The 57,671-nt window shown below is 64.8% G+C and carries 47 protein-coding genes and 1 riboswitch (1 of these 48 running past the window's edge); of the genes, 29 read left to right on the forward strand and 18 right to left on the reverse strand.

Annotated elements, in window-relative coordinates; genetic code table 11:
* The first annotated feature begins 108 nt into the window (after positions 1 to 108).
* From ylqF to HGR_RS02065, 3 genes are all read left to right on the forward strand, one after another.
* Positions 109 to 1,107, forward strand: a complete 999-nt coding sequence (gene ylqF / locus HGR_RS02055) for a ribosome biogenesis GTPase YlqF (RefSeq protein WP_050797362.1) — start codon at positions 109 to 111, stop codon at positions 1,105 to 1,107.
* Complete coding sequence (locus tag HGR_RS02060; RefSeq protein WP_006296402.1) at positions 1,101 to 2,015, forward strand: DHH family phosphoesterase; 915 nt, start codon at positions 1,101 to 1,103, stop codon at positions 2,013 to 2,015. Before ylqF ends, HGR_RS02060 begins: the two co-directional genes overlap by 7 nt.
* Before the next feature lie 69 nt (positions 2,016 to 2,084).
* The gene (locus tag HGR_RS02065) at positions 2,085 to 2,291 is read left to right on the forward strand and encodes a hypothetical protein (RefSeq protein ID WP_006296403.1); all 207 of its coding nucleotides are present in this window, start codon (positions 2,085 to 2,087) and stop codon (positions 2,289 to 2,291) included.
* Positions 2,292 to 2,389: 98 nt separating this feature from the next.
* Here the strand turns inward: HGR_RS02065 and HGR_RS02070 are convergent, their stop codons facing one another.
* Positions 2,390 to 2,698 carry a 2Fe-2S iron-sulfur cluster-binding protein gene (locus tag HGR_RS02070; RefSeq protein WP_006296404.1) on the reverse strand — a complete coding sequence of 103 codons (309 nt, stop codon included), beginning with the start codon at positions 2,696 to 2,698 and terminating at the stop codon, positions 2,390 to 2,392.
* A 172-nt stretch (positions 2,699 to 2,870) separates the two neighbouring features.
* Between HGR_RS02070 and HGR_RS02075 the strand changes: the two genes are divergently transcribed.
* Positions 2,871 to 3,773 carry a DUF3014 domain-containing protein gene (locus HGR_RS02075; RefSeq protein WP_006296405.1) on the forward strand — a complete coding sequence of 301 codons (903 nt, stop codon included), beginning with the start codon at positions 2,871 to 2,873 and terminating at the stop codon, positions 3,771 to 3,773.
* A gap of 3 nt (positions 3,774 to 3,776) precedes the next feature.
* On the opposite strand, the gene HGR_RS02080 is transcribed toward HGR_RS02075, so the two are convergent.
* From HGR_RS02080 to HGR_RS02110, 8 genes are all read right to left on the reverse strand, one after another.
* Positions 3,777 to 4,208 (reverse strand): DUF6691 family protein, encoded by a 432-nt coding sequence (locus HGR_RS02080; RefSeq protein ID WP_006296406.1) that lies wholly within the window; start codon positions 4,206 to 4,208, stop codon positions 3,777 to 3,779.
* A complete protein-coding gene (locus HGR_RS02085; protein ID WP_006296407.1) occupies positions 4,205 to 4,693 on the reverse strand; it encodes a YeeE/YedE family protein in 489 nt (162 codons plus the stop codon). The genes HGR_RS02080 and HGR_RS02085 overlap by 4 nt, the downstream gene beginning before the upstream one ends.
* Positions 4,694 to 4,750: 57 nt before the next feature.
* The gene (locus tag HGR_RS02090; protein ID WP_006296408.1) at positions 4,751 to 5,398 is read right to left on the reverse strand and encodes a DUF938 domain-containing protein; all 648 of its coding nucleotides are present in this window, start codon (positions 5,396 to 5,398) and stop codon (positions 4,751 to 4,753) included.
* Positions 5,399 to 5,408: 10 nt separating this feature from the next.
* Positions 5,409 to 5,948, reverse strand: coding sequence for a DUF924 family protein (locus HGR_RS02095; protein ID WP_006296409.1), 540 nt, complete (start codon positions 5,946 to 5,948; stop codon positions 5,409 to 5,411).
* 36 nt (positions 5,949 to 5,984) lie between these two features.
* Positions 5,985 to 6,311: a hypothetical protein gene (locus tag HGR_RS02100; RefSeq protein ID WP_006296410.1), complete on the reverse strand. Its 327-nt coding sequence runs from the start codon at positions 6,309 to 6,311 to the stop codon at positions 5,985 to 5,987.
* A 58-nt stretch (positions 6,312 to 6,369) separates the two neighbouring features.
* Positions 6,370 to 6,618: a hypothetical protein gene (locus HGR_RS02105; protein ID WP_006296411.1), complete on the reverse strand. Its 249-nt coding sequence runs from the start codon at positions 6,616 to 6,618 to the stop codon at positions 6,370 to 6,372.
* Positions 6,619 to 6,806: 188 nt separating this feature from the next.
* Entirely contained in the window at positions 6,807 to 8,099 is a 1,293-nt protein-coding gene (locus HGR_RS17180; RefSeq protein ID WP_169312664.1) for a c-type cytochrome, read from the reverse strand.
* A 62-nt stretch (positions 8,100 to 8,161) separates the two neighbouring features.
* The gene (locus HGR_RS02110; RefSeq protein ID WP_006296413.1) at positions 8,162 to 10,015 is read right to left on the reverse strand and encodes a glutamine--tRNA ligase/YqeY domain fusion protein; all 1,854 of its coding nucleotides are present in this window, start codon (positions 10,013 to 10,015) and stop codon (positions 8,162 to 8,164) included.
* Between the two features lie 305 nt (positions 10,016 to 10,320).
* Between HGR_RS02110 and HGR_RS02115 the strand changes: the two genes are divergently transcribed.
* Both HGR_RS02115 and HGR_RS02120 read left to right on the forward strand, forming a co-directional pair.
* Complete coding sequence (locus tag HGR_RS02115) at positions 10,321 to 11,181, forward strand: undecaprenyl-diphosphate phosphatase (protein ID WP_006296414.1); 861 nt, start codon at positions 10,321 to 10,323, stop codon at positions 11,179 to 11,181.
* Between the two features lie 157 nt (positions 11,182 to 11,338).
* Positions 11,339 to 11,824, forward strand: coding sequence for a glutathione peroxidase (locus HGR_RS02120; RefSeq protein ID WP_006296416.1), 486 nt, complete (start codon positions 11,339 to 11,341; stop codon positions 11,822 to 11,824).
* A 33-nt stretch (positions 11,825 to 11,857) separates the two neighbouring features.
* Here HGR_RS02120 and HGR_RS02125 read toward each other — a convergent pair whose 3' ends face one another.
* A complete protein-coding gene (locus HGR_RS02125) occupies positions 11,858 to 13,123 on the reverse strand; it encodes an HD-GYP domain-containing protein (protein WP_006296417.1) in 1,266 nt (421 codons plus the stop codon).
* Between the two features lie 161 nt (positions 13,124 to 13,284).
* Here HGR_RS02125 and HGR_RS02130 point away from each other — a divergent pair, with 161 nt between their 5' ends.
* Positions 13,285 to 15,120 (forward strand): ATP-binding response regulator, encoded by a 1,836-nt coding sequence (locus HGR_RS02130; RefSeq protein ID WP_006296418.1) that lies wholly within the window; start codon positions 13,285 to 13,287, stop codon positions 15,118 to 15,120.
* Positions 15,121 to 15,164: 44 nt separating this feature from the next.
* Here the strand turns inward: HGR_RS02130 and HGR_RS02135 are convergent, their stop codons facing one another.
* From HGR_RS02135 to mutS, 3 genes are read right to left on the reverse strand one after another with little or no spacing between them, the layout of a single operon-like run.
* Positions 15,165 to 15,830, reverse strand: a complete 666-nt coding sequence (locus HGR_RS02135; protein WP_006296419.1) for a response regulator — start codon at positions 15,828 to 15,830, stop codon at positions 15,165 to 15,167.
* Positions 15,831 to 15,833: 3 nt separating this feature from the next.
* Positions 15,834 to 16,685, reverse strand: a complete 852-nt coding sequence (locus HGR_RS02140; protein ID WP_006296420.1) for an alpha/beta fold hydrolase — start codon at positions 16,683 to 16,685, stop codon at positions 15,834 to 15,836.
* The gene (gene mutS, locus HGR_RS02145; protein WP_406564749.1) at positions 16,682 to 19,312 is read right to left on the reverse strand and encodes a DNA mismatch repair protein MutS; all 2,631 of its coding nucleotides are present in this window, start codon (positions 19,310 to 19,312) and stop codon (positions 16,682 to 16,684) included. The genes HGR_RS02140 and mutS overlap by 4 nt, the downstream gene beginning before the upstream one ends.
* Positions 19,313 to 19,477: 165 nt before the next feature.
* Here mutS and HGR_RS16685 point away from each other — a divergent pair, with 165 nt between their 5' ends.
* The 7 genes from HGR_RS16685 to HGR_RS17935 all read left to right on the forward strand — a co-directional run bounded on the left by HGR_RS16685 (position 19,478) and on the right by HGR_RS17935 (position 32,723).
* Positions 19,478 to 22,384: a sensor domain-containing protein gene (locus HGR_RS16685; protein WP_006296422.1), complete on the forward strand. Its 2,907-nt coding sequence runs from the start codon at positions 19,478 to 19,480 to the stop codon at positions 22,382 to 22,384.
* 129 nt (positions 22,385 to 22,513) lie between these two features.
* Positions 22,514 to 23,260 (forward strand): response regulator transcription factor, encoded by a 747-nt coding sequence (locus HGR_RS02155; protein WP_006296423.1) that lies wholly within the window; start codon positions 22,514 to 22,516, stop codon positions 23,258 to 23,260.
* A 115-nt stretch (positions 23,261 to 23,375) separates the two neighbouring features.
* Entirely contained in the window at positions 23,376 to 23,747 is a 372-nt protein-coding gene (locus HGR_RS02160) for a DNA-binding transcriptional response regulator (RefSeq protein WP_006296424.1), read from the forward strand.
* A gap of 182 nt (positions 23,748 to 23,929) precedes the next feature.
* Complete coding sequence (locus tag HGR_RS16690) at positions 23,930 to 26,521, forward strand: ATP-binding protein (RefSeq protein ID WP_006296425.1); 2,592 nt, start codon at positions 23,930 to 23,932, stop codon at positions 26,519 to 26,521.
* Between the two features lie 568 nt (positions 26,522 to 27,089).
* Complete coding sequence (locus HGR_RS02170) at positions 27,090 to 28,028, forward strand: LysR family transcriptional regulator (RefSeq protein ID WP_006296426.1); 939 nt, start codon at positions 27,090 to 27,092, stop codon at positions 28,026 to 28,028.
* Between the two features lie 196 nt (positions 28,029 to 28,224).
* On the forward strand, positions 28,225 to 30,948 hold the full coding sequence (locus HGR_RS16695) for a bifunctional diguanylate cyclase/phosphodiesterase (RefSeq protein WP_006296427.1): 2,724 nt from the start codon (positions 28,225 to 28,227) through the stop codon (positions 30,946 to 30,948).
* Positions 30,949 to 31,046: 98 nt separating this feature from the next.
* Complete coding sequence (locus tag HGR_RS17935) at positions 31,047 to 32,723, forward strand: methyl-accepting chemotaxis protein (RefSeq protein WP_006296428.1); 1,677 nt, start codon at positions 31,047 to 31,049, stop codon at positions 32,721 to 32,723.
* A gap of 77 nt (positions 32,724 to 32,800) precedes the next feature.
* Here the strand turns inward: HGR_RS17935 and HGR_RS02185 are convergent, their stop codons facing one another.
* Positions 32,801 to 33,676 (reverse strand): inositol monophosphatase family protein, encoded by an 876-nt coding sequence (locus HGR_RS02185; protein WP_006296429.1) that lies wholly within the window; start codon positions 33,674 to 33,676, stop codon positions 32,801 to 32,803.
* A 727-nt stretch (positions 33,677 to 34,403) separates the two neighbouring features.
* Here HGR_RS02185 and HGR_RS02190 point away from each other — a divergent pair.
* Both HGR_RS02190 and cysE read left to right on the forward strand, forming a co-directional pair.
* Positions 34,404 to 35,168, forward strand: coding sequence for an RNA methyltransferase (locus HGR_RS02190; protein ID WP_006296430.1), 765 nt, complete (start codon positions 34,404 to 34,406; stop codon positions 35,166 to 35,168).
* A gap of 33 nt (positions 35,169 to 35,201) precedes the next feature.
* Positions 35,202 to 35,975 carry a serine O-acetyltransferase gene (gene cysE, locus HGR_RS02195; RefSeq protein WP_006296431.1) on the forward strand — a complete coding sequence of 258 codons (774 nt, stop codon included), beginning with the start codon at positions 35,202 to 35,204 and terminating at the stop codon, positions 35,973 to 35,975.
* 387 nt (positions 35,976 to 36,362) lie between these two features.
* On the opposite strand, the gene HGR_RS02200 is transcribed toward cysE, so the two are convergent.
* Both HGR_RS02200 and HGR_RS02205 read right to left on the reverse strand, forming a co-directional pair.
* Positions 36,363 to 37,241, reverse strand: coding sequence for an EamA family transporter (locus HGR_RS02200; RefSeq protein WP_006296432.1), 879 nt, complete (start codon positions 37,239 to 37,241; stop codon positions 36,363 to 36,365).
* Between the two features lie 54 nt (positions 37,242 to 37,295).
* Positions 37,296 to 38,279: a sodium-dependent bicarbonate transport family permease gene (locus HGR_RS02205; RefSeq protein WP_006296433.1), complete on the reverse strand. Its 984-nt coding sequence runs from the start codon at positions 38,277 to 38,279 to the stop codon at positions 37,296 to 37,298.
* A gap of 86 nt (positions 38,280 to 38,365) precedes the next feature.
* Here HGR_RS02205 and HGR_RS02210 point away from each other — a divergent pair, with 86 nt between their 5' ends.
* The gene (locus HGR_RS02210) at positions 38,366 to 39,283 is read left to right on the forward strand and encodes a LysR family transcriptional regulator (protein WP_006296434.1); all 918 of its coding nucleotides are present in this window, start codon (positions 38,366 to 38,368) and stop codon (positions 39,281 to 39,283) included.
* Positions 39,284 to 39,321: 38 nt separating this feature from the next.
* On the opposite strand, the gene mog is transcribed toward HGR_RS02210, so the two are convergent.
* Positions 39,322 to 39,951, reverse strand: coding sequence for a molybdopterin adenylyltransferase (gene mog / locus HGR_RS02215; protein ID WP_006296435.1), 630 nt, complete (start codon positions 39,949 to 39,951; stop codon positions 39,322 to 39,324).
* Positions 39,944 to 40,606, reverse strand: coding sequence for a ribosome biogenesis factor YjgA (yjgA, locus tag HGR_RS02220; RefSeq protein WP_006296436.1), 663 nt, complete (start codon positions 40,604 to 40,606; stop codon positions 39,944 to 39,946). The genes mog and yjgA overlap by 8 nt, the downstream gene beginning before the upstream one ends.
* A 221-nt stretch (positions 40,607 to 40,827) precedes the next feature.
* On the opposite strand from yjgA, the gene HGR_RS02225 reads away from it, so the two are divergent.
* From HGR_RS02225 to uca, 12 genes are all read left to right on the forward strand, one after another.
* Entirely contained in the window at positions 40,828 to 41,253 is a 426-nt protein-coding gene (locus tag HGR_RS02225; protein WP_006296437.1) for an ArsR/SmtB family transcription factor, read from the forward strand.
* Positions 41,234 to 42,229 carry an SRPBCC family protein gene (locus HGR_RS02230; protein WP_006296438.1) on the forward strand — a complete coding sequence of 332 codons (996 nt, stop codon included), beginning with the start codon at positions 41,234 to 41,236 and terminating at the stop codon, positions 42,227 to 42,229. The genes HGR_RS02225 and HGR_RS02230 overlap by 20 nt, the downstream gene beginning before the upstream one ends.
* Positions 42,230 to 42,285: 56 nt before the next feature.
* Complete coding sequence (gene pmbA / locus HGR_RS02235; RefSeq protein WP_006296439.1) at positions 42,286 to 43,680, forward strand: metalloprotease PmbA; 1,395 nt, start codon at positions 42,286 to 42,288, stop codon at positions 43,678 to 43,680.
* 45 nt (positions 43,681 to 43,725) lie between these two features.
* A complete protein-coding gene (locus HGR_RS02240; protein ID WP_138922365.1) occupies positions 43,726 to 44,172 on the forward strand; it encodes a hypothetical protein in 447 nt (148 codons plus the stop codon).
* A gap of 318 nt (positions 44,173 to 44,490) precedes the next feature.
* Entirely contained in the window at positions 44,491 to 48,549 is a 4,059-nt protein-coding gene (locus HGR_RS02245; protein WP_081463416.1) for a response regulator, read from the forward strand.
* Complete coding sequence (locus tag HGR_RS02250) at positions 48,546 to 49,556, forward strand: response regulator (protein ID WP_006296442.1); 1,011 nt, start codon at positions 48,546 to 48,548, stop codon at positions 49,554 to 49,556. The genes HGR_RS02245 and HGR_RS02250 overlap by 4 nt, the downstream gene beginning before the upstream one ends.
* 133 nt (positions 49,557 to 49,689) lie before the next feature.
* Positions 49,690 to 49,797: riboswitch (guanidine-I (ykkC/yxkD leader) on the forward strand.
* A gap of 76 nt (positions 49,798 to 49,873) precedes the next feature.
* Positions 49,874 to 50,935 carry a putative urea ABC transporter substrate-binding protein gene (locus HGR_RS02255; protein WP_406564750.1) on the forward strand — a complete coding sequence of 354 codons (1,062 nt, stop codon included), beginning with the start codon at positions 49,874 to 49,876 and terminating at the stop codon, positions 50,933 to 50,935.
* Positions 50,936 to 51,027: 92 nt separating this feature from the next.
* A complete protein-coding gene (locus HGR_RS02260) occupies positions 51,028 to 51,843 on the forward strand; it encodes an ABC transporter permease (RefSeq protein WP_006296444.1) in 816 nt (271 codons plus the stop codon).
* On the forward strand, positions 51,840 to 52,637 hold the full coding sequence (locus HGR_RS02265) for an ABC transporter ATP-binding protein (protein ID WP_006296445.1): 798 nt from the start codon (positions 51,840 to 51,842) through the stop codon (positions 52,635 to 52,637). Before HGR_RS02260 ends, HGR_RS02265 begins: the two co-directional genes overlap by 4 nt.
* Positions 52,634 to 53,383, forward strand: coding sequence for an urea amidolyase associated protein UAAP1 (locus HGR_RS02270; protein ID WP_006296446.1), 750 nt, complete (start codon positions 52,634 to 52,636; stop codon positions 53,381 to 53,383). The genes HGR_RS02265 and HGR_RS02270 overlap by 4 nt, the downstream gene beginning before the upstream one ends.
* Positions 53,384 to 53,393: 10 nt before the next feature.
* Positions 53,394 to 54,029, forward strand: a complete 636-nt coding sequence (locus HGR_RS02275; protein WP_006296447.1) for an urea amidolyase associated protein UAAP2 — start codon at positions 53,394 to 53,396, stop codon at positions 54,027 to 54,029.
* Between the two features lie 118 nt (positions 54,030 to 54,147).
* Positions 54,148 to 57,671, forward strand: partial view of an urea carboxylase gene (gene uca, locus HGR_RS02280; protein WP_006296448.1) — the 5' portion only. The gene runs 130 nt beyond the window's last position; 3,524 of the gene's 3,654 nt are visible here — the first part of the coding sequence; the start codon lies at positions 54,148 to 54,150; its stop codon lies beyond the right edge, outside the window.

Consider the following 57,671-nt stretch of genomic DNA (forward strand, 5'->3'; position numbering starts at 1 on the left):
GCCTCAGACCGCCCTCTCGGATAACCTCCGACGAGGGCGTTTCTGTTTGCGGCGTCGAGTACCCTCGCGTCCTCCATAGTTTCATTTCAAGGCTTCGCACAACCGACCATGGCAGTTCAGTGGTTCCCAGGGCACATGCACCTGACCCGCCAAGCCATCGAAGACCGCATCAAGCAGGTGGATGTGGTCATCGAGATGGTTGATGCGCGCTTACCGGCTTCCAGTGCCAATCCTCTACTGGCTCAGTTGACGTCCAAACGTCCTCGACTGAAGGTGCTCAACAAACAGGATCTCGCCGATCCAGAGCGCACTGCGGCATGGCTGGCCCATTACAACGCGCATGAGAGTATGCGCGCCATTGCCCTGGATACGACCGACGGTCAAGCCGCCCGCCGCCTGATCGCGCCTTGCCAAGAATTGGCTCCGAGTCGCGGCAGTCTTTCCAAGCCCTTGCGCGTGCTGATTTGTGGCATCCCCAATGTCGGCAAATCCACGCTCATTAACCGGATGATAGGCAAGAGCGCCGCTAAGGCTGCCGATGAGGCTGGCGTGACGCGCAAGGAACAACGTTACGTTCTTGAAGATGGCTTTTATCTGTTCGATACGCCAGGCGTGCTCTGGCCCCGCATCATCGTTGCTCAGAGCGGTTATCGACTGGCCGCCAGTGGTGCTGTGGGCCGCAATGCGTTCGACGATGAAGAAGTTGCGCTGGAGCTCTTGGACTATTTGAAGCTTTCTTATCCTCAACTGTTGGCCTCTCGATATGGCTTGAAGGTTGGGTTGAACGATGAACAAGGGCGTGCTTTGGAAAGCGATGCCTTGCTAGAGGCCATCGGCCGCGCCCGTGGTGCACTGATGTCTGGCGGAAAAATCAACGTGCAGAAAGCCGCCGAACTGCTGCTGCATGATTTCCGCTCCGGCGCCCTCGGGCGCATCACACTTGAAACTCCGGCGGAATTCGCGCTTTGGTTGGCCGAGGGTAAGAAGCTCGACGCTGAGCGCCAGTTGCGCAAGGAGGCGCTGGCCGAGGAGGGGCATATCCGTGCACGCCCGCCCGTCAGAAAGACTCCATCCAAGAAACCTGTTCAGAAAAGATCCGCGTGGTGAAGCTGCTCCTGCCCCAACAACTCCAGATTGCGCCTGACCGGCAAGACCCGCAGCCGCTGGTTATCTACCACGCGCGTTGCCCGGATGGTTTTTGCGCCGCGCTTGCGGCTTGGCTGTTTTACGAGGGTCGTGCTGAGTTCCGCGCCTGCGACCACGGCGACGTTCGCACCGTGGAGGATTTGCCCGCGCTTGATGGCCGCGCGGTCTACATTCTCGACTTCTCTTTTGCCGCTGATCTGCTGAGCGAGATCGAGCGGCGTGCCGCCAAGCTGGTGCTCCTGGACCATCACAAAAGCGCCGCTGAAAAGTTGACGGGCTTCGCCTGCAGGTGCGGCGCCGTGCATTTCGACATGCAGCGCTCGGGTGCGCGCTTGGCCTGGGACTACTTCCAGTCAGACCGCCCTGCGCCCGCACTGGTTCGCTACATCGAAGACCGGGATCTCTGGAACTGGGCTTATCCTGAAAGCGCGGCCTTCCTGGCCGCCTTGGACATGGAGCCCATGGACTTCGAGCGTTGGGCTGAGATCGCCAATTACGACGAGGTGCAACTCGCGGATTTCATGTCCCGTGGTCAGGCCATGGACGAGAAATTTCGTAAGTTGGCGCAGGACATGGCCGTGAACGCCGAGCCTATTGTGTTCAACGGTCACGCCGGCCTCATGCTCAACGCCCCTGGCGCTTTTCACAGTTTGCTGGGTGACATCCTTTCCCGCCAAAGCGGCAGCTACGCCTTGTTGTGGTCCGCTGGCAAGGGCGGTGTCGTGAAGGTGGGTCTTCGGTCCCAAAAAGGATTCGACTGCATTCCACTTGCCGAAAGCATGGGCGGCGGTGGCCATGCCCAGGCCTGTGGCTTTCGGATGAGGGCCGAACGGCTGCCGGAACTTCTTTCAGGGGTCTTAAACCCTTGAAACAGGTCGGTTACAGGCCTTGGGCTTGATCGGCCCTAGAATGGAAAGACCGCTTCAAGGAGACCCACCATGGACATCAGTGCCAATACCGGAGCCGAACAAGCCGCGCTTTCCGCCGGGCAAGTGGCTTGGCAGGCCCAGGTCTACACCAAGAAAAAGTCGGAAGACATCGTCGAGCAAACCGTGGGCACCTTGCTGTCCTCGGTGCCTCAGATGGGGTCACAGCCGCTGGCCACCTCGGGCTCGCTCGGGACTCGCCTCAACGCCTACGCCTGAGTGCTTTCTCCCCTGACGCTACGCGTTGAAACGGCTGGCTGAATGCCAGCCGTTTTTCATGGTGGCTTTCGGAAACTCCAGGTTTCTTTGCTTCCGTCTCAGTAGCCCTCTCGCAGCACCACGTCCGAGCAGGGGTAGGCCGCGCAAGGCAACACATAACCTTCGTCCTTTTCTTCCCTGCTCAGGCCCGGCCACTCGATGTCATAACGCACGCGGCCGCTGATCAACCGTCCGACACAGGTGCGGCAGGTGCCGTTGCGGCAGGAACTGGGCCACGAGATGCCAGCTGCCTCCATCGATTGCAGCAGAGTCAAATCGCTCCAGGCATCGAACTGTTCGCGCTCTTGCGGGGCGAAGGCATCCTGGCAAGAACCCTGGTGGCGTTGACGGTCGGGGGCCTCTTCCATGTGCTCGAACGCGGGATTTAGGAGGGGATCGATGCGAAATCAGCGCGTGGAGCCGCCGTTCAAAAGCGTGGAATTGTAGGCTCCGCTTGCCCTTTTGCGCCCTATGAAGTCAACGGTGGTGCTAGCATGCCATCTCAATAGTTTCGAGCGCACGCTTTTCCGTAGAAGACTCATGAAGATCAGCCGTTTTGGTGTCGTTTCCCTCGTTGTCGTCGCCATCGTCGCCGCGGCTGCTTGGTACTTCCGCCCCCGTACCGAGGAAGCAAGCTCCTTGCCGGTGCAGGATGCATCCAACCCCACCTTCGTCGGGTCCGCGCCCCAGGCGCCCAAGAGCCCGGCCTTGACCCCGGTGACGCCCGCGCCTCCCATTCGACATCCCGTGCAGGCCATTCAACAGAACGAGCCGGAGTCCGCCGTCGCCAAGGTTCGCTCCCTGCCCACGCTGGAGGAGTCCGATCCGCGTCTCAAGGAAGACTTGGGTACGCTGCTCGGCCGCAAGAAGGTCGAGCAGTTCTTCCTCTTGGATAACTTCGTGCGCCGCGTCGTGAGCACCGTGGACAACCTCGGCCGCGACCACGCGCCGCCCATGATGTGGCCGGTGCATCCCTCGCCTGGACGTTTCTCTACCTTGCCACGCTCCGATGGCGAGATCATCAACCCCGACAACGGTCAGCGCTACAGCGCCCTCGTGCAGTTCATCGAGACCGTCAACCCCCGCCAAGTGGTGCAGCTCTACGTCAGCCTCTATCCGCTGTTCCAGCAGGCCTACGTCGAAATGGGCTACCCCCAGGGTTACTTCAATGACCGGCTGATCGCGGTCATTGATCAAATGCTGTCCACGCCCATCGTCGAGGAGCCCCTGCACGTCGCGTTGGTGAATGTGAAAGGCCCCTACCAGTCCGAGCGGCCTTGGACTCGTTATGAGTTCGTGGACGAAAAGCTGGAAGACCTCACGGCAGGCCAGAAGATCCTGCTGCGCACCGGCCCCTCCAACCACCGCCGCCTGCGCGCCAAGTTGATCGAGTACCGCAACCTGCTGACCAAGGCCGCCATGCCGGCCACCGCCAAGCAGTAAGTTTCAGCCCTTGGCTCGCAGCCCCTGAGCCAGCGCGCCCAGCGCGATACCGGCCAGGGCCCAGAGCAAGTCCAAGTTGCCCGTGCCCAGCCCTGCGATCGCCGGGCCTGGGCACACACCACACAAACCCCAGCCCAGCCCGAACAAGGCAGCGCCTTGCCAGGTGTCGCGGTTCCACACGCTGGGGTGCTGGCCGAAGGTGCCACCCAGCAGGGGACGCGCCAGCAGGCGCGGCGCACCTTGGTAGGCCAGCAGCACGACCAGCACTGCGCCACCCATCACCAGCATCAAGCCCCAGTCCTGCAAGCGCAGGAAGCTCAACACCACCTCTGGCCGCACCATGCCCGACAGCGAGAGGCCGAAGCCGAACAGCGCGCCCGCGGCCAGAGTGGCCAAGGGTGCGCGCAGCGTGTGTTTGACGATCCCCGCGCTCATGCGAACCTCGCTGACAGGAAAGCGACCGCATTGGCCGTGAGGAAGGCCGTGGCCATGAAGGTCAGCACCGCCCCCAGCGAGGGCAGTTGCAGCGAGCCCAAGCCGCAGATGCCATGGCCCGAGGTGCACCCGTTCGACAGCCGCGCGCCGTAGCCGACAAAAAAGCCGCCCAGCAGCAACTGCCACGCCGGTACGCGCGTGCCCAGCGCCGCGCCATCGGTGAAGCCCAGCCACCAGACCAGGGCACCAACGATCAGCCCCGCCGCATACACCAGCCGCCAGCCGCGCGTTTCCACGTAGCGCGTGGCCTGGAAATAGGGCCGCCGCACCAGCCAAGACCAGCTGCTGGAAAACACCGAACTCATGCCGCCGATGCGGCCCGTGCAGACGAACAGCAGCGCGGTGCCAGCGCCCACCAGCAGGCCGCCTGCCAGGTAGTGCGCCCAGCCGGTGGGAAACAGCGTGTCCAGAAGGGTGGAACTCATGTGTCTGTGAAGAAGTCAGGTCAGTGGGGTAAGCGGGTCAAAAAGTGCTCGCGCGGATTATCTGGCCTGCCACACCAGCAGCAGATTGTTGGCGGGCATGGTGTGCCGGGCCGCCAAGCGCAGCCCGGCGGCTTGGGCTTCCTGCTCCACCGCTTCGCGCCGGCGCAAACCCCACTCGGGGTTGCGTGCGCGCAGGCTGGCATCGAAGTCCAGGTTGCTGTCGGCGGTGGGCATGTCGTCCTCCAGGTAGGGTCCGTAGGTCACCAGCTGCCCGCCGGGCGCGAGGTGCTGGGCCGCGCCCCGCATCAGCGCGTCGCAGCAGGCCCAGGGCGCGATGTGCAGAAGGTTGGCGCAGTAGATCAGGTCAAAGCGCGCGCCCTCCAGCGGCCAGGGCTCTTGTTGCACGTCCAGCAGGCGCGGTGCGGCCACACGGTCTCGCAGGCTCTCGGGCACGCTTGCCTGGATGTGCGCCTGCAGCTCGGCGAAATACGTGTCTCGCAGATCCGTGGGCCACCATGTCCAGCCGGGCAGGTGCTGGGCGAACCAGGCCACATGCTGGCCGGTGCCGCTGGCGATTTCCAGGGCCCGGCCCTGCGCCCGCAGCAATGTGCGCAGTGTTTCGAGGATGGGGTGTTTGTTGCGCTCTGCTGCCGCGCTGAGGGCGCTCGTGCGGTGGGGCAGGTTGGGCTGTGTTGGGGTGCTCATGGCTCCTGGCTCAGAACGAGGAACCGGGCTCTCGCATGAACGCCACTTCCTCGGGCGTGGATGCCCGGCCCAGGACAGCGTTGCGGTGCGGGTAACGGCCGAAGCGCGCGATGATGGCCGTGTGCAGGCGCAGGAAACGCAGGTTCTCTTCCAGCCCGGCCTGGCTGAACAGCGGCAGCGCCTCGGCGTGCGCGGCCAAGTCCTCGCTGTGCATGTAGGGCATGTAGGCGTACAACCGCTGCGCCAGCGGCAGCAAGCGGTCCCCGCCTTGCGCCACCAGTTCGCGCGCGAGTGTCAGCGCCAGCGCGTCCTGCGCGAAAGCCTGCGGCATCTCGCGGTGAATGTTGCGGCTGAACTGGTCCAGCACGATGATCTCCGCCAGTCGCCCCGGCGCGTCCGTGCGCCAAGCCCGCAGACCGCCCGCTGCAGCCGTTTCCAGCAAGGCCCCGAAGCCTTCGCGCATGCGCGCGTCCAGCGCGGCGTCCTTGCTGAAATGCTGCTTGGGGCTGAGTTCCTCGAACCAGAAAGCCAGGACGTCATGCGATGTCATGCGGCCATCATGCCAGCGCGGTGATGCCCGAGCCGCTCAAGCCTGCCACACCCCGAAACCGGCCGAGCGCAGGTCGATGCCGATCTCCACCTCGCGCGCCTGTGCGTCCTCGTAACGCATGGGGTTGAAGCCCTCGTACAAATCGGGCAGCAGGCGCAGGCCGTACTTCGTCACATAGCGGTTGGCCTGGATGCCGGCCTTGTGCTTGTCGAAGCGCACATCCGGGTCCAGCCCGGTCATGCCCACATAGACGCAGGGCTGGCCTTCCACGTAGTCTGGGTTGCTCTTGCGAAAGCGCGGCTCCAGCAACACGTCCTTCGAGAGTTCGATGACGTAGACGTGGTAGTGGGGGCGGCGTGCCATGGCGAGGGATGCGAGCTGGCCATGCGTGGCGCAAAGCCCGTCATGGCCGCACAGCCGTTCAATGCTGAACGAAGGTGTAGCGCACGTCCTCGTTTTCCACCATCTCCAAGAAGTTGTCCAACACCTCCTCGTCGTCGGTGCTGCGCCAAAGGTCTTCCGGGTCGCTGGCGAACAGCGGCTCCACCGCCAGGTCCAGGTGCTGGCCGTCCGGCAGCTTGAGCACCTGCGTGCCCTCGGAGGTGGGCACGATCTCCCAATCGTCCGGGACGGCGAGTTCGAGCTGGATGGTGACGCGGAGTTGTTTCATGGTGGTGCCCCTCTGGAGGGCGCCAGCTTAGCGCATTGTTAGGGGATTAAGTGATGCCAAAGCTTGGAATCGGTCGAGCGCAGTCGCGGCCGATTCAGATGCCTATCACATAGCTAACAAAATGCCTATCGATAAGTTGAGGACGCAGATTAGTGGTTAGCAAGCCGCTATGTCATTGCATATTCAGCTCATTGCGGTTGTGACAGGATCCATGGAATCAGAATGGCTAAATCAGAATCGCTGGCTTGCGGGTTGGCAGGCATGGGAAAAGAGCCATAGAAACCTGAGTTGCTACCGCTTTTTACTCGGCTTTCCAGCACGCCGGCGGCGGGCGGGTTGTTCCGATAGCGGTCGGCTATGCGCTCGAAAGATGGAAGACTGGCGCTGTAGCCCGTACCTGTCACGGCGTGGCAGGCGATGCAGTTTTTGGCCTGCGCGAGCTGCACAGGGTCTGTGATGGGTGGCGGTGGCGTGTTGCAGAGTCCGGCGACAACGGGAATCCAGTTGCCACTGTTCTGGCAACTCATGTATTGCGCACCCTGCAGCCCTGGAGTGGTGTTGGTTACAGACACGGTATTGCCAGCACCTGTTAGAGGAACCGTGCCTGAGCAGGTGTTAGATCCCGAAGTCCAGTCGATCGACTGTGCCGGGCATGTGACCGGGACGTAAGTGGTGTTGCATGTGCCTCCTGCCTGTACAGTCCAGGAGCTGTTTTGGCAGGTGGCCGTTGCTGCGCCACTGACTCCGCCGAAAGCATACGTCAGTGCGATACTGCGTCCAGACGCGGTGGGTACGGAGGAGGCGTGGCAGGAGTAAGACGCCGAGCTCCAACCTAATGTCACGGCGCCGACACAAGGCTCTGCTGGTGCTTGAGGCAACGACGGAACCTGATTGGCCCAAACCGTGGAAGACAAATTCACGGGGAAGCCGTCATTGTCATAGGCGTTCTCGTCGCCGTCATATAGTTCATTGCCCCGCAGATGCCAAAGGTCGCTCGTATAGAAACCAGTGGCTAGGATTCTGGGAATTTTCAGGCGCAGTACGTTGCCTAACAGCACTGTATCCGCCGTTGGGCCTGCACTGTAGCTGGTGTTGCCGGCTGGCATAAACTCTAAGATGACCTTATGTCCAGTGCCGCCCGCAACGGCTGTTTCAGCTATGAGATAGAGGTTGCTACTGCCTACGTTGTAAGTGACGGTGCCCAGAGCTGAACCGGAACAAGCGTTATCGTCGTAGAAGTCGAAGCGGCCACTCAGACTCGCAACGCTACTTGCTGATTGCAGACCGACGGTGAAAACCAACTTTGCGTAAAGCGGGTTGCCGGTTTCGTAATTGCTGCCGTCAGGTATCGCTGAACACGTACTGACATAGTTACCGTTGTACAGCCGGGCATCAAGTGAAGGGCTCTGAGGAGCAGTCGAATTGCCGCCGTTGCCATCGCTGCCACCTCCACAACCCATGACTAAGGTCGCGATTGTCATCACTGCGTACCACCAGAATCGCCTCACGGGCATTACTCCTTGTTTTTTGTGTTTAGTGAGCTTTACTTATTCCAAGAATCCTTGAGCCCGGAGATCCGATTGAACACGGGCTTACCCGCCCCATGGTCCTTGCGGTCCGCCACAAAGTAGCCATGCCGCTCGAACTGGAACTTCTCATCCGGCTTCGCGCTGGCCAGTGAAGGCTCCACATAAGCGGCGACGGTCTTGAGGCTGTCGGGGTTGAGGCTGGCGAGGAAGTCCTTGCCGCCCGCGTCGGGTTGGGGGTCGGTGAACAGGCGGTCGTAGAGGCGCACTTCGGCGGCGATGCCGTCGTTCACGCCGACCCAGGTGATGACGCCCTTGACCTTGATGGCGTCGGCGCCGGGGGTGCCGCTCTTGGTGTCGGGGATAAGTTCGGCGTGCACTTCGGTGACGTTGCCCGCCGCGTCCTTGACCGCACCCTTGCACTCGATGACGTGGCCGTATTTCAGGCGCACCTTGTTGCCGGGGAAGAGACGGAAGAAGCCCTTGGGCGGCGTTTCTTCATAGTCCGTGCGTTCGATCCAGAGTTCCTTGCCGAACTTGAATTGGCGCTGGCCGCGCTCGGGGTGGTGCAGGTGCACGGGGGCGGCGCATTGGTCCAGTGCACCAGCGCCCATGACCTCGTCCCAATTCGTGATGACCAGCTTCACCGGGTCCAGCACCGACATGGCGCGTGCGGCCTTGGGGTCCAGGTCTTCGCGCAGGCAACCGTCCAGCGTGCCGTAGTCGATCCAGGAATAGTCCTTGGTGACGCCGATGCGCTCGGCGAAGAGCTGGATGCTCTCGGGCGTGTAACCACGGCGGCGCAGGCCGACGATGGTGGGCATGCGCGGGTCATCCCACCCGGTGACGTGCTGCTCATTGACCAGTTGCGCCAGCTTGCGCTTGCTGGTGATGACGTAGGTCAGGTTGAGTCGCGCGAATTCGTACTGGCGCGGTTGCGGGCTGTTGATCAGGCCGCCTTCGCGCAGACGGTCCAGCAGCCAGTCGTAGAAGGGGCGCTGGTCTTCGAATTCCAGCGTGCAGATGCTGTGGGTGATGTTTTCCAGCGCGTCCTCGATGGGGTGCGCGAAGGTGTACATGGGGTAGATGCACCAGGTGTTGCCGGTGTTGTGGTGCTCGGCGTGCTTGATGCGGTAGATGGCCGGGTCGCGCAGGTTGATATTGGGCGAGGCCATGTCGATCTTGGCGCGCAGCACGGCCGCGCCATCGGACAGCTTGCCGTCACGCATCTCGCGAAAACGCGCCAGGTTTTCGGCGGGCGTGCGGCTGCGGAAGGGGCTGTCCTTGCCAGGCGTGGTGAAGTCGCCGCGGTTGGCGCGCATCTGCTCGGGCGTCTGCTCGTCCACGTAGGCTTTGCCGGTCTCGATCAGGTACTCGGCCGCGCGGTACATGAAGTCGAAGTAGTTGCTGGCGTAGTAGCGGTGTTCCACGTTCACGCCGTTGTGCGTCGCGTTCCAGTCAAAGCCCAGCCATTGCACGGCGTCGCTGATGCTGTCGACGTATTCCTGTTCTTCCTTCTCGGGGTTGGTGTCGTCGAAGCGCAGGTGGCAAACGCCGCCGTAATCGCGCGCCAAGCCGAAGTTCAGGCAGATGCTCTTGGCGTGCCCCACGTGCAGGTAGCCGTTGGGCTCGGGCGGGAAGCGGGTGCGGATCTTGGCGGGGTCGGGCTGGCCCGCTTGCTGGGTCGCCGCGTCGGCGGGGTGGCCGCTCCAGCGGCGGCTGGCGTAGGTGCCGGCGTTGAGGTCGTGCTCGATGATTTGCCGTAGGAAGTTGCTCGGGGCTGGGCTGGCCTGGCCGGCCTGGCTGGTCTTGGCGGCGTCGTTCTTGGACGGGTCCGGCTTGGGGGCTGCGTTGTTGTTTGGGGCGCTCATGAGGGCTGGGAAGAAACGACGAGAGTAGACGGGCGAGAGTAGACGGCCAAAACCGCGTGGGTTCCGCGCGGGGCGCGGGTATCTGCAAGATTTTATGACGCAGCCGTCACACAGGGACGTCCCTGCCTAGGCAAGGTCGGCGGCATTTGTATCGCGGGGGCAAGGCTGGTATGCTGGACAGCGCTGCGGACCTCCCCCGCGGCAAACCGTGTCCGTCTCGCCAAGGGGGCGGCCAAGGTCTTTGACGGCGCTTACCCAAGCGCCGTTTTTTCTGGTGAGACATCTTTTTCAGGCAGATTGCGCGCGTGGATGCTCTACTTTTGTTGAAGGCCGCCCTGATGGGCATCGTCGAAGGCCTGACCGAATTCCTTCCCATCTCCAGCACGGGGCATTTGATCTTGGCGGGCAGCCTCTTGGGCTTCCACGACGAGAAAGCCAAGGTGTTCGACATCGCGATTCAGACCGGTGCGATCTTCGCTGTCATCTTGGTTTATTGGCAAAAGATCCGCGCCACGCTGGTGGAATTGCCCACGCAAGCGCGCGCACGGCGCTTCGCGCTCAATGTGTTGATCGCCTTCTTCCCCGCCGTGCTGCTGGGGCTGCTGGCGGGCAAGGCCATTCAGGCGCACCTCTTCACGCCCGAAGTGGTGGCGACCACGTTCATCGTGGGCGGCTTCATCATCCTCTGGGCGGAGCGGCGCCAAGCGCGCCTGGCCGCGCAGCCGCTGGCGCGGGGCGCCCACGCGCCCCTGGTGCAAGACGTGGACGACATGCGCTGGCAGGACGCGCTCAAGGTCGGCCTCGTGCAGTGCCTGGCCATGGTGCCGGGCACCAGCCGCAGCGGCGCGACCATCATCGGGGGCATGCTGCTGGGCCTGTCGCGCAAGGCCGCTACGGATTTCTCTTTCTACCTCGCCATGCCCACGCTGATCGGCGCGGGGGCCTACAGCCTGTACAAGGAGCGCGCCCTGCTGAGCCTGGCGGACTTGCCGATGTTCGGCGTCGGTTTGCTGTTCTCCTTCATCAGCGCCTGGCTCTGCGTGCGCTGGCTGCTGCGTTTCATTGCCACGCACAGCTTCGTGGGCTTCGCCTGGTACCGCATCGTCTTTGGCCTGATCGTGCTGGGCACGGCCTGGAGCGGACTGGTGGAGTGGCGTGCGGCTTGAACGATCCGGCGGCGCGGCGGTGCGGCGGGCGGCGTTCTGAGCAGACCAGACCTAAACTGGACCCTAAGGCCTGGCGATCCCCAGGCCTTTCCTCCGGCTAAAATCTTGCGTGCAATTGGATTGCGTCATATTTTTAACGCCCTGCGAGGAAATCCCCATGTCCGAATTTCAGCAACTGAGCGCCCTGTCTCTGGGCGGAAAGCCCGTCTCCCTCGGTGACTACCAGGGCAAGGTGGTGCTGGTGGTCAACACCGCCAGCCAATGCGGCTTCACACCCCAGTACGCGGGCCTGGAGCAGCTCTACAAACAGTACAAGGACCAGGGCCTGGTCATCCTGGGTTTTCCGTGCAACCAGTTCGGGCAGCAGGAACCGGGCGGCGCCAAGGAAATCGCCGAGACCTGCGAGATCAACTACGGCGTGACCTTTCCGATGTTCGCCAAGGTGGACGTCAACGGCCCGCAGGCGCACCCGCTCTTTCAGTGGCTGACCGCCAAGTTGCCGGGCTGGTTTGGGCGGCGCGTGAAGTGGAACTTCACCAAGTTCCTGATTGGCCGTGATGGCCAGCCCATCAAGCGCTTTGCCCCCATCACCAAGCCGGCTCGCCTGGAGTCTCAGGTGCGCCGCGCACTGGGCCTGTCCTGAACGTTGCCGGTGGGGCCGGGGCCGAGGCGGCGCTCAGGCCGCTTCCAGCCAGAGCTTTTCCAGATTGGGGAAGTTCCACTGCTCCGGGTTCTCGCGCGACACGATGCGCACCGGGCAATCCGCGCTGGCGAGGTTGAAGGTTTGCGGTGGAATGCGGCGGTCGCGTTCCACCGAATAGAAGGCGCGGATGATGGGCTTGGTCAGCGCCTGCTCCGACTGGTCGACCACGATGCCCAGCATCACCCCCGAGGGCGTGCCCGCATTGTTGGCGTTGAGCCGCAGCAATGAGCCGATCGGGTAGATGCCCACGCTCTTGACGAAGGCCTGGAACACCCGCTGGTCGAAGTGCCCGCCGGCCCACTCGGCCATCTTGTGCAGAGACTCCGCGGGGTCCCAGCCGTTCTTGTAGGGGCGGTTGGAGGTGATGGCGTCGTACACGTCGCACACGGCGCCCATCTTGGCGTACAGGCTGATCTCCTCGCCCTTGAGGCCATGCGGGTAGCCCGTGCCATTCATTTTTTCGTGGTGGTGCAGCACCACGTCCAGAGCCTCGGGCGGAAGGTTGCGCATCTCGCGCAGGATGTCGTAGCCCTGGGCCGGGTGCTCGCGCATGATGGCGAACTCGTGTTCGGTCAGCTTGCCCGGCTTGTCCAGCACTTCCTTGGGGATCTTGGCCTTGCCCACGTCATGCAGCAGCCCGGCCATGCCCGCGGCTTCCGTCTGCCGGTCGTCCAGGCCGAGCTGGCGCGCCAGGGCGATCATCAGGGCGCACACCGCCACCGAATGCATGTAGGTGTAGTCATCCGCCTTCTTCAGGCGCGCCATGCTGATCAGCGCGCTGGCGTTGCGGTTGATCGACTGGGAAATCTGTTCCACCAACTGATGGGCGTTGCGGGTGTCGACCGCGTGTCCCATGCGCGCCTCCTGGAACATGGACAGCACGGTGTCCTTGGCCTCGGCGCAGATCTGCGCGGCGCGCTGCAACTCGGCGTGGATGGGCTCGCTGGGCCGTGAGCGTGAGGGCGGTGGCGGGGGCAGCTTGTGACTGGAGGCCGGCTGCGGCAGGTCTCGCGCCATGGCGTCGCCGTCGTCGGCTGCCCGACCTTCGGCCGGCACATCCAGGCCCTTGCCGGTGTCGATCCAGACCTCGCGCACCTCGCTGGCGAGAATGCGCTCCAGGTCTTCGCGGTTGTCCAGAAAGAAGCTGTCCCGCCAAAACGGGTGGTCGGTCCAAGACCCGCGCAACTCCTCGATCCACATTCCCAATTCAAGACGGTCGACACTGATGCACTTGAGCATGGATTCCTCGCCATTCCAGGGCGGAACAGAACAGAAAGAAGATAGGGTTTTGTAGCCCAGGATGGTCCGGGGTATTGTTACATTTGTAACTATGCCTGTCTCTTTGTTATTTGGCATCACCCAAAAGAATGATCGCCCACGGAAAACCTGGAATTGATGGCATGCGCGTGAACAATGCCGATGCCGCCCCCAACCTGGAGGGGGCCGTGGTCGCCGAGGCCGTGCGGGAGCACTACCGCAACCAGCCGATTGCCTTGTTTGCCAGTGCCGCCACGTCGGCTTTCACCGCCGTGGTGGTGGCGCCCGCGACGCCCACCCTGGTGTGGGTGAGCTGGCTGCTGCTGATGTACGCCCAGGTCGGCGTGCGCCTGCTGCTGTTGCTGGCCTACCAGCGCGGCCACCCAGACGCGGAGTCCATGGCGCGCTGGGGCCGCAGATCCAGCGTTGGGCAGTTGGTGTCGGGCTTGGTGTGGGGGGCCGGGGCGCTCGTCCTCAACCCCAGCGGGGCGATGGAGGTGCAACTGTTCCTGACCGTGATGATCGCCATGCTCGCGATCACCGCGGGCGGGGCATTTGCCACGCTGCGCCCCGCCTTCCTCGCCTTTTACCTGCCCTGCATGCTGCCGCTGCCCTTCGCCTTGTTCTCGATCGGCGGCAACATCGGCCACGTCGCGGGCCTGACCCTGCTGATCTACACCTACTTCTTCGGCGTCTTTTCCCTGCGCGTGAACCGCGGTTTGCTGGAATCCATACGCCTGCGCTTGGCGCAGACGCAGCTGGCCGAGCAGTTGGCGCAGCGCACCGCCGTGGCGGAAGCGGCGGCGGCGGACAAATCGCGCTTCCTGGCCGCGGCCAGCCACGACTTGCGCCAACCCCTGCATGCCCTGGCGTTGTTCGTGGATGCCCTCAAATCCTGCGTGGACGGGCCTTCGCGCGAGGCGCTGGTGCGCAACATCGAGCAATCGCTGGGGGCGATGGACTCGCTCTTCCACGCCTTGCTCGACATCTCGAAGCTGGATGCGGGCGTGGTGCGCCCGGTTTGGGAGCCTTTCCCCGTGCAGGCCCTGCTGGATGACGTGCTGCTGAACTTCAGCGGTCCAGCCCAGGCGCAGGGGCTGCGCCTGCTCGTTCGGCCCAGTGCGGCCTGGGTGCGAGGCGACCGCCTGCTGTGCGGGCAGATGCTGGCCAATCTGGTCTCCAACGCCTTGCGCTACACGCGCCAGGGCGGCGTGTTGGTCGCTTGCCGCCGCGAGCGGCGCGGCGGGCGGGATGGGCGCGACGGCGGCTGGCGCATCGTGGTGCTCGACACGGGCATCGGCATTGCCCCCGAGCAATTGGACGAGGTGTTCAAGGAATTCGTCCAAATTGGCAACCCCGAGCGCGACCGCCGCCAGGGCTTGGGACTGGGGCTGGCCATCGTGCGCCGCATCGCCGATCTGATGCGGATGCCAGTGCATGTGCGCTCGCGGCCTGGGCGCGGGTCCACCTTCGGTTTCTCGCTGCCGCGCGCCGAGCCGCAGGCCGCCGCCGCGCACGCAGTCCACGGTGCCGTGGCGGGCGATTCAGTGTCGCAGTTTGAAGGGCAACTGACGGGGTGCCTGGTGGCGGTGCTGGACGATGAAATCCACGTGCGCGAAGGCATGCAGGCCTTGCTGCAGAGCTGGGGGGCGCAGGTGGTCACCGCGCCCAGTTGCGCGGCCCTGATCGCTGGGCTGAACGCGCAAACCCGCGCGCCCGATGTGCTGGTGTGCGACTACCGCCTCCAGGGTGGAGCGAGTGGCATCACGGCCGTGCACGAGGTGCGGGAGGAGTTCAACAGCGCCATTCCCGCCTTGCTGGTCACGGGGGACACGGCCCCGGACCGCTTGGCGCAAGCCACGGCCAGCGGTCTGCCCCTCTTGCACAAGCCGGTGCAGCCCCGCGTCTTGCGCCGCATGCTGTCGGCGCTGGCCCGCCAGGGCCCCCAGGCACCTCAGGCCCATGCGGACAGGGTCTGAGCGACCCGAGCAAGCGAGCAAGGGGCGCGTCGCGCTGGCCCGATTCAATCCTTGACGATGCCGCGCAAACGCGCTTCGACGATGGCCTGGGTGCGGCTCATCACGTTCAAGGCTTTGAAGATGGCCGAGATGTGAGTTTTCACGGTGTTGTGCGTCAGGTTCATGTCGCGGGCGATTTCCTTGTTGGACAGCCCCTGGCAAAGGCGGGCCAGCACCTGGTGCTGGCGCTTGGTCAGGCCGTGCTCGTCCGTTCCACCCCCGCCTGCTCGGGGCGCGGTGCCCAGGATCGCGCCCGCCATCGACGGCGGCGCGTAGAAGCCGCCCTCCAAGCCGCCTTCCAGCACTTGGCGCAGGGCGTGCAACATGTCAGGTGGGCGCATGGACTTGGGCACGAAGCCCTGGGCACCGGCCGCCAGTGCGGCGCGGGCGTCGGACTGCTGTTCGGACCCCGAGACCACGGCGATGGGCGCGTCCGGCTGCAATTGGCGCAGCAGTCCGATGGCCGCCAACCCGCTCATGCGGGGCAATTGCAGATCGACCAGGATGAGGCGCACGGCGCCGTCGGTGTTTTTCGCCATGACCAAGGCCGACTCGACGTCGCCCACGCCCGTGATGTTGGCCTCGGGCAGCAAGGTCCGCAGCAAGGGGAACAGCCCCTCGCGAAACAGGGGATGGTCATCGATGACCAGGACGCGCTGAGGCGTTTGCATGCTTCAGCGCGCCTGCTTGAGCGCGCGCACGCGCAGCAGGTTGCGCAGGGAGGCTTCGATGGCCGCCGCCGTGGCGACAGGCTGCTCCATGGGGAAGAGGTGCGAACCATCGAGCATCATGATGCGGCCCTTGGTCACCTTCTCCGTCATGGCCATGCCGACCTGACGCATCTCCGCCGAATGCCGCCCACCAATGAAGGCCACCGGGCATTTGAGCGGATGGCGCTTGAGCAGGCTGTCCAGGTGGTGGGGCAGGGTGTTGTAGATCGCGGTTTCCACTTCACGGCGGAAGCTCAGCACGCGCACCTTGCCAGTGGGGCCGTCTTCATCGTGCATGCCGTGCTGCACGTAGTCGCGCAGCACCTCGGGTTGCCAGTGCGCGAACGCTTTCTTGTGTTGGAAGTGCTCGTAAGCCGCGTCGGCGTCGGGCCAGTTGTCGCGCCGCTTGCGGCTGATGGCGCCCGGCGAGATGGCGCCGATCAACTGGGTGTGCTTGACCACGCCCACGCTCGCCGCGCGCCAGCCGCCCAGGATGGGCGAGTCGATCAGCAGCACACCCAGGGCCAGTTCAGGGTGGCGCGCCGCCGCCATCAGGCTCAGGAAACCGCCCAGTGAATGGCCGACCAGGAAGGCGGGCTCGCCATGTTTTTGCTGTTCTTCGCTGGCGAAGTCCGCCAGTTGCTGCACCAGGTGCGGCCAGTTGCTGGTGACGGGGTAGCGCGGATCGTGGCCAAATTTCTCCACCGCGCTGACCCGAAAGCCGCGCTGGCGCAGGTCCTCAAGCAGCTGGCGATAGGTGCCCGCTGGAAACCCGTTGCCGTGCGAGAAGACGATGGGCGGAAGGTTCTGTTTCATGAATGGGCCAGCTTCTTGAGCGCGTAGAGCGCGTCCAGCGCGTCGCGCGGACTCAGGGTGTCGGGGTCGATCTCGGCCAGCCGCGCCTCGACCGCGCTGGGGACGGCCAACTCAGGTTCTGGCGGCGCCGCGAACAGGTCCACCTGCGCGCGCGACTGACTGGCGGATTGCTCCAGGGCTTCCAGCGCATGTTGCGCGTGGCGCAGCACGGCGGCGGGCATGCCGGCCAAGCGCGCCACCTGGATGCCATAGCTGCGGCTGGCCGGGCCGCTCTGAATCTCGTGCAGGAAGACGATGCCATGGCCGCCCTTGCCCGAGGGGCCGGTGGTTTCGGCCGCGCTGACGTGCACGTTCACCGCAGCGCGGTGCTGGCTGGGGAACTCGGTCAGCTCGAAATAATGGGTGGCGAAGAGCGTGAAGGCTTGCGTCTTGTCGTGCAACTGGCTGGCAATGGCGCCTGCAAGGGCCAGGCCGTCGAAGGTGCTGGTGCCGCGCCCGATCTCGTCCATCAGCACCAGGGAATGCGGCGTGGCGGCATGCAGGATCTGCGCGGCCTCGGTCATCTCCAGCATGAAGGTCGATTGCGCGTTGGCCAAGTCGTCCGCCGCGCCGATGCGGGTGTGAATGGCATCGATCGGCCCCAGCCGGCATGACGCGGCGGGCACGTAGCTGCCCATGGACGCCAGCAGCACGATGAGCGCCACCTGCCGCATGTAGGTCGACTTACCGCCCATGTTCGGTCCGGTGATGATCTGCATGCGCTGGCGTGGTCCGAGCTGGGTGTCGTTGGCGATGAAACTGCCCCCGCTGTTCTCCGCCAGCCTGGCCTCGACCACTGGGTGCCGTCCCGCCTCGATGGCGATGCAGGGTTCGGCGACGAAGACCGGCGCGTTCCAGCCCAGCGTGAGTGAGCGCTCGGCCAGCGCGCACAGCGCATCCAGCGCGGCCAGGGCGCGGGCATGGCGCGTGAGCGTGGGCAGAAAGTCGTCCAGTTGCTCCAGCAATTGCTCGTACAGCCATTTCTCGCGGGCCAGGGCGCGTTCTTGCGCGGACAGGGCCTTGTCCTCGAAGGTCTTGAGTTCGGGGGTGATGTAGCGCTCGGCGTTCTTGAGCGTCTGGCGGCGCCGGTAATCCTCGGGCACCTTGTCCAGGTTGCTGCTGGTGACTTCGATGTAGAAGCCGTGCACCTTGTTGTACTGCACCCGCAGGTTGCCGATCCCGGTGCGGGCGCGTTCGCGCGCCTCCATGTCCAGCAGGAAGCCGTCGCTGTGGGTCTGGATGGCGCGCAGCTCGTCCAGTTCGGCGTCGAAGCCATCGTTGATCACACCGCCGTCGCGCACCAGGGCGGCCGGTTCCGCCAGCAGGGCGCGCGTCAGCAAGTCACCGCAACCGGGGGGCGGTTGCAGGTCCCGCGCCAGCTCGGCCAGCAAGTCAGCGCGGGCCTCGGGCACGCGCAGGCTGTCGGCCAGCAGGGGTGAGAGCGTGGCCGTTCTCACCAAGGTCTGCGCCAGCCCGGTCAATTCACGCGGCCGCACCTGGCGCAGCGCGATGCGCGCGACGATGCGTTCCACGTCGCTGCTGCCCTTGATCTGTTCGCGCAGCCTCTGCCAGGGGCCTCCATGGGCGCTGCCGCCCGGCGCACCCGCGCGCAGCAGCGTGATGGCCGCGATGCGGGCCGTCGCCACCGCGCGGTCGCGTGGCGGCTCCAGCAGCCAACGCTTGAGCAGGCGGCTGCCCATGCCGGTCATGCAGGTGTCGAGCAAGGAGAACAGCGTGGGCGAGTCCTCGCCGCGCAGGGTCTGCACCAGCTCCAGGTTGCGGCGCGTGGTCTGCGGCAGGTCAATCTGCTCATCCTGGCGTTGCACGCGCAGGCCATGCACATGGCTGAGGGCGCGGCCCTGGGTGTGTTCGGCATAGGCCAGCAGGGCGGCGGCGGCGGCGTGCGCCAGGGGGCAGTCCTGCGCGCTCCAGGCTTGCAGGCTGGCGGTCTGCAGCAGGGTCTGCAGCCGCTCGCGCCCCAGCGTGGCGTCGAACTGCCATTCCGGGCGAATCGACAGGGGCGCGGACAGGCTCCCCTGTTGGAGCGCCTGCAGGCGCTGTTCGAAGGCGGGCGACACGCCCGCGCTGTAGATGAGCTCACCGGGCGCGATGCGCAGCAGCCACTCGGCCACATCGTCGGCGTCGCACTCCGCCAGGTGCACCTCGCCTTGGGTGACGCTGAGCCAGGCCAGTCCGACGCTGTTGCGCGGACCTTGGTGCAAGGCCAGCAGCAGGGATTCGCTTTTTTCACTGAGCAGGGCGCTGTCGGTCAAGGTGCCTGGGGTGACCACGCGCACCACCTTGCGTTCGACCGGCCCCTTGGCGGTGGCCACGTCACCCACTTGCTCGCAAATGGCGACGGATTCTCCCAGCTTGATCAGGCGCGCCAGGTAGGTTTCCACCGAATGAAATGGCACCCCGGCCATGACCACCGGCTGACCCGCGGACTGGCCGCGTTGGGTCAAGGTGATGTCGAGCAGCCGTGCCGCTTTTTCAGCGTCCTCATAAAACAGTTCGTAGAAGTCCCCCATGCGGTAGAACAGCAGCGTGCCCGGGTACCCGGCCTTCAGGCTCAGGTACTGCTGCATCATGGGAGTGTGGGCTGAAAGGGTGGTCGCGTCGGGGGAGGCTGAGGGCATACGGGCGGGAGTCTATCAACAGGGCCATCGATTACCATCTGGTCACATAATGAAACAAAAAAGCCGGGAACTCCGCATCCACAAGGCTTGGTGACTACAGCAATCAGGGATTTCATGACAGCTTTCAACGACGGCAAGGCGCGTGACCCGGGCGGTGGCCCGAGCGATGAGGAACGCATGGCGCAACACAGCCTGTTTCAGGCTGTTTTTGATGGAAGTCCAGGTGCCGCCGTCTTGATCCGGCACAAGGACGGTTGCTTGGTCCGCGCGAACCAGGGATGGCTGGCGCTGACGGGATACAGCCTTGAGGAGGTGCAGGGGCGCACCTTGGTGGAACTGGGCTGCTGGGTTGACCCTCAAGAGGGCCAGGACTGCTGGGCTCAGATTGGCGTGCACGGTCGCCTGAAGGCCCGCGAAGTTCGGGTCTGGTTCAAGGATCACGGACGCGGGCCACGCCGGGTGCGGATCAACGCTTCCTCGCTGGACGGGCTCCGGGCCTCCGACGGGCGGCACGTCCTGCTCTCCATGGAAGACATCACCGCCGTGCGCGACACCGGGGGCACCTCGCCCTCAGGTGTGGTGGCGCAGAACCTCGCGAATGACCGTCTGGCGGCACAGCTGGACCTGTATGCGCTGACCGAGGAGCTGGCCCGGGTAGGGCACTGGAGCAGCGACGGCAAGAGTGTGTATTTCTCTCCGGGCTTGCAGAAGATGTCGGGTGCGCAGACCCCCGCGATGCTGACGGTCGAGGAGGCCCGACGCCGCATTCACCCCGAGGATTTGCAAATCTACTTGGAGGCGCGCGAGGCCATGGATGGGCGCGTGTTCGAGTACCGGATCATGGGGCCGGAGGGTGGCGTGAGCTGGCGCCGCGCGCGCATCCACCGCCATTGCAACAGCGATGGCAGCTTCCTGGATTTTGGCGTCATCCTCGACGTGACGGCCGAGACCGAGGCCGCCCTCGTGCTGCGCGAACAGCTCGCCTTCATCGAGAAGATCACCAGCCACGTGCCGCTGATGCTCTTCCTGTACGAGCGGCGCGGCGATGGCACCGAAGTCTTTCCCTTTCTCAGCCCCGGTGTGCGAAAGTTGTTCGGCGTGGAGGCCGAGGAGGCTCGGCGCGATGCGTCACTGCTGTTCAATCGCCTGCATCCCGAGGACCGCGACGGCGTGCGCCACAGCATGGACGCCGCCCATTTCGACGGGGGCATCTGGTCGCATGAGTTCCGCATCATCGGTGAGGACGGATGGGAGCGTTGGCTGCTGGGCCACGCCATCAACCGCCTGGAGGGGGACCACCTTGTCGCCTACGGCTCTGTCTCGGACATCACCGACCGCAAGCTGGCCGAGCAGCGCCTGCAGGACAGCGAAGCTCGCTTCCGTAGCCTGACCGATCTGTCCTCAGACTGGTATTGGGAGACGGACGAGCAACTGCGCTTCATCCATTTCGTGGGCTATCAGCAGAACAAGATCCTGCGCAGCGAAGCCGAAATCCTGGGCAAGACCCGCTGGGAAATCGGTGCCCTCAACATGAGCGAGGAAGACTGGGCGGTTCATCGCCAAGTACTGGAGTCGCGCCAGCCCTTCCGTGACTTGGAGCTGCTGCGCATGGGCGCCCATCGCCAGCAGTACTGGGTGTCCATCAGCGGTGCGCCGATCTTCGACGCGCGTCAACGCTTCCGTGGTTATCGAGGCATTGGGCGCGACATCAGCGACCGCAAGCGTGCCGAGGGGGAGACCCAGCGCTTGGCGTTCTACGACACGCTGACGGGTTTGCCCAACCGCCGCCTGCTGCTCGATCGTCTGGCCCAAGCCCAAGCCGCCTGCGCGCGCACCAAGCGGCATGGCGCGCTCTTCTTCCTGGACCTGGACAACTTCAAGGACCTCAACGACACGCTAGGCCATGACGTGGGCGACCTGCTGCTCAAGCAGGTCGCGCAGCGACTGCTGAGCTGTCTGCGCGAGAGCGACACCGCGGCGCGCCTGGGGGGCGATGAGTTCGTCGTCATGCTGCTGGAATTGGACGAAGACGAGAACGAGGCAGCGGCGCATGCCGAGCGCGTCGGAGAGAAAATCCTCAAGCGGCTGAACGCGCCCTATGAGCTGGCGGGGCGGGAGCACAACAGCTCTCCCAGCATCGGCCTCACGGTGTTCAGTGGCGGCGCCCAGGGCGTGGACGAACTGCTCAAGCGCGCCGACCTGGCCATGTACCAGGCCAAGGCGGCGGGACGCAACACGCTGCGCTTCTTCGACCCGCAAATGCAGGCCGCCGTGCTGGCACGCGCCGCGCTGGACGCGGACATGCGTCAGGCGGTGCAGAATCAGGAACTGCTGTTGCACTACCAGCCCGTGGTCGACGCGGCCGGCGGTGTGCGTGGATACGAAGCCTTGCTGCGCTGGAATCACCCTCGGCGGGGCGTGCTGGCGCCCGGCAGCTTCATTGGCCTGGCCGAGCAGAGTGGCCTGATCCTGCCAATTGGGCAGTGGGTGCTGCGCGCCGCTTGTCACCAGCTCGTGACGTGGAGCCGGGGCCTGGACACCCAGGGGCTGAGTCTCGCCGTCAACGTCAGCGCGCGTCAGTTCCGCCAACGTGATTTCGTGGATCAGGTGCTGGCGGTGATCGACGAGACCGGCGTCAATCCGCAGCGTTTGCGGCTGGAGCTGACCGAGAGCCTGCTCATCTCGGAGGTGGAAGATGCCATCCGCAAGATGGCCGAGCTGCGCGCGCGCGGTGTGCGCTTCTCCCTGGACGACTTTGGCACGGGCTATTCATCACTCAATTACCTCAAGCGACTGCCCCTGGATGCTCTCAAGATCGACCGCAGTTTCGTCAGTGACGTGCTCACCGATCCCAACGATGCCGTCATCGTGCGCACCATTCTGGCCCTGGCGCAGAGCATGGGCTTGCAGACCGTGGCCGAGGGCGTCGAAACCGAGGGCCAGCGCGATTTTCTGCGGGACAATGGCTGTACCCTGTTTCAAGGGTATTTGTTCGGCCGGCCAGGACTGCTGGGGCATTGACGCGACGCGCGAGCGACACAGGGGCTTGCCGTGAACACGAGGGATGCCGGGCCTGCCGCACATGGGCCCGTGTCGGGTTGGGCGCGGGATCGCCCGCGAGGTCTGCTCTCTCCTGCACAAGAACACGCTGTGAATACGCTGAAGGCGCCGCACATTCTGGTGGTCGATGACGATCCCGCCATCACCGAGATGGTGGGGCACTACCTCTCCGAGCATGATTTCAGGGTCAGCGCCGCGCGCAATGGCGCCGAGATGCACCAGGTACTGCGCCAGTCGACGGTCCAACTCGTCCTGATGGATTTGCGCCTCAATGGAGAGAGTGGCCTGAACCTCGCGCGTGAGCTGCGTGAGCGACGGGCGCTGCCGGTGATCATCCTCACCGGCCGGTCTGAGGAGGCGGATCGGGTCATGGGTCTGGAACTTGCCGCCGATGACTACGTGGTCAAGCCCTTCAGCTTGAGAGAGTTGCTGGCGCGCATCCGCGCGGTGTTGCGACGCTACGCATCAGCGGTTTTCGAAACCGGGTCGATCACCATCGAGCCGGCTTCCGGGGTTCGTGCCTACCGTTTTGAAGGCTGGGAGTTGAATCTGCGACTGCGTCGCCTGCGCGCGCCGGACGCGCGCGAGATTGAACTCAGCTTGGGTGAATTCAGCTTGCTGCACGCCCTGTGCCGGGCTCCTGGCCGGGTGCTCAGCCGGGATCAGTTGCTGGAGATGACGCGCCGCGACGCGGGCGCCGTGTACGACCGCGCCATCGACGTGCAAATCCTGAGGCTGCGACGCAAGATCGAGTTGGACGCCTCGACGCCTCGCTACATCCGCACCGAACGCGGCGCGGGGTATGTTTTCGACACGTCGGTCGAACCCGTGACGTGAGCAACGCGCATGTTTCAGCTGCAACACGGACTGCTCGGCTGAAATTGCGTTGAAATCAAGCAGCTTGCTGCCTGCGTTTCAATGCGGCGCGGACACACCGCAGTCCCAGGGAGCCATGTTCGAAATGCTGGAATGGGTGATCGTCATCGAATTCGATCCACTGGTGCGTGCTTTGCTGGTCGAATGGCTGGAGGAAATCCGTCCAGGCGTGCTGTCCTTTGACGGTCGGCAAGTCTTGCCAGCCGTTGGCGCTAGCCTGGTTGTCGTTGACCTGGGCAACGACAGGCGCCAGGGCGCGGACAACATCCGCCGCCTGCGCACGCTGTACCCCGGGGTTCCTCTGCTGGGACTCTCCACTCAGGCGCGCGAGGGGATCGCTGCGGGCGGTGAAGCGGCACGCAGACTCGGCGTGGACATGCTCTTGCCCAAGCCCTGCGAGCGCGAACTGCTGCTGCAGGCCGCTCGGACGCTGATGGCGGTGACCTAAGGCCTGCTCATACTCATTACCCGAGATGCGTTGCGGATCAAAAAGGCCATGCGCGAGGCGCGAAACGCGGCCGGGGTCACCCGCCGGCAAGGCTTCGCCACACCGCGCATGGCCTTTGGGACGCAACCCGTTCGCACTCGCGCAATGAGTGTGAACAGGACTTAGGCTCCGTCGAGATCGCCATGCAGAACCGCACTTCCCTGATGCGATACGCGGTCATCCTCGCGGGCGTGGCCTTCACGCTGGTATTCGCCGGTTCCTCGGCCTATGACGCCTGGTACCAGCGCGACCAGATCTACCAGGCCTCGGAGCGCGAGCTCGGTAACTTCTCCCGGCTCTTGGCCGTGGAAACCGAGCGCAGCCTGCAGACCGTCAACGTGCTCCTGCGTGACACGGCCTGGTGGTACCAGCAGCAGGGTCACCGCTTGCCCGACGTGGACATCAACCGCACGCTGACCACCTTGTCCGAACTCGTACCTCAGGTGGCGATGCTGAATTTGATCGATGCGGGCGGCGCGCAGCGCTACCGCTCCTCGCCCCTGAGCACCCGGCCCGCCGACTTCACGCAGCGCCCGTACTTCCAAGTTCACCGGGACAACGAGGACGCGGGCCTCTACATCAACGCGCCCCTCTTTTCGCAGGCCATTGGCCGCATGGGCCTGGTGATGTCACGCCGCGTCAACGACGCGCAAGGTCGTTTCGCGGGCGTTGTGTCGGCGACCGTGCGACTTGACCAGCTCTGCGCGACCTATGACAGCATCGATTTCGGCAGCCAGACGGAGATGCACGTCACCTTCCTCGATGGCACGCCACTCATCACCCCGAGCCAGCGCAGCGACGGGCCGCTCAGCTTGCCGCCAACGCCAGTTCAAACCGGGCTAGATGGACTGGTGCCGCCTGACGACGGAGGGTTGCACTTGCGGCGGTTGAACGATGGACGACCCCGGGTGGTCGCCGCCGCGCGCGTGCCAGGCCATCCTCTGGTCATCTATTTATCGCGCGACGAGGCAGAGATCCTGCGGGGCTGGCACACCGAAACGCAGCACATGCTCGTGCGAACGCTGATTCTGGCGGTGTGCGTGCTGATCTCGGTCTTGCTGGCCTTGCGCCAGTTGCGCAAGCTGGACCAGCACGAGCAGGCACTGTCCTTGAGCGAGCAGCGCTACGCGCTGGTCATGGAGGCGGCCAACGAAGGTCATGCGGAATGGGATTTGCAGCAAGACACGATCTACCTGTCCCCGCGCTGGCGCGAGATGCACTTCCTCGCGGATGGCGACGATCTTTCCTTCGAGCAGTTCCGCGCGATGACACGCGTCCATCCCGATGACCGAGACGTGCTCATCGCGGCCATGCAAACGCATTTGCGAGGGGATGCCCGCTTCTTCGAGGCGGAGTACCGGGTCAAGGACGGCCAGGGCGATTGGCATTGGATCCACGCTCGCGGTTGCGTGCATGGCGATGCGATTCAAGATTGCTTCCGTTTCTACTGGACGACTCGGGACGTCAGTCATCGCAAGGCGGCCGAGGTGGAAAAGCGCCAGCTGGAAGCCAAGCTGTTGCGAGCCCGCCACCTGGAGTCGCTGGGAACCATGGCAGGCGGCATCGCCCATGATTTCAACAACATCCTGGGCGCCATCCTGGGTTACGGCGAGATGGCACAGCGCCTTGCCGAGCCAGAAAGCACGCAGGCTCGCTACTTGGATCGCGTGATGCAAGCAGGGCAGCGGGCCAAGGCCTTGGTTCGGCGCATCATCGATTTCAGCCGCAGCGGGTACGGAGAAAAAACGCGGGTTGCCGTTCAGCCCCTGGTGGAAGAAGCGATGACCTTGCTGGCACCGACGCTGCCCGAGGGCGTCGAGCTGCGGCCTCGCCTGTCGGCCCCTCGGGCGGCCATCTTGGGCGAGGTGTCCCAGCTGCACCAGATCGTGATGAACTTGTGCACCAATGCCATCGCGGCCATTGATGGCCAGGGCACCGTGACGGTCTCGCTGTCGCAACAGCACATTCAGACGGACACGCATTGTTGTCATGGCGTTCTGAAGATCGGCGACTATGTCCGACTCCAAGTGCAGGATACCGGTCGAGGCATGGAGGCCCAAACCCTGGATCGGGCCTTTGATCCCTTCTTCACCACCCGACCCGTGGGCGAGGGGGCTGGGCTGGGCCTGTCCGTGGTGCACGGCATCGTCGCGGAGCTGGGCGGCACGATCGACGTCGTCTCGGAGTTGGGCCGAGGCTCGACCTTCACCATCTGGCTACCCTCGCAAGGAGAGCTGGATGCCGTGCCGCAAGAGCCTCCACCCCCGCCGCCGATGGGGCGGGGTGAAACGCTCATGGTGGTGGACGACGAGCCGGCCTTGGTCGAGTTGCTCGAGGACTCGCTCGCGGCGCTGGGGTACGAGGCCGTGGGTTACACCTCCAGCACCAAGGCCTTGCAGGCCTTCCAGGCCGATGCCGACCGCTTCGACTTGGTCCTGACCGATCAGCAACTGCCCGAGTTGAGTGGTGCCGAGCTCATAGCGCGTCTCAGGGTCTTGCGGCCCCTGCTGCCCGTCGTCTTGATGACGGGCCATGGCGGCGCGGGTCTGGAGCCGCGCATCCAGTCCGTCAACATCGATGCCGTGCTGCACAAGCCCGTCTCGGCGCGGGACATCGCGGTCTGCATCGCCCGGGTGCTGAAGTCCGCGAGCGATCGTCGGGCTCGCGTCGACACGGTGTGGGCGCCACATGAAGGTGACGGCGCCCACACCTCCGACCCCGGCGAGGCGCGCTGAATCGCCCGCCCCAGCTCCCCAGCACGCCCGCCAGACACCCGTTGTTTGCAATAACCCACCACCCGGTCGAGCACGGATCTTGAACGTGATGGCTCGACCCTGGGTCGAGGCCGTAGCTCGTTTGTCAACGTGCCTGTTACGACTTTGTTGCACTTCTCTCGGCCGCCTGGCCCCGCGCTGTGTTGCGGTTGAAATTCGTAACACCCGATCTGAAATCGTGCACCAACACAGTCCTTCCACAGTGGCAGGGGCACAAGCTCGGCGTGCGCTGCGTCTTGTTCGATAAGCCGTCAGCTCGATCGTGCGGAGTGTTCCAACGGAGGTTATTCATCTCTATTCCAAATTGGAATTGAAAGCATTCGAACTTTTCACTTCTCATACGCGACGCGCAAATCTAGACTCGGCGCGCTCCTGCTTCAAGGTAGGCACGGGGTGTCACGGCGCGTCACATGCTCTGTGCATGCGCCCGCCGATCCGAGTCCGATGCACTGGCAGATTTCAGACGGTTGCGGCCGGGACGCCGCTGTCCGTGAAGGTTGAGAAACCCATTCGCACATCGGTACCGGCAATGAATTCCATTGGTTTTCCCAGGCGGCCCAACGTTGAATTCCGCCACCTGCGTGTTTTTGCGGAAGTGGTACGGCATGGAGGATTCACGCGCGCGGCGGAAGTCATCCACGCCACGCAATCGACGGTCAGCAAGGTCATCAGTCAACTTGAGAACGAAGTCGGCAAGCCCTTGCTGAGACGCCACCGGCGTGGCATCGAGCTGACCCGCGTCGGGGAAATCGTCTACCGCCGTGCCCAGGTCATGTTGGCGCAGCGCGAACTGCTCGCGGACGAACTGCACGCCTTGGCGGGCAGCCCATACGTCACCCTCAAACTGGGGTTTTCGCGCATGGAGACCAGCACCTTCTTTGGTCGGGCGCTGGCGGAGTTCCGCCGTCGTTATCCCGATGTGGAAATTTCCATCGCCGTCGAATCGGAAAGCCAGATCGTGCGTCGCTTGCTGAAGGGGGATTTGGACCTTGCGGGGCTGGTGTCGCCTCGTGACCCAGGGCTGGAAGTGCTGGAGTTGCAGCGTGAGCCGGTCTACGTGGTGGTGTCGCGCGAGAATCCGCTGGCCCTGCGTACCCGTGTCGGCATAGCTGACCTCAAGGATCAGCAACTCGTGCTGTTCGAGGAGAAATGTCAACTCAATGAGATGGTGGTGGGTGCCCTGGCCCAGGCCGGCATTCTGGCGCCCGTGGCGATCAAGACCTCGCAGGTCGGCCTCATCCATGAGCTGGTGGCCGAGAACATCGGCATAGGCTTCTTGCCTCGGGCACTGGCGCTCAACCGCCTGCATCCCATGGTGGTCGCCTTGCCGCTCGAGGGTTTCCAGCCTCAGTGGATCTATACCTTGGCTTGGGCCCGGGCGGCGCGTCTCTCTCCCACGGCACGCACCTGGATCGCGGTGGCCCGGTCCGTGCATGCCTTTGCCGAGCTGGCGGGGGACTTGAAATGACGGTTTTGGGTTTCCATTCCCGCATCGCATGCCCCGCATGCCGATTCTTCATTTCCCCCCCGCAGAACCCGGACCTAGACTCCACCCAAACATCGAAGGAAAGACAGGGGGGAGGGGAGGACTGCGTCGTGGGCGACGGTATCCGCCCATTCAGCGAACGATGCACAGGCCTTTTCACAACGGGGAGCGTGCTGGCATGAACCACGCACGCGAGCGCATGCCCCTCAACGCGAGTGCCCAGCGAAGCCGCATCGAATGGATCGTGGCGGGCCTGCTGGTCTTGCTCAGCATCCTGCTGTGCGTTTTTTCGGTGCTGAGCGAGCGAAATCTGGTCCACTCCCTGGCTTCTGAACGCCTGACCGGACAGGCCCTCGCGATCGAAGGGGGGCTTCTGAGGCGCATGAAGAGTGCCCGCGCGACGCTGTTCCAAATTCGCGAGGCGTGGCAATCCTCTGACCGCGCGGCCAGCACGGTCTTGCTCACCGCATTCAGTTCCCTGGTGCATGGCGTGCGGCGCGCCGTGATCATGGATCGAGAGGGAAAGGTCCTGCTCAGCGGCGGCCGCATGGCCCCCTCAAGGATCTCAGAGGCCGATGACCTGCGGGGCTTGGCGGACATGAAGGATGCTGACACGGTCTACACGCGGGTGCTGACGGACTCCCAGACTGGCGGGGGCACGCTGAGGCTGATCCTGCCCATCTTGGATGCGTGGGGGCGGCCGCGGCATTTCGTCGTGGCTGAACTGAGCGCGGACTACTTCAACATGCTCCAACGCATGGCGCTGGAGACCGACGACACCTGGAGTTCCCTCAGCATGGCCGACGGCACCTTGCTTGGCTTGCTCGCCAGCGATCCGCGGACCGCGCAAGCCGCGGCGACCTGGCGCTTGGACACGACCGCGTCGGCCGTGCGCAGCAGCCCCGTGCCCGGGGTGCATATCGTTGACGTCGCTGGACAGCCGCGCCGTTTGCTGGTGCGGCGTACCGTGGGCTCAAGAGAGCTGATGCTCGACCAGCCCTTGGTTTTGACTTTGAGCCGTGAACTCAGTCCCTTGGATGGCCCTTGGCAACGATTGGCGACCGTGTACGCCATCACTCTGGCGGTGCTCATTTTGGCGGGCTGCGGCATGCTGCGCCTGGCGCAAATCCGGCGCGCGCGTTGGGATGGGCTGATGCACGCCCAGGACCACGAGCGCATCGAACACTTGCAGCGCATGGAACTGGCGTTGGAGGGGGCGGTTCTCGGCCTGTGGGAGCTTTCCATTCCCGACGATCACATGCGGGTCGACGCCCGCGCGGCGGCCATCCAGGGGTACCAGTTTGGTGAGATCGAGGCGCGCGGGTTCGACTGGCGCGCCGACCTCCACCCCGACGATGCGGACTTTTTCCTTCAGCAGTTTGCCCAGCACTTGGGGGGCAACACTTCAAAGTTCGAGGTGGAATGTCGTCTGCGCCGCAAGGACGGGGGCTGGGTCTGGGTGCAGTGTCTCGGCCGCGTGATCCAGCGCGACGCTTCCGGACAACCGCTGCACGTCCTGGGCACGCGCATGGACATCAGCGCACGCAAGCAGCACGAGACTGAAATCGAGCGCCTGGCCTTCTATGACAGCCTGACCGGTCTGCCCAATCGGCGCTTGTTGCACGAGCGGCTCGACCGTGGCTTGGTGGCCAGCGAGGAACGCGGGCAGATCGGCGCCATTGTTCTCATCGATCTGGATAACTTCAAAAGTCTCAATGACACCTTGGGACACGATCTGGGTGATCAGCTGCTGGTCTCTGTCTCCGCGCGCTTGCGCCAGATCGTGCGGGCCCAGGACACGGTGGCCCGGCTTGGGGGTGACGAGTTTGTCTTGTTGCTGGAGTCGCTGGGCGGCAGCTGGGCTGAAGCCCGCCGCAACGCGGAGACCTTGGGGCGCAATCTGCTGCAGCGACTGTCCCATCCCTACCATCTCGCGGACAGGCAGATCTACAGCACGCCCAGCCTGGGCATCACGCTGTTCGCGGGCGGGTCCAGCAAGCTGGACGATTTGCTGAGGCAAGCCGACATGGCGATGTACGAAGCCAAGGCCCAGGGGCGAAACACCCTCAGCTTCTTCGAGCCTGAGATGCAGGCCCACACCAGCGCGAACGCCCAACTGCAGTCCGATCTGCACCGGGCGCTGGAGCGTTGCGAGCTGCTGCTGCATTACCAGCCCATCCTGGATCGCAAGCGCCGCATCATCGGCGTCGAGTCCCTGGTGCGTTGGCAGCATCCCGAGATGGGCATGGTGTCGCCAGCCCGGTTCATTCCCGTGGCCGAGCAGTGCGGCCTGATCCTGCCGCTGGGTGATTGGGTGCTGGAGCAGACCTGCCGCCAGTTGGTGGCCTGGGCGGCCCATGCGTCCACGGCCGAATTGTTCGCTGCGGTGAACATCAGCGCCCGTCAGCTGAGCCAGCCTGACTTCGTGGTGAAGGTTCTCGAGACGGTGCGCCGCACCGGTGCTTCTCCGAGTCGGCTCAAGCTGGAGCTGACCGAGAGCATGTTCTTGCTCGACGTGGAAGGTGTGATTGAAAAGATGGCCGCGCTCAAGAGGCATGGCATCGGCTTCTCGCTCGACGACTTCGGAACCGGTTATTCGTCCTTGTGCTATCTGCAACGTCTGCCTTTGGATCGGCTCAAGATCGACAAATCCTTCGTGAGTGACCTGCCGGACAATGCGAACAGCGCGGCGATTGGCGCCGCCATCATTGGCCTGGCCCACAACTTGGGGCTGCAGGTGATCGCCGAAGGGGTCGAGAACCAGGAGCAGTGGCAATTCCTGCTGGAGGGGCAGTGCGATGCCTTCCAGGGGTATCTGTTCGCCCCCCCATTGCCCGTGGAAGAGCTGGATCGGCGGCTATCGCTCGGCTCAGATCAGAACGCGCTGGATGTTTCCGCATAAAGATTGAGGTGCATTGACAGGGGCATGTCCCTGAGCTGCAATGAAGTGGCGCTTTACCTCCGGTTTCGCGGAGGGCGGCGAACTCAGGGGGCGCCTTCATGAGCAACTTCAAGATCTCGACCCGGCTGCTGATTTTGCTGGCCGTGTTGTCCGCGTTGTTGGCTTTGATTGGGGCCCTCGGGCTGTACGGTTTGAATCGAACGAGTGACGGACTGAGGACGGTCTACGAAGACCGAACCGTTCCGGTCTTCCAGTTGGCCCGGATCGATGCCTTGATGCAGCGCAACCGAACGCTCGTTCTGATGACCGTGATGTCCCGTGACGCGGACAGCGTCCGAACCAACTCCGAGTCCATCGAGTCGAACATCGCGACCATCACCAAGAGTTGGCAGCAGTACATGGCGACCATGCTGACCGAGGAAGAGTCCCAGGTGGCCAAGCGTTTCGCCGAGGTTCGCGGTCGTTATGTCGCGGAGGGCTTGCGGCCCTCCATCGCCGCCATGCGCGCGGGGGATTTCACGCAGCTGGAGTCCTTGGTGAAGGACAAGGTCTTGCCGCTGTATGAGCAGGCCAATCAGCAGTCGCAGCAATTGATCAACATCCAGTTGGACGTGGCCAAGGAGGAATATGAGGCGGCGGTGGCGCGTTATAGAACCATTTCCACGACGGCTGTCCTCGTCATCGTGCTGGGCATCGCCTTTGCATGGCTGTTCGGAATCACGCTGATCCGCAGCATCGCGCGTGCCTTGAACCAGGCGGTCACGCTCTCGGAGGCGGTGGCCCAAGGCGACCTGACCCGGGAGGTTCACGTCCGGGGGCGCGACGAAGTCGCCCGGGTTTTGCAATCCCTGGATGTCATGCAGCGTAACCTCGCCAATTTGGTCGTGCGTGTGCGTGATGGCAGCGAAAGGGTCTCCATGGCGAGCGCCGAAATCGCGCAGGGGAATCAGAACCTGAGTTCGCGCACCGAGAGCCAAGCCAGCGCCTTGGAGGAGACCGCGGCCTCGATGGAGGAGCTTTCCTCCACCGTGACGCAGAACGCCGACAACTCTCGTCAGGCGAATCAGCTCGCGCAGAAGGCCTCGTCCGTCGCCGTTCAGGGTGGAGAGGTGGTCACGCAGGTGGTGGAGACCATGAAGGGCATCAGCGAGGCGAGCAAGAAAATCTCCGACATCATCAGCGTGATCGATGGCATCGCTTTTCAAACCAACATCCTCGCGCTGAACGCGGCCGTGGAAGCGGCCCGCGCAGGTGAACAGGGCCGCGGTTTCGCGGTGGTGGCCAGCGAGGTGCGCAATTTGGCGGGGCGCAGCGCGGAGGCGGCGAAGGAGATCAAAGCCTTGATTTCCGACAGCGTGAACCGCGTGGACGCGGGCGCCGCTTTGGTGGATCAGGCGGGCAGCACCATGCAAGAGGTGGTCACCAGCATCCGTCGCGTGACCGATTTGATGGGTGACATCAGTGCGGCCGGCACCGAGCAAAGCCAGGGGATGGCGCAGATTGGCGAGGCTGTGCAGCAGATGGACCAAGTCACCCAGCAGAACGCGGCGCTGGTGGAGCAAATGGCGGCTGCCGCCAACAGCCTCAAGAGTCAGGCCCAAGAGTTGGTGGACTCGGCGGCCATCTTCAAGACCGGGTCACAGGACTGGGCGCCGGGCGCCCCAGGCTCTGGCGGCTCTCTGACACACGAAACCGTCGCGCAAGGCGTTTCATCGCAGCGTTTGGGTCTTCACCCGAGAGCGCCGACGAGGTCTTTGACGGCATCGATGCGCTAAAGCGGTGCTCGCCGTCCCCGCTGTCCCCGCGATGGATGGAGGCGCCCGCCGACAGCGGCGAGCCTTGTCTTGGGCATTCAGACGGCTGGACGCGACAGCTTGAGCTTCTCGGCGTTTTGCCGCGCCAGCGACTTTTCCTCGGCGCCCGCGAACTTGCTGTACTTGTTGAGCAGCGGCACCATCTGGCCATAAATACGCGGGTTGGCGGCCAAGCATTCCTTGTGCTCCAGGAAATCCGGTTCGCCAGTGAAGTTGCCCACCAGACCTCCGGCCTCGGTGACAAGCAGCGAGCCCGCGGCCACGTCCCAGGGCGAGAGACCGGTTTCAAAGAAGCCATCGGTGCGGCCCGCAGCCACGTAGGCGAGGTCCAAGGCGGCCGCGCCCGGACGGCGCAGGCCCGCGCAGCGCTGCATGATGTCGCTCATCATCGCCAGGTAGCTGGGGAAGTCGTCGCCCTTGCGGAAGGGGAATCCGGTCGCGATCAGGCTCTGTTCCATCTGGGTGCGTTTGCTCACGCGGATGCGACGCTCGTTCAGGAACGCGCCGCGTCCCTTGGTGGCGGTGAACAGGTCGTTGCGCGTGGGGTCGTAGACCACGGCTTGCTCGACCTTGCCCTTGACCGCCAACGCGATGCTGACGCAATAGACCGGGAAGCCGTGGATGAAGTTGGTCGTGCCGTCCAGCGGGTCGATGATCCAGACGAAATCCGAATCCTGCGCGCCTTTTGTGCGGCCCGACTCCTCGGCCAGGATGGCGTGGCCGGGGTAGGCGGTCAGCAGTGTCTCGATGATGGCTTCCTCGCTCGCATGGTCCACCTCGGTCACGAAATCGTTGACCTGCTTCTGCGAGACCCGCACGGACTCAACATCCAGGGCGGCGCGGTTGATGATGGCGCCAGCGGCGCGTGCGGCCTTGATGGCCACGTTGAGCATGGGGTGCAGGGTGGACGACATGGATTGTGGGGAGGAGCGTGACGGCGGCTGTGCCGGGAGGGCTTGGCGATGCAAGCCTGTGAGGGGCGGTATTCTACTTTGCCAGCCAGTGGCGTGCTTGGCCGGGGCTCCTGGCACGCGCAAGCCGTGGCCCTGGGGCCGGGGCGCTCATGCGGGAGCGGTCTGCTGCGCAGACTGCGCATCGTCAGGGGCATGACCACCTGTCCGGCATAACTCGCTGCGCGCCTGCGGCGCTACGCTCAGACAGGATGCCGGAAGCCAGATGAACGATGCGCCGCTCACTGCGTGTAGCGGCGCGGCGGCAGTCATGCCCCTGACGATGCCGCTCCCAAAATCGCGCCCCGGCCCCAGGGCCACGGCTTGCGCTTGGCAAAAGTGTCGGCGCACACAGGGTGGCATGCTGACACAGTGCCCATGCGGGAGTCGGGTGTGGCGGCCCAGGCGCGATTTCGGGGTGATGGCGTTGACGGACGGGTATCAGGCCGCAGCGTTACGCTACACGCAGTGAGCGTAACGCTTCGTTTCTGATCTCCGGCATCGTGTTTGAACGGAGCGCCAGGGGCGCGCAGTGAGTTATGCCGGAGCGGCTGATACTCGTCCGTCAACGCGCAGTCGGCTGCAAGCCGACCATCACCCATGAGCGCCTGGGTCGCCACACACGGCTCCCGCGACGCCTCCCATGCTGACATCCTGTTCCAGTCATTCCAGGCCAGCGACAATCGGCGCCATGACTGTGCCTTTCCGAACTCGCTTCATCCTCATCGAACCCAGCCACGCCGGCAATGTGGGCGCGGCCGCCCGGGCCATCAAGACCATGGGCTTCGAAGAACTGGTGCTGGTGCGCCCGCGCTGGGCCAATGTGCTGCGGCGACAGGAAACGATCGAGCGCGCCAGCGGCGCCAACGACGTGCTGAACCGGGCCCGCATCGTCGAGACTCTGGACGAAGCCCTGGACGGCATGACCCACCTTTGTGCCACGGCCATGACGCCGCGCGACTTCGGCCCGCCCACGCGCGCGCCGAGAGAACATTTCGCGCAGTTCGTGGCCGCGGCGCCGACAGAAGAGAGCCAAGGCATCGCTTTTCTCTTCGGGTCTGAACGCTACGGCATGAAGAATGAGGACGTGTACCGCGCCCATGTCTGCCTGAGCATTCCGACCCATCCGCGGTTCGGCTCGCTCAACCTCGCCGCCGCGCTGCAGGTCATTGCCTACGAATGGCGACAGGCGCTCTCGGCCCGCTTCGGTGGCTTTGAGATCGCGCCCGCCACGGCGCCATCCGTGCTGGCTGACGCACCGCAGATCGCTGGCCTGCTGACCCATTTGGAGCAGGCGCTGGTTGCGGTGGATTTCCTCGACCCGGCCGCGCCCAAGAAGCTGATGCCGCGTCTGAATGCCTTGTTCAATCGAGCCCAGCTCACGCAGGAGGAAGTCCATATTCTCAGAGGTGTCGCCAAGGCCATGCTCGAAACCGCCGCCCGGGCCAAGGGATAATTCCTCCCCCGCATAAGCAAAGAAGAATTCCTCATGTTTGCCCGCCTGCGTTCCGACATCCAGTGCATTCTCGAGCGAGACCCCGCCGCGCGCAGCGCCTGGGAGGTGCTGACCTGCTACCCCGGCCTGCATGCGCTGATGTTCCACCGCTGGGCGCATGCGTGCTGGACCCACGGGTTCAAGTGGCTGGGGCGCTTCATTTCCCACTGCAGCCGCTGGCTCACGGGCATCGAGATCCATCCTGGCGCGACGATTGGTGAGCGCGTGTTCATCGACCACGGCATGGGCGTGGTGATCGGCGAAATGGCGGAAATCGGTGACGGCTGCACGATCTACCAGGGCGTGACCCTGGGCGGCACTTCGCTGGTCAAGGGCGCCAAGCGCCACCCGACGCTGGAGGCTGGCGTCATCGTCGGCGCTAACGCCTGTGTGCTCGGTGGCTTCACGGTCGGCGCGGGTGCGCGCATCGGTTCGCTGGCCGTGGTGACCAAGCCCGTGCCGGCCGGCGCCACCGCCGTGGGCAATCCGGCACGCATCATCGAAGCGCAGGGCGATGCCAAGCGCGAGGAGGCTGCGTCGCGCATGGGTTTCTCCGCCTACGGCGTCACGAACAACGATGATCCGCTGTCGCAGGCCTTGCGCGGGCTGATCGACAACGCGGCCGGTCAGGACCATCAGATCGCTCTGCTCTGGCAGGCGATCGAGAAAGTGTCGGCTGGACAGAAGGCTCGGGATTGCGTGCCCGACGATGCCGCGCGTGAGGAATGCTTCGAGCGCGAGAAGCTGAGTCAGTTGGTGGGTAAGTAAGAGAGCGATACGTCTGGGTCGTCGGGTCCGCCCGCTTTGGTGACAGGCAATCCAGCGCCGTTGGCGTAGCCCGAGGACGCGGTGTGATTGCTCCGCGGCTGTCCTCCTTCAAAGACCTCCCGGTCTTTGAATTCCCCCTTGATGCAGCTGCGCAATCACCCCGCGCCCTCGGGCAGCGGCGTTCTAGCGCCCTTGTGATCCCACTCCCACTTCTTTTCTGAGGCTCGGTGATCCAGCCCTGCTGGCGGAGCCTGAGTGCTTGGGGTGAATGCGGAGCGAAGTAAAGCAGGAGCCCAAGCGTCGCTTGGGCGGGGGACATGATGAGTGCAGTCTTTGCCCCAAGCACTCAGGCGGTGAGGCAATGGTGAAGTGCCAAGCGCTCTTGCCTCACCTCTTGCGAGGCAGCCGGGCTGCCAGCACATTCAGCGCCAACCCGCCGATGACCAATGCGGTCGCCGCCAGTTTCCAGCTCTGCAGTTCCTCACCCAACAGCAGGCTGGACGCACCCATGCCGAAGATGGGGACCAGCAAGGCCATCGGCGTGACGGTGGCGGCCGGGTGGCGCGCCAGCAGCCAGCCCCAGGCGCCATATCCGAACAAGGTGTTGCCTGCGGCTTGCCACAGAACCGCCCCCCAGGCCGCCAGGCTGATGTGGGGCAGCGTTGCGGCCAACTGTGCGGGGCCTTCAATCCACAGTGCGCAGAGCAGCAAGGGCGGCATGGCGAAGAGGCTGCTCCACACCATGAAGCCCAGCATGTCCACCTTGCCGATGCTGCGCGAGATCAGGTTGGCGCAGGCCCAGGACAGCGCTCCTCCAAGAGCCAGCGTCAGACCCAAGGGCGTCACGTCCGCATGGCTCTGGTCGAAACTCCGCCAGCCGATGAGCACGAACCCCAGGGTCGCGATGGCCAGCGCCGCCAGCTGGGGCAAGGCCATGCGCTCGTGCTGAAGCACGGCCACCAGGAGCAGGGTCAAGAATACCTGCGACTGCATGAGCAGGGAAGCCAGGCCCGGCGAGAGGTCCTGCCGCATGGCCAGGAAGAGCAGGGCGAATTGCAGGCCCATGAACAGGCCGTAGCCAATCAGGTGCCGCCACGCCACGGCGGGCCGCCGTACGAAGAGCAAGAGCGGCAGTGAGCTGAGCGCGAAACGCAGCGTCGCGAACAGCAGCGGAGGCATCTCACCCAGCCCGACCTTGATGACGACGAAGTTGGTGCCCCAGACCGCAACCACGGCGAGGGCGAGCAGGAGATGGGAGAGCGGCAAGTTCAGGCGGGCGGTGGAGACGCGGGTGGCGGGCTAGCGTCCAGGCCCGCCGCTTCAGTTCAGCGTCGATTGTGCCACCCAGGCGTAGAGCGGGATGCCCAGCAGGATGTTGAGCGGAAAGGTCACGCCCAGTGACATGCCGAAGTACAACGCGGGTTGGGCTTCGGGGATGGCATGCCGCAAGGCCGCGGGAACGGCGATGTAAGACGCGCTGGCCGCGAGCACCATCAGCAGGATCGCGTCCCCGGTCGGTACGTTGAGCCAGCGGGCCAGCAGCAGGGCCAAAGCCGCATGGGCAAGGGGCGCCAGCACCGCGTAGCCGAGCAGCCAAGGCGACTGGCGTGGCAGCTGCCGCAGGTTGCGGGCGGTCAGCAGGCCCATGTCCAGCAGGAAGAAGGCCAGCATGCCCTTGAACAGATCACCCGAGAAGGGTTGCATCGCCACCTTCCCGGCTTCGCCCGACAGCATGCCAATCACCATGGCGCCCAAGAGCAGCAGCTGGGCTCCATCGGTCAGTGATTCGCGCAGCATCGGGCCAATGCCCACCCCCACGTTGGCCGGTGCGCTGCCGGGCGACAAGGTCGCGCCGGCCTGCCGCCGGTGGGCGTTGGCCAACAGCACCGCCAGCACGATGGCGGGTGATTCCATCAGCGCCATGGCGGCGGCCATGTAGCCGCCATAGGCGATCTGCTGGTTGTCGAGGAACTGGGTCGCTGTGACGAAGGTGACCGCGCTGACCGAACCGTAGGTGGCCGCGAGCGCCGCGGCGTCGAAGGGCGAGACCAGCTGCCGCAGCAGGCGGTAGCCCAGCAGCGGCACGGTCACGGCCAGCAGCAGGGCGCAGCCCAGACTGATGGCGACCTCGCTGGTCAGGCCAGAGCGCGAGAGCGCGAAGCCGCCCTTGAGGCCCAACGCCATCAGCAGGTAGAGCGACAGGAAGCGGGAGATCGGCGCGGGGATTTCGAGGTTGGATTTCAGTGCGCCGGCCAGCATGCCGAACACGAAGAAGAGGATGGCGGGGTCAAGCAGGTTCTGCATCGGTTCACTCCAGAGACACCGATGATGCGAGGGACCATCTCAAAAGTAAAATCGATATTCAGGCTTTGATGCATAGAGATTTATCTATGAATGTGACTTTCCGTCAGCTGCGGCTCTTTCTCGCCTTGGCCGAGACCGGCAGCGTCAGTGGCGCCGCCCGCGCCATGCACGTGACCCAGCCCACGGCTTCCATGCAACTGCGCGAGGTCAGCGAGGCCGTGGGACTGCCGCTCTACGAAGTGGTGGCGCGCCGCGTGCACCTGACCGAGGCCGGTCTGGAGTTGGTGCGCACGGCACGCCGCATGGCCAGTGAGTGGGACGCTTTTGGACAGACCATCGACGGCTTCAAGGGTTTGACGCGCGGCCGGCTCAAGGTCGCGGTGGTCAGCACCGCCAAGTACTTTGTTCCGCGTCTGCTTGGGCATTTCTGCAGCCGTCATCCCGAGGTGGAGGTTGCGTTGGAGGTGCTCAACCGCGATGGTGTCGTGGGGCGCTTGCGCGAGAACCTGGACGACCTCTACATCATGTCCCGCCCGCCCGCTGAACTGGATCTAGAGGATCAGGTATTCCTGCCCAACCCCTTGGTATTGATCGCCAGCACCACCCATCCGCTCGCGCGCAAGCCAGGGCTGCAGTTGCAGGACGTGCGTGGCACCCGCTTCATCCTGCGCGAACAGGGCTCGGGCACGCGGCTGGCCACCGATGCGCATTTCCGCAAACAGCGTTTTGCACCCGAGCTAAGGATGGAACTGGGCAGCAACGAGGCCGTGCGCGAGGCCGTGGCGGGTGGGCTGGGCCTGGCGGTGATTTCGGTGCACGCTCTTGCGCCCCGGCCGGGCACGCAAGGCGTGGCCGTGCTGGACGTGGCGGGGTTTCCCATCGCATCGCAGTGGCACATCGTCTACCCCAAGGGCAAGCGCATGACGCCGATCGCGGAGGTGTTTCGTCAGCAACTGCTGGCTCAGGCCGGGCAACTGGTCCCGCAAAGCCAGGCCGCGCGTTGAGGGCGGCGAAGACGCGATGCGTCCCGCCGCGCTCAGGCTCAGACGGGGGGACGAATCGCCGATTTGGGTCGGAACGACTTGCAGACCTCGTCCCGGGTTTCCAGGTAGGGGCCGCCGATCAGGTCCACGCAGTAGGGCACGGCGGCGAAGATGCCTGGCACGATCGACTTGCCTTCCGAGTCCTTCAAACCCTCCAGCGTTTCCTGGATGGCCTTCGGTTGACCCGGCAGGTTGATGATCAGGCTCTTGCCCCGGATCACGGCGACCTGACGCGACAAGATGGCGGTGGGCACGAAGCGCAGGCTGATCTGGCGCATCTGTTCGCCGAAGCCCGGCATTTCCTTGTGCGCGACGGCCAGCGTGGCTTCGGGGGTCACGTCGCGTGGCGCGGGCCCCGTCCCGCCGGTGGTCAGCACCAGCGAACAACCGGCATCCACCAGCTCGATCAAGGCCGCGCTGATCTGCGCTGCTTCGTCGGGGATCAGGCGTGACTTGAAGGTGATGGGGTTCTTCAGCGCGCGCGTGAGCCAGTCGCGCAGCGCGGGCAGGCCCTGGTCCTCGTACACCCCGCTGGAGGCACGGTCGCTGATGGAGACGATGCCGATCCGCACCGGGTCAGCGGAGCTGGCCGAGATGATCGTGGAGGAGTTGGGGGCGATCTCACTCATCGTCGGGCGTCTCGTCCGGGGCTGGGTCCGCCGACGCCACCGCGCCTGCCAGTTGCGCGCGCAGCAGCTGGAACAGCTCGCGGTAGGCGCGGCCCTGGCGCGGCGCCTTGCCTTGGGAGATGGCCGCCGGGTCTGCGGGCACGGCGTCCTTGCGGGCTTGGCGCACCAGCGCACGCAGCTGCTGACTGTCGGTGTCTGGGAAATCGCTCATCCACCGCGCAAGCGCCGCGTCGTCGGCGATCAGCTGTTCGCGCCACTGCTCGGCGGTGTGCAGCAGGGCGGTTTCCTGGGCGGAGGGCAGATGCTGCTCGGTCAGGGCGGCGCGGGCCGCTTCGAGCGTCTCAGGCGGCAGCTGGCGCATCAGCTTGCCAACAAATTGGCTCTGGCGGCGGCGGCCTTCGAAATTCGTGATGCGTTGCAGCTCGGTCAGCGCGTCCAGCAGCTTGTCGGGCAGGTCCAGCCGGTTCAAGAGGTCGGCGCGCAGCGTGAGCAGGGCTTCGCCGAGTTTCTGCAGTTCCGTGCTTTCGCGCTTGAGGTCGGTCCGGCTGACGTCGACATCGCCCTTGAGTTCGCGTTTGAGTTCCAGGTCCAGTTCGCTGCCTTCCGCGACGAACTGGCCTTTGACGTAATAACCTTTGGTGGGCTTGCGGGACATAGCCCGGAATCATAGCCGCGCCCAACCGAGGCCCCCAAGCCAGGCCTCGGGCGCCGACACCTTGCCCTGCTTCCTTCTGACGGTCACTTCCCTGCGGGGCCGACCCGTTGCCTGCATTCAGCAAGGCCAGGGGTGCCGGACGCTTGACGGCTTTGTGATTTATATTTAACCTTTAGGTAAATTAGCCAAATGGTTAATTAATTAGACAAGGTGCAAAACTCATGTCTGACGGACTCAGCCAGACCTTCTCCGCGCTCGCGGACCCGACTCGCCGGGCCATCCTGGCGCAGCTCGCGCGTGGGGACGCGAACGTCTCCGATCTCGCGCAACCGTTCATTAGCGACATGAGCCTGCCCGCCGTGACCAAGCACCTCAAGGTGCTGGAGCGCGCTGGCCTGGTGCGCAAGACCCGCGCCGCGCAATGGCGCACCTGCTCTTTGAATCCGCAGCCCCTGAAGGAAGCGACCGACTGGATCGAGGAATACCGCCGCATGTGGGAGGCCAGCCTGGACCGCTTGGGCGACTACCTACAGGAACTGCAGGCATCTCAACCCCTGGCCTCGGAATCGCAAAAGCCCGGCCAGGCCCCCCAACTCCAAGCCAAACCCAAAAGAAAAGGAAAACGCCATGCAGGCAAAGCCCAATGAAATCCGCATCGTCCGTGTCTATGACGCGCCCGTCGCACTGGTCTGGGATGCCTGGACCGATCCCCAGCATGTGGCGCGATGGTGGGGGCCGCGTGGCTTCACCCTGACCACGCACCACAAGGACTTCCGTGTCGGTGGTCATTGGCGCTACACCATGCACGGTCCCGATGGCAAGGATTGGCCGAACTACACGCGCTACCTCGAGATCGTGCCCCACGCGAAGATGGTCTACGACCACGGCGCGAGCGACGAGAACGGGCCACCGCTGTTTCGCGTCACGGTCACTTTCTCCGAGGTGCAAGGCCAAGCACAGCCTAAAACGCAGATGGACATGACGATGGCGCTGGCCACGGCGGAGGCCGCCGCGCAGACGCGGCAGTTCATCAAGCAGGCTGGCGGCAATTCGACCTGGGACCGGCTGGCCGAGTACCTGGCCGAATATCCTGGCGATGGTCAGGGGCGTCGTGGCAAGCGGGCCTTTTTCATTCATCGCTCGTTCAACGCACCCATCACTCGTGTCTTCGAGATGTGGAGCAATCCCCAGCACCTTGCGAAGTGGATGGCCCCGAAGGGCGGGAACATGACGATGCGCGGTGAAATCGCGCCGGGCAAGAGCCTGTATTCCACGATGAAGGGTGAGCATGGGACGATGCACGGCCGCGCGACCTACCGCGAGGTCTCTCCCCCGGTCATGTCAGAGGTCCATGCAGCGCAAGCGCGCATCGTCTACGAGCAGCAATTTACCGATGAACAAGGCCAGGTCGCGCGGCATCCCCTGGCGCCGACCTGGCCGGAGACCCTGCTCACCACTGTGACCTTCTCGGAAGAGTGGTTGAACGAGACCCGCGTGACCATCGAATGGGAGCCGCTGAACGCCAGCGAGGTCGAGATCCAGACCTTCGTCGACGCGCGTTCCGGCATGACCGGGGGCTGGACGGCCTCGCTCGACCGCCTTGAAGAGGCCCTGCTGGCTTGAAGGGGCCTTGGGCGCCCAGCCGTGGTGAAAAGAGGGGGCAAGTATCATTGCCCGCCATGAATTCGACGACCACACCGCAAAGCGGCTTCAGCTACAGCCGCGCCACCTTCGAGAGCCTGGTGGACCAGGCCCTTGCCCATGCCAAGAAACTGGGCGCCAGCGCGGCCGGTGCCGAGGTTTCCGAAGGCTGTGGCCTGTCGGTCTCGGTGCGCCAGGGCGAGCTGGAGAACGTCGAGCGCAACCGCGACAAGTCCCTGGGTGTCACGGTGTACCTGGGGCAACGGCGCGGCAATGCCAGCACTTCTGATTTTTCCCTGGCCGCCATCGAACAAACGGTGCAAGCGGCCTATGACATCGCTCGCTTCACCGCGGAAGACCCGGCCGCTGGACTGCCCGATGGGGACGATGTGGTCGGGCTGGCGGAGGCAGGGCGTGACTTGGACTTGTTCCACCCCTGGGCCATCACCAGCGAGCAGGCCTCGGACATCGCGCGCGCCGCCGAAGCCGCGGCCTTCAAGACGGACAAACGCATCACCAACAGCGAAGGCGCCTCGGTCTCGGCCCAGCAATCCCACTTCTTCAGCGCCCATCGGGCCATGGACGGCAGCGCGCCGGACTTTCGCGGCGGGTACGCCAGTTCGCGCCACACGGTCTCGGTGTCGCCCATCGCTGGCCGGGGTGACGGCATGCAGCGCGATTACTGGTACAGCTCCCAGCGCCACCCGGATGAACTGGCCGCGCCCGAAGCCATTGGTCGCTATGCCGCCGAGCGCGCGCTCAGCCGCCTCAAGGCGCGCAAGATCAGCACCCGTGAAGTGCCGGTGTTGTTCGAGTCGCCGCTGGCCGCGGGCCTGCTGGGGGCCCTGGTGCAAGCCTTGTCGGGCGGCGCGCTCTACCGCAAGAGCAGTTTCCTGCTGGATTCGCTGGGCAAGCAGGTGCTGCCCGCGCACATTGACCTGCTGGAAGACCCGTTCGTGCCGCGCGGCAAGGGCAGTTCGCCTTTTGACGAGGAGGGCGTGCGCGTCAAGGCGCGCAAGGTGATCGAGGCCGGGCGGGTTCATGGGTATTTCCTGAGCAGCTATTCGGCCCGCAAGCTGGGCATGAAGACCACGGGCAACGCGGGTGGGTCGCACAACCTGGTCCTGAGTTCCCGTTTGACACAGCCCGGCGATGACCTGGACGCCATGCTGAGAAAACTGGGCACGGGACTGTTCGTCACGGAACTCATGGGCCAGGGCGTGAACTACGTCACGGGTGATTATTCGCGGGGGGCCAGCGGGTACTGGGTCGAGAACGGGCGCATCGTTCACCCCGTGGAGGAGATCACCATCGCTGGCAACATGAAAGACATGTTGCTCGGCATCGAAGCCCTGGGCGCCGACACGTACAACTACGGCGCCAAGACGGTGGGCTCCATCTTGCTTAATCGCCTGAAGGTCGCGGGGAGCTGAGATTGGAGGGCTGGGCGGGGGGCTTTGCTTTTGATGAGGGATTCCATGCGCATACCGACGCTTCTTTCATTCCGTCCCGTGGCAGCATTCGTGCGCGCCTTGCTGATCCTGAGCGTGTTCACGATCGCGGGCTGCGTGGTGGTCCCGCGCCAGACGACCTCGTTCAACGAAGACTGCCAGATTGTTCAGAGGCATCTCAAGCTGGGCGTTGCCTTGTTGACGGACAACCCGCCGATGAATTGCTCCAAAACGGATGAATGCACCGCCTTGTTGACCCTGTATGCGGGTCTCGCTGCCGGCACTGCGGTGGTTTCTGGCAGCATTGTCCTGGTAGGCAACACCGTCTATTGGCTGGAAGAGCAGGGCCGCTGTGATTGGCCCGTCGCTGAAAAACTGAAAAAACTGCCCCAGTCTTTGGGCGTTCCGACCACCTTGACCTGGCCTTTGGGGACGGCGCCTGAGATGCCTGTGTCGGCAGAGTCCGGGCAATGAAACCAAGACGGGCCTCCAGGACCTGATCCGTGTCAACGGCCACGAGCAGATCTGCTTTGGCGCCCTTTCCGGCAAAAAACCCCCGTTTGCTACAGGGTGAAACTGTGCGAAGATGGGCTGACGCATCGCGTGGTTGACCGCGCCGTCAGCGCATCTGAGGTGGCCGGCTGAAGATTCCGACCCGTCAGGTGCGTGCGACGCCGAGCGCCGCGCGCGCAAAAAAGCACTGATTTCCTGGTCAAGGGCAACGGCTGTGGGGCATTCGATGGCCTCCCGGTGGTGGGCACTTGACCCTCGGGCGAGGTGTAAGGGGGTGACATGCACAAGAAATCTGGGCCGTTGACCTGGTCCTTGACCGTTTTCGCGACGGGATGCATCGCCGCGGCTTTGACGTGGTTCATCCTGACTGCCGCGCAGGAAGCCGAAACAGCCTCTCGTTTCGACGCCCTGACGCGCACGGTGGTCGATCAGTTGAAGCAGCGGATGACGCTGTATCAGTATGGTCTGAGGGGGACGCGGGGCGCGGTGATTTCAGCGGGCGTGAACGAGGTCTCTCGCGGGGCGTTTTTCCGCTATAGCCAATCCCGCGACATCGCTCTGGAGTTCCCCGGCTCTCATGGATTCGGTTTCATACGCCGGGTGCCACGCGCGAATGAAGCTGCGTTCCTGCGCCTGGCGCGCAGCGAGCATGGCCCGGATTTTCAGATCAAGGAATTGGCGGCGCACTCAGACGACCGCCTGGTCATCCAATACATCGAACCCATGGCGCAGAACCGTGCCGCGCTGGGGTTGGACATCGGATCGGAGGGCCGTCGCCGCCTCGCCGCCGTTGAAGCCATGCGCGAGAACCGCGCGACGCTGTCTCAGCCTTTGACGCTGGTGCAGGCCGCGGGCAAGCTGGATCAGGGCTTCCTGTTTTTCCTGCCGGTGTATTCCGAGGACGTCCGTGCGAAAGCACCCCAAGATCGCCTGCGATTGGCCATCGGTCTGGCCTACACCCCCTTGGTCATCGGTGAGGTCGTTTTCCAAATGGACTTGCCCTGGCCTCAGTTGGCCGTGAATCTCTATGACGCGGAAGAACAGGGCGGGCCTCGGCGCTTCTTCTCCTCTTCCGCCCTGGATGCGCCAGCGGCCGAAGGCTTGACCCGGACCGTGCCCTTGGAGTTGTATGGGCGCCGGTGGCTGGTTGAAGTCAACGCGACCCCGGTATTCATCCAAGCGATGCAGCTCAACTCGCCTCGGTACGTGGTGGGACTCATGGTCGGCGCGTCGGCGCTCGTCGCCTTGCTCCTGTACGTCTCGCTCGTCAGCGCCCAGCGGCGCCGGCAGGCTCTGATCGAGGATGCGAGGCTGGCCGCGATCCTGGACGGCACGAGCGACGCCATCATTGGCAAGGATTTGCATGGGCGCGTGACGAGCTGGAACCGTGCCGCAGCCGAGATTTTTGGCTATGCCTCGTGGGAAGCAGTGGGCAAGACCTTGTCCGAGCTCATCGTTCCGGCGGACAGGCAGGCCGAGGAACTGTCCATCCTCGCGCGCATCGGACGCGGAGAAACCGTGGCGCCTATCGCCACCCAGCGCTTGCGGCGCAACGGAACCTTGATCGACGTGATGGTCACCGCTTCGCCGGTGCGCGATGCCGATGGGCAGGTGGTCGGTGCCGCCTCGACCCTCCACGACATGACCGACGAGTTGATTGCTCGCAAGAGCATGCTCGAACTCAATGCCTCCCTCGAGGAGCAGGTCAAGGAGAGAACCGCCCGGCTGGCCGCCAGTGAGCGCTTTTTGCATTCCCTGATCGATGCCTTGCCGGGACTGGTGTCCTACTGGGACACGGACATGCGGTGCCGCTATTCCAATCGAACCTACCAAAAATGGTTCGGCCGCTCCCCGGAGGAAATGAATGGCATCTCACGCCAGGAGCTGATGGGTGAGGAATTGTTCCGTTTGAACGAGCCCTATATTCAAGCCGCCCTTCGGGGCGAGCCTCAGGTCATGGAGCGCGCCGTGACCCTGCCCGATGGCAAGACGATCAACACCCTGGCCAACTTTCTTCCCGTTTTCGAGGAGGGCGTGGTGTGCGGTTACATCGTGGTGTCGACGGACGTCACCGTGCTCAAGCAGGCCGAGGAAGCGCTGGTCAAGGCCAAGCAGAAGGCCGAGGATGCCACCCAGGCCAAGAGCGATTTCCTGGCCAACATGAGTCATGAAATCCGCACGCCGATGAACGCGATCCTCGGCCTGTGTTATCTGCTCGAACAGCAATCGCTGTCTCCCACGTCCCGCGAAATGGTGCAGAAGATCCATGCAGCCGGGAAAACCTTGCTGACCATCATCAACGATGTGCTGGACTTCTCCAAGATCGAGGCGCAGCACATGGTGATCGAGCAGGTGCCGTTCCGTCTCTCCGACGTCTTGGACAACTTGGCCAGCATCATGTCCGCGTCCCTCGGGAGCAAGCCGCTGGAGCTCGTTGTGGGGCCGCCGCCGGACGGCGCGAACTATCTCATCGGTGACCGGCTGCGTCTGGGGCAGGTGCTGGTCAACCTCGCCAGCAACGCGATCAAGTTCACCGGGCAGGGGGAGGTGGAAGTGCGCGTGGACCGCCTGCCGGACACGGGCAATGGCCGTGTCATGCTCCGTTTCAGCGTGCGTGACACGGGGATCGGCATCGCTCCCGACAAGCAGGAAATGATCTTCCATGCTTTCAGCCAGGCCGACACCTCGACCACGCGGAGTTTTGGGGGTACCGGCTTGGGGCTGGCGATCAGCAGGCATCTGGTGGCGCTGATGGGAGGCCGCTTGCAGGTGCACAGCGCGCCAGGGCAAGGCAGCAACTTTCATTTCGAGTTGCCGTTTGAGCTCAGCAACCCGATGGACAGCGCCTTGCCAGACATGGCGCATTTGCGGGTCCTGATCGCGGATGACCATGAAGCGACGCGCAAGGTGCTGGTGGACATCGCGCACAGCCTCGGCTGGCACGCGGACGCCGTGGCCACGGGTGAAGAGGCCGTGTCACGCGCCACCGGCGCCTTGTCGGAACCGTATGACCTGCTCCTGCTGGATTGGCACATGCCTGGCATGGATGGCCTGGTCGCCGCGGTGCAAATCCGTGAGTTGAGCGAATGCGAGACGGCCCCCATCATCGTCATGGTCACCGCCTACGAGCGAGAGCGCCTCGCGCGGCAAGAAGGGGCGCGAGCCACCGATGCCATCATTTGCAAGCCCATCACCAGTTCAGGTTTGTACAACGCGGTGCTGGAGGCTCGGCGCCATCGGGGAGAGTTGGATGCGGAGATCGTGCGCGTGCGGTCATCACGACGGCTTCAGGAGATGCGCGTGCTGGTGGTGGACGACAGCGAGATCAACCGTGATGTCGCGCGCAACATCCTCGCCGGGGAAGGCGCCTTGGTGGCCACGGCGGAAGATGGACAAACGGCCTTGGCCATGCTCAGGGAGCAGCCCTATGCCTTCCACGTCGTGCTGATGGACATGCAGATGCCCGTGATGGACGGGTATGTCACGACCCGGATGATCCGCAGCATGGATGCCTTGGCCGCTTTGCCGGTCATCGCCCTCACCGCTGGCGCATTCTCGACGCAGCGGGCCTTGGCGCTGGAAGCCGGCGTTGACGACTTTGTCGCCAAGCCCTTTGAGGTGGACCAGCTCGTGCAAGCCATTCTGGATCTGGTGCGCCGCTCCAGCCATGCGCCGGAGGTGTCCGCACCGATCCAGCTCGTGACGCCGCCGCAGGCACCGCAGATCGATCACGCGGCGGCGGGCCCCACGGTCTTGAATGCTGAACGTGCGCTGCGGGTGTGGGGGGAACCGGCCAATCTGATCACCTACTTGCGCAAGTTCACCGCCAGCCATCGCGCGACGGCCGGGCGTCTGGCCGAGTTGCCGCCCGAGCCAGCGGCGGCCTTGGCCCATCAGGTGAAAGGGGCGGCGGCGCAGCTCGGCTTGGAGCAAGTCGCCGACCTGGCGGGACGCATGGAGCTTCTGCTGCGCGACGGGCAGGATGCCCAGGACGTCCTGATGGCGTTGCAAACCGCGATGGAGGAGGCGTTCCGGGCGATTGCGGCTTACAGTGCCGACTCCCTGACCAAGGAGGCAGCAACGAGCGCGGCCAACATGCAGCCCGCCGATGCCCTGCTGGGTGGGGGGAGCGCGGGATTGGCGCGGCTCAGCGTGGCCCTGCGTTCCGACGATCCTGAACAGGTCGAGCCCGTGCTGGACGCTCTGTCGTCGCAGATTCCAACGGCCTACCTTGGCGCGCTGCGAGCGGCGCTCGCGGCCTACGACTTTCGCGGTGCCGAGGGCCTGGTCCGCGAGCTGGCCGCGACTTTGAACACAGAAAAGGAAATCGAGCCATGAATGTCGGTCCCATTCTCGCCGTCGATGATGAGCCCTTGAACCTGGACGCACTGCGCCAGGTGCTCAGCCGTGATCACCGGCTGGTGTACGCCCGCAACGGCCAGGAAGCCTTGGCCGCTGCATTGGCGCACCACCCAGCCCTGATCTTGCTGGACATCCAGATGCCAGACATGGACGGGTACAGCACCTGCCTGGCCTTGAAGCGCAATCCGGCGACGGCCCACATCCCCGTGATCTTCGTCACCAGCATGGCCGATGTCTGGGACGAAGCCAAGGGGTTCGAGTGCGGCGCGGTCGACTACATCGTCAAGCCCATCACGCCCGCCACGACGCGGGCCCGGGTCAAAACCCATCTCTCACTGGTTCAGGCCAGTCAGCTGGAGCAGAGCTACCACGACGCAATCTCCATGCTCGGCAAGGCGGGGCATTACAACGACAACGACACCGGGGTGCACATTTGGCGCATGGCCTCGTACGCCCGTGAGCTCGCCCTCGCCATCGGTTGGAGCGCGGAAGCCTGCCGCGATCTTGAACTGGCGGCACCGATGCACGACACCGGGAAAATCGGCATTCCGGGTGAGATTCTGCGCAAGCCCGGCAAGCTGAACGGCGAAGAATGGGAAATCATGAAGACCCACACGCGCATCGGTTACGACATCCTGCGCATGAGCCATTCACCTGTCTTCGAGATGGCGGCGGAAGTCGCCTTGCGGCACCACGAGAAATGGGATGGCAGCGGCTATCCGGATGGCCTGTCGGGCGAGGGCATCCCGGAATCGGCCCGCATCGTCGCCATCGCCGACGTGTTCGACGCGCTGATGGTGCGCCGGCCCTACAAGGAGCCCTGGCCCGTCGAGCGCGTCGTGGCGTTCATGCGCGAGGGTTCGGGCACGCATTTCGATCCCCGCCTGATTGACAACTTCCTCGCGATCCTTCCGAAAATCATGAACCTGAAGGAGAACTGGGATGTCTTTGAAGTCACCCACGGGGCGACCGAGCCGGGCTGACGCCTCTTCTTTTGGCGAGGCGTCACCGCGCCGTGCACCGCCTCGGTGCGTTCTGACTGCGCGGACTCGGCATATTCCTGGCATGGTGCTTGCATGCCGAATGACACGGGAGCAGCCTCAGCGCTGCATCACCTCAATGGTTGGCTAGGGTTCCGGTTCGCATGCCATGCATGCGGATGTCTGGTCCGAGAGCTGGCGACCTCGGTTCGGGGTTACACGGCGGGACAAAAGCCCGGGAGAGAAGCAAGGCCACAGTGCCGTGCTGCTCCCGCGCCGTGCTCTTTTGTCCATTCAACGCCACCTCTTACCGGAGTGCCATCATGAATCTGCGTCGCCTGTTCGGTGTTTCCGTGCTCGCTCTCGCCGCCTTGCTGGGCCTGTCGGCCCATGCCGCGCCCAAGAAAACCTTCGATGTCTGCTGGACCATCTACGCGGGCTGGATGCCCTGGGACTACGCCCAGGCTTCGGGCATCGTGAGCAAGTGGGCCAAGAAATACGGCATCGAGATCAAAGTGACCCAGCTCAACGACTACGTCGAGTCCATCAACCAGTACACCGCGGGCAAGTTCGACGGCTGCACCATGACGAATATGGACGCGCTGACCATCCCCGCAGCGGGCGGCGTGGACAGCACGGCCCTGATCGTGGGCGACTACTCCAGCGGCAACGACGGCATCGTGCTCAAGGGCGCAGGCAAGACGGTCAAGGACCTCAAGGGTCTGGACGTGAACCTGGTGGAACTGTCCGTGTCCCATTACCTGCTGGCGCGCGCGCTGCAAAGCGCGGGCCTGTCCGAGAAGGACGTGAAGGTGGTCAACACCTCGGACGCCGACATCGTCGCCGCCTTCGCTACCTCGCAGGTCAAGGCGGCCGTGGCCTGGAACCCGCAGCTCTCCGAAATCAAGGCCGCGCCTGGCGCGTCCCTGGTGTTCGATTCGAGCAAGATCCCCGGCGAAATCCTGGACCTGATGGTGGTCAACACCCAGACGCTCAAGGACAACCCCGCCCTCGGCAAGGCCCTGACCGGTGCCTGGTACGAGGTGATGGCGCTGATGAAGGCCAAGAACGCGGCCGCGCTCACGCACATGGCCAAGGCTTCGGGCACGGACCTGCCGGGCTATGAAGCTCAACTCAAGACCACGGCCATGTACTACACGGCCGCTGACGCGAGCAAGTTCACCACCAGCGCCGATTTGCCCGCGATCATGAAGCGCGTCTCTCAGTTCTCCTTCGAGAAGGGCCTGCTGGGCGATGGCGCCAAGAGCGCGGACGCGATCGGCGTGGCATTCCCCGGCGGCAAGGTCAACGGCAACGCCAAGAACGTGAAGCTGCGCTTCGACGCGAGCTACATGCAACAGGCCGCCGAGGGCAAGCTCTGAGCTTCGGACGCACCCGGCCGTTGACCGCGGTCGGGCCAGCCCGCCGAACGACATGCCGGCGGATCCTCGCTGACGCCTGAAGGAAAGTCCCCATGCGATTCATCAACCGCCAACCTGGTCGGGGCGGGCGCTGGCTGCTCGCGCTGCTGCCGCTGATCCTGCTGGTGCTGGTCTACGGCATCGCCTCGTCGGCGCGCCTGGCCGACAACCCGGACGACAAACTGCTGCCCGGCTTGACACAGATGGCGGATGCCATGGGGCGCATGGCCTTCGAGGCCGACAAGCGCAGTGGGGACTACCTGCTGTGGAGCGACACCGCGGCCAGCCTGATCCGCCTGGGCCTGGGTCTGGGCATCGCGGCCCTGACGGGCCTGGTGTTCGGCGTGGCCGCGGGCGTGTTCCCCCTGCTGCGCGCGCCGCTGTCGCCCATGATGACCGTGGTCTCCATGGTGCCGCCGCTGGCCGTGCTGCCCATCCTCTTCATCGTCTTCGGCTTGGATGAGCTGTCCAAGGTCATGCTGATCGTGATCGGCGTCGCGCCCATCCTGGCGCGTGACCTGGAGCAGCGCGCGCGCGAAATCCCGCAGGAGCTGTTCGTCAAGGCCCAGACCTTGGGCGCCAACAGCTGGACGCTGGTCTTGCGCGTGGTGCTGCCGCAGCTGCTGTCACGCCTGCTGGTGTCGCTGCGGCTGATGCTGGGCTCGGCCTGGCTGTTCCTGATTTCCGCCGAAGCGATTTCCGCCACCGCCGGCCTGGGCTACCGCATCTTCCTGGTGCGTCGTTACCTGGCCATGGACGTGATCCTGCCTTACGTGGTCTGGATCACCTTGCTGGCCTGGTTGATGGATTGGGGCTTGCGCGGACTCAACCGCTGGCTCTTCCCTTGGTCGGAAGGAGGGCGCACATGAGTGCCTACCTGGACATCCGCAACGTCTGGCAGCGTTACGGCGAGCACGTGGTGCTCGAAGGCCTGAACCTCACCGTGGACGAAGGCGAGTTCTGCACTCTGGTGGGCGCCTCCGGCTGCGGCAAGTCCACCTTCCTGCGCCTGCTGCTGGGGCAGGAGCGCCCCAGCAAAGGGCAGTTGCTGCTGCAGGAACGGCCGCTGTGCGACGAGCCCGACGCCGACCGGGGCGTGGTCTTCCAGCGTTACTCGGTATTCCCGCACCTGACCGTGCTGGACAACGTGGCCCTGGGGCTGGAACTGCCGCGCGCGCGCCTGACCGGGCGCCTGTGGGGTGGTGCCAAGAAGGCGGCACGCGCGCAGGCCGCGCAGATGCTGGAGCGCGTGGGCCTGGGCCATGCGCTGCGCCAGTACCCGAGCCAGCTGTCGGGCGGCATGCAGCAGCGCCTGGCCATCGCGCAGGCGCTGATCGCACGCCCGCGCTTGCTGCTGCTGGACGAACCCTTCGGCGCGCTCGACCCCGGCATCCGCAAGGACATGCATGCGCTGCTGCTGGACCTGTGGCGCGAGACGGGTCTGACCGTCTTCATGGTCACGCACGATCTCAGCGAAGGCTTTCATCTGGGCACGCGACTGCTGGTCTTCGACAAGGTGCGCCACGACCCCCACGCGCCGCTGGCCTACGGCGCGCGCATCACCTACGACATCCGGCTCAACGCCGACCGCAAGTCGGCCCGCGAGGCGATTGCCGCCTTGCCGCCGCATCTGCTGAACGAACATCGCCAGGAGGCTGAATGAACTTGAACCTTGAACCGCGCGACGAGGCACCGGCCTTGCGCGCCGAACTCTACGAGGAGACGGTGCCCGGCGGCGGTCACCTGTCTTTCGTGCTCCAGCGCGGCCAGACGCTGCGCGTGACCGATCTGAGCGGCGGTGCCAACGTCAGCCTGATGCTGCTCAACGCCCACGAGCACAGCGAACGCCTGAACCTGCCGGACACGCTCAAGGGCCAGCACACCGCCAAGCTCACCGCGGGTCATTGCCTGTACTCGGACATGGGCCGCGTGCTGGCCGCCATCACCGCCGACAGCTGCGGCTGGCACGACAGCCTGGGCGGCGTGCTGGACGCGGCCGAGGTGCGCGAGAAGTACGGCAGCGGCCGTTACCAGGAACTGCGCAATGGATTCTTCCGCAATGGCGTGGACAACCTGCTGGTCGAGATGGGCAAGTGGAACCTGGACCTGCCCGACCTGCTGATGGTGCTCAACCTGTTCAGCAAGGTCACGGTCGATGCCGAGGGCGCTTTCCATTTCGTGCCCGACCACTCCCAGCCCGGCGACTACGTCGAGTTGTACGCGCCCATGGACACGCTGGTCGTGCTGACGGCCTTGCAACACCCGATGGACCCGAACCCGGAGTACGCACCCCGCCCCGTGCGGCTGAATTGGCGCACCGACAAGGGCGGAGACCCGGCCGCGGCCTGCCGCGCCTCGCGCCCCGAGAACGCGCGCGCCTTCCACAACACCGAACGGCTTTTTCTGTGAGGAGCCTCGCATGACACTCACCGCCAGCACCCTGCGGGCCGAGCAGGCCCATTTCCGCCACGTCATTCCGGCCGGCGAACCTTATTTGCTCGAGGTCAAAAAGGGCCAGACCCTGCGCATCCTCGACCTCGAAGGCAACCAGGCCGTGGACACCCTGTTCTACAGCGCGACCAACCCGCGCGAGCGCTATGACGCGCAGCGCACCCTGCGCCGCCAGAACAAGGTCTACCTGACCACGGGAACGGTGCTTTACTCCAACCGAGGCAATCCGCTGCTGACCATCGTGGCCGACACCTGCGGCCGCCACGACACCCTGGGCGGCGCCTGCGCGCAGGAGAGCAACAGCGTGCGTTACGCCCTGGGCAAGCGTTACATGCACAGCTGCCGCGACAACTTCCTCTGCGCCTGCCTGCACGACGGGCGCCTGGGCAAGCGCGACATCGGCGCGAACATCAATTTCTTCATGAACGTGCCGGTCACGCCCGAGGGCGGTCTGACCTTCGAGGACGGCATCTCCGCGCCGGGCAAGTACGTGGAGCTGCGCGCCGAGATGGATGTGATCACGCTGATCTCCAACTGCCCACAGCTCAACAACCCCTGCAACGGTTGGAACCCCACACCGGCCGAAGTGTTGGTCTGGAACTGAAGTCCAAGCCTAAGCCTGGCAATTGCCGACGTAGCAGAGTCACTGCTCCCGCCATGGACGGCCATGGCGCGGTCATACCCAGCGCGGGACGGCCCGCGAACCTTCGAGGGCTACTCGCATGTTCGATTCCCTGCTCATCGCCAACCGCGGCGCCATCGCCTGCCGCATCCTGCGCACGCTGCGCGCCTTGCAGGTGCGGGGCGTGGCCGTGTATTCCGAAGCCGACGCGGCCAGCCTGCACCTGCGCCAAGCCGACCAGGCCATCAGCCTGGGCGAGGGCCCGGCGGCGCAGACCTACCTGGTCGTTGAGAAGATCCTGGCCGCGGCCCGCGCCAGCGGCGCGCAAGCCATCCACCCCGGTTATGGCTTCCTGTCCGAGAACGCGGCCTTCGCCGAAGCCTGCGAGCAGGCGGGCATTGCGTTTGTCGGCCCCACGCCCGAGCAACTGCGGCTCTTCGGCCTCAAGCACACCGCACGCGCCATCGCGCGCCAGCAGGGCCTTCCTCTGCTCGAAGGCACGGAACTGCTGGACACGCTGGACGCGGCGCTGTCCGCCAGCCGCAAGGTGGGCTACCCCATCATGCTCAAGAGCACGGCGGGCGGCGGCGGCATCGGCATGCGGGTATGCCATTCCGCCTCTGAACTGCGCGAAGCCTACGAGGCCGTGCGCCGCTTGGGGCAGAACAATTTCAGCGACTCGGGTGTGTTCATCGAGCAGTACATCGAGCGCGCGCGCCACCTGGAGGTGCAGATTTTCGGCGACGGCCGAGGCGAGGTGATCGCGCTGGGCGTGCGCGATTGCTCGGTGCAGCGGCGCAACCAGAAGGTGTTGGAGGAAACCCCGGCGCCCAACTTGCCCGAGGGCATGGCGGAGGAGCTCTGCGCCGCCGCCATCCGGCTCGGCAAGGCGGTGAACTACCGCAGCGCGGGCACGGTGGAGTTCGTCTACGACGACCAGGCGCGGCGCTTTTACTTCCTCGAGGTCAACACGCGCTTGCAAGTCGAGCATGGCGTGACCGAGCAGGTCTGGGGCGTGGACCTGGTGCGCTGGATGATCGAACTCGCCGCCGGGGACCTGCCCCCCTTGCAGGAGCTGGTCCGCACGCTGAAGCCGCGTGGCCATGCCATCCAAGCGCGGCTGTACGCCGAAGACCCGGGGCGCAACTTCCAGCCTTCGCCGGGCTTGCTGACCCAGGTGGAATTTCCCGAGGCCGATGGCCGCGCCCTGCGCATCGACACCTGGGTCGAGGCGGGCTGCGAGATTCCGCCTTTCTTCGACCCGATGGTGGCCAAGTTCATCACCTGGACGCAGGGGACCGACGCGAAGGACGCCCGTGAGCGGGCGCGACTCGCCCTCGACCAAGCGCTGGCGCGCACGCAACTCTATGGCGTGGAGACCAACCGCGGCTACCTGCGCCAGATCCTCGCCGACGCACCCTTCGCCACCGGCCATCCCTGGACGCGTTGCCTCGAACAACTGGTCTACCGCGCTGACACGGTCGAGGTGATCGCGGGCGGCACCCAGACCACGGTGCAGGATTGGCCGGGCCGGGTGGGCTACTGGGCCGTGGGCGTGCCGCCCTCGGGGCCCATGGACGACCGAGCGCTGCGCCTGGGCAACCGCTTGCTGGGCAATGCCGAGTCCGCGGCGGCGCTCGAAATCACCATGAACGGGCCCACGCTGCGCTTCCATGCCGCGGCCGTGGTGGTCGTCACGGGCGCGACGCTGAGCATCACGCTGAATGGCGAGGCCCGTCCGATGGACACGGTGTTCGCGATTCCTGCCGGCGCCACGCTGCGCCTGGGCGGCATGGCCGGGGAGGGCGCGCGCAGCTACCTCTGTCTGCGCGGCGGCCTGGACCTGCCGCATTACCTGGGCAGCCAGAGCACCTTCACCCTGGGCCAGTTCGGCGGTCACGTCGGCCGGGCCTTGCGGGCCGGGGACGTGCTGCATCTGCATCCCATGCAAGAGCCCAGCGTCGGCGCGGCGCTGCCGCCGGAGCTGCGGACCTCGCTGCCCGGCGTGCGCACGCTGCGCGTGATCTACGGCCCGCACGGCGCGCCCGAGTACTTCCTGCCCGCCTACATCGACACCTTCTTCGCCACCGAGTGGGAAGTGCACTTCAACTCCAGCCGCACTGGCGTGCGCCTGATCGGCCCCAAGCCCGAATGGGCGCGCGACAGCGGCGGCGAGGCGGGCTTGCACCCGTCCAACATCCACGACAACCCCTACGCGGTCGGCGCGGTGGACTTCACGGGTGACATGCCGGTGATCCTGGGGCCCGATGGTCCCAGCCTGGGCGGTTTCGTCTGCCCGGTCACGGTGATCGAGGCCGACCTGTGGCAACTCGGCCAGCTCAAGGCCGGCGACAAGCTGCGCTTCGTGCCGGTGGACCTGTCCACGGCGCGCGCGCTGGCCCAGGCGCGGCGCGAGGAGGTGCGGTCACTGCAGCCCTCCGCTTTGGGATGGCAGACCGCGCCCGTCGACCCGCTGAAGGCATCGCCCATCGTGCTCGACCTCGGGCAGGGCGCGCAGCGCCTCGTGGCCAGGCTGTCGGGCGATACGCACCTGTTGCTCGAAGTCGGCCCGCCGGAGCTGGACCTGGTGCTGCGCTTCCGGGTCCACGCCTTGATGCAGACGCTGGAAGCCCGCCGCGCGGCGGGCAGCCTGCCGGGTGTGATCGACCTCACGCCGGGCATCCGCTCCTTGCAAGTCCACTACGACCCCACCCAACTGCCCCTGGCGCAACTGCTCCAGGATCTCACGGGCTTGTGGGATGGCGTCTGCGCCGCGCGGGACTTGAAGGTGCCTTCGCGCATCGTGCACCTGCCCCTGTCCTGGGACGACCCGGCCTGCCAGCTGGCCATCGAGAAGTACATGACCACGGTGCGCAAGGACGCACCCTGGTGCCCAAGCAATCTGGAGTTCATCCGCCGCATCAATGACCTGGGCGGCCTCGACGAGGTACAGCGCATCGTCTTCGACGCCAGCTACCTGGTGCTGGGCCTGGGCGATGTGTACCTGGGCGCGCCCGTGGCCACGCCGCTGGACCCGCGCCACCGCCTTGTGACTACCAAGTACAACCCGGCGCGCACCTGGACGGCCGAGAACTCGGTGGGCATCGGCGGGGCCTACCTCTGCGTCTACGGCATGGAAGGCCCAGGCGGTTACCAGTTCGTGGGCCGCACCCTGCAGATGTGGAACCGCTACCGCTACATGCACGAGGACATGGCGGCTTTCGGTGGTCAGCCCTGGCTGTTGCGCTTCTTCGACCAGATCCGCTTCGAGCCGGTCAGCGCCGAGGAGCTGTTGCGTATCCGGCGCGACTTTCCGCTGGGCCGTTACCCGCTGCGCATCGAGCAGACCGAACTGGCCCTGGCCGACTACCAAGCCTTGCTCGAACGCGAAGCCAAAGGCATCGCCGCTTTCCGTGCGCACCAGCAGGCCGCGTTCAACGCGGAGCGTGAACGCTGGATCGCCACCGGACAGGCGCACTTCGAGAGCACGGAAGCGGCCGTGGAGGCGGCGGACGAGGCGCCGCTGTCTGCCGGTCAGGTGGGCGTGGAAAGCTTCATCGCGGGCAACCTCTGGCAGCTGCAAGTCAGCGTGGGCCAGGCCGTGCAAGCCGGCCAGGTGCTGGC

Origin of the sequence: Hylemonella gracilis ATCC 19624, from assembly GCF_000211835.1 — a bacterium.
GTDB lineage: Bacteria > Pseudomonadota > Gammaproteobacteria > Burkholderiales > Burkholderiaceae_C > Hylemonella > Hylemonella gracilis.

Bases quoted from the DNA above. Each gene is read 5' to 3' on its own strand.
- HGR_RS02265 (WP_006296445.1), top strand. From the start codon at position 51,840: ATGAGTGCCTACCTGGACATCCGCAACGTCTGGCAGCGTTACGGCGAG.
- HGR_RS02245 (WP_081463416.1), top strand. From the start codon at position 44,491: ATGCACAAGAAATCTGGGCCGTTGACCTGGTCCTTGACCGTTTTCGCG.
- HGR_RS02185 (WP_006296429.1), bottom strand. From the start codon at position 33,676: ATGTCGTCCACCCTGCACCCCATGCTCAACGTGGCCATCAAGGCCGCA.
- HGR_RS02095 (WP_006296409.1), bottom strand. From the start codon at position 5,948: ATGACATCGCATGACGTCCTGGCTTTCTGGTTCGAGGAACTCAGCCCC.
- HGR_RS16695 (WP_006296427.1), top strand. From the start codon at position 28,225: ATGAACCACGCACGCGAGCGCATGCCCCTCAACGCGAGTGCCCAGCGA.
- pmbA (WP_006296439.1), top strand. From the start codon at position 42,286: ATGAATTCGACGACCACACCGCAAAGCGGCTTCAGCTACAGCCGCGCC.
- HGR_RS02170 (WP_006296426.1), top strand. From the start codon at position 27,090: ATGAATTCCATTGGTTTTCCCAGGCGGCCCAACGTTGAATTCCGCCAC.
- yjgA (WP_006296436.1), bottom strand. From the start codon at position 40,606: ATGTCCCGCAAGCCCACCAAAGGTTATTACGTCAAAGGCCAGTTCGTC.
- HGR_RS02225 (WP_006296437.1), top strand. From the start codon at position 40,828: ATGTCTGACGGACTCAGCCAGACCTTCTCCGCGCTCGCGGACCCGACT.
- HGR_RS02105 (WP_006296411.1), bottom strand. From the start codon at position 6,618: ATGAAACAACTCCGCGTCACCATCCAGCTCGAACTCGCCGTCCCGGAC.
- HGR_RS02140 (WP_006296420.1), bottom strand. From the start codon at position 16,685: ATGAAACAGAACCTTCCGCCCATCGTCTTCTCGCACGGCAACGGGTTT.
- HGR_RS02080 (WP_006296406.1), bottom strand. From the start codon at position 4,208: ATGAGCGCGGGGATCGTCAAACACACGCTGCGCGCACCCTTGGCCACT.
- HGR_RS02270 (WP_006296446.1), top strand. From the start codon at position 52,634: ATGAACTTGAACCTTGAACCGCGCGACGAGGCACCGGCCTTGCGCGCC.
- HGR_RS02205 (WP_006296433.1), bottom strand. From the start codon at position 38,279: ATGCAGAACCTGCTTGACCCCGCCATCCTCTTCTTCGTGTTCGGCATG.
- HGR_RS02075 (WP_006296405.1), top strand. From the start codon at position 2,871: ATGAAGATCAGCCGTTTTGGTGTCGTTTCCCTCGTTGTCGTCGCCATC.
- HGR_RS02085 (WP_006296407.1), bottom strand. From the start codon at position 4,693: ATGAGTTCCACCCTTCTGGACACGCTGTTTCCCACCGGCTGGGCGCAC.
- HGR_RS16685 (WP_006296422.1), top strand. From the start codon at position 19,478: ATGACAGCTTTCAACGACGGCAAGGCGCGTGACCCGGGCGGTGGCCCG.
- HGR_RS02130 (WP_006296418.1), top strand. From the start codon at position 13,285: ATGCGCGTGAACAATGCCGATGCCGCCCCCAACCTGGAGGGGGCCGTG.
- HGR_RS02065 (WP_006296403.1), top strand. From the start codon at position 2,085: ATGGACATCAGTGCCAATACCGGAGCCGAACAAGCCGCGCTTTCCGCC.
- mutS (WP_406564749.1), bottom strand. From the start codon at position 19,312: ATGCAGCAGTACCTGAGCCTGAAGGCCGGGTACCCGGGCACGCTGCTG.
- HGR_RS02125 (WP_006296417.1), bottom strand. From the start codon at position 13,123: ATGCTCAAGTGCATCAGTGTCGACCGTCTTGAATTGGGAATGTGGATC.
- HGR_RS02260 (WP_006296444.1), top strand. From the start codon at position 51,028: ATGCGATTCATCAACCGCCAACCTGGTCGGGGCGGGCGCTGGCTGCTC.
- HGR_RS02250 (WP_006296442.1), top strand. From the start codon at position 48,546: ATGAATGTCGGTCCCATTCTCGCCGTCGATGATGAGCCCTTGAACCTG.
- mog (WP_006296435.1), bottom strand. From the start codon at position 39,951: ATGAGTGAGATCGCCCCCAACTCCTCCACGATCATCTCGGCCAGCTCC.
- HGR_RS02275 (WP_006296447.1), top strand. From the start codon at position 53,394: ATGACACTCACCGCCAGCACCCTGCGGGCCGAGCAGGCCCATTTCCGC.
- HGR_RS02110 (WP_006296413.1), bottom strand. From the start codon at position 10,015: ATGAGCGCCCCAAACAACAACGCAGCCCCCAAGCCGGACCCGTCCAAG.
- cysE (WP_006296431.1), top strand. From the start codon at position 35,202: ATGTTTGCCCGCCTGCGTTCCGACATCCAGTGCATTCTCGAGCGAGAC.
- HGR_RS02135 (WP_006296419.1), bottom strand. From the start codon at position 15,830: ATGCAAACGCCTCAGCGCGTCCTGGTCATCGATGACCATCCCCTGTTT.
- ylqF (WP_050797362.1), top strand. From the start codon at position 109: ATGGCAGTTCAGTGGTTCCCAGGGCACATGCACCTGACCCGCCAAGCC.
- HGR_RS16690 (WP_006296425.1), top strand. From the start codon at position 23,930: ATGCAGAACCGCACTTCCCTGATGCGATACGCGGTCATCCTCGCGGGC.
- HGR_RS17935 (WP_006296428.1), top strand. From the start codon at position 31,047: ATGAGCAACTTCAAGATCTCGACCCGGCTGCTGATTTTGCTGGCCGTG.
- HGR_RS17180 (WP_169312664.1), bottom strand. From the start codon at position 8,099: ATGACAATCGCGACCTTAGTCATGGGTTGTGGAGGTGGCAGCGATGGC.
- HGR_RS02120 (WP_006296416.1), top strand. From the start codon at position 11,339: ATGTCCGAATTTCAGCAACTGAGCGCCCTGTCTCTGGGCGGAAAGCCC.
- HGR_RS02070 (WP_006296404.1), bottom strand. From the start codon at position 2,698: ATGGAAGAGGCCCCCGACCGTCAACGCCACCAGGGTTCTTGCCAGGAT.
- HGR_RS02090 (WP_006296408.1), bottom strand. From the start codon at position 5,398: ATGAGCACCCCAACACAGCCCAACCTGCCCCACCGCACGAGCGCCCTC.
- HGR_RS02230 (WP_006296438.1), top strand. From the start codon at position 41,234: ATGCAGGCAAAGCCCAATGAAATCCGCATCGTCCGTGTCTATGACGCG.
- HGR_RS02240 (WP_138922365.1), top strand. From the start codon at position 43,726: ATGCGCATACCGACGCTTCTTTCATTCCGTCCCGTGGCAGCATTCGTG.
- HGR_RS02210 (WP_006296434.1), top strand. From the start codon at position 38,366: ATGAATGTGACTTTCCGTCAGCTGCGGCTCTTTCTCGCCTTGGCCGAG.
- HGR_RS02100 (WP_006296410.1), bottom strand. From the start codon at position 6,311: ATGGCACGCCGCCCCCACTACCACGTCTACGTCATCGAACTCTCGAAG.
- HGR_RS02190 (WP_006296430.1), top strand. From the start codon at position 34,404: ATGACTGTGCCTTTCCGAACTCGCTTCATCCTCATCGAACCCAGCCAC.
- HGR_RS02160 (WP_006296424.1), top strand. From the start codon at position 23,376: ATGTTCGAAATGCTGGAATGGGTGATCGTCATCGAATTCGATCCACTG.